51 protein-coding genes (1 of these 51 only partly in view) are annotated in these 56696 nt (G+C 74.5%); 25 read left to right on the top strand and 26 right to left on the bottom strand.

Translation table 11 applies throughout. From position 1 onward, the window contains the following. The first annotated feature begins 137 nt into the window (after positions 1 to 137). The gene (locus ACFP6A_RS05955) at positions 138 to 2285 is read left to right on the top strand and encodes a type IIA DNA topoisomerase subunit B (RefSeq protein ID WP_379602354.1); all 2148 of its coding nucleotides are present in this window, start codon (positions 138 to 140) and stop codon (positions 2283 to 2285) included. 347 nt (positions 2286 to 2632) lie between these two features. On the opposite strand, the gene ACFP6A_RS05950 is transcribed toward ACFP6A_RS05955, so the two are convergent. From ACFP6A_RS05950 to ACFP6A_RS05940, 3 genes are all read right to left on the bottom strand, one after another. Continuing rightward, entirely contained in the window at positions 2633 to 5113 is a 2481-nt protein-coding gene (locus tag ACFP6A_RS05950) for a DNA topoisomerase (ATP-hydrolyzing) subunit A (RefSeq protein WP_379602353.1), read from the bottom strand. A 75-nt stretch (positions 5114 to 5188) separates the two neighbouring features. Next, positions 5189 to 6394: a M20/M25/M40 family metallo-hydrolase gene (locus ACFP6A_RS05945; protein WP_379602351.1), complete on the bottom strand. Its 1206-nt coding sequence runs from the start codon at positions 6392 to 6394 to the stop codon at positions 5189 to 5191. Further along, positions 6391 to 7836, bottom strand: coding sequence for an aminotransferase class I/II-fold pyridoxal phosphate-dependent enzyme (locus ACFP6A_RS05940; RefSeq protein WP_379602349.1), 1446 nt, complete (start codon positions 7834 to 7836; stop codon positions 6391 to 6393). The genes ACFP6A_RS05945 and ACFP6A_RS05940 overlap by 4 nt, the downstream gene beginning before the upstream one ends. A gap of 73 nt (positions 7837 to 7909) precedes the next feature. Between ACFP6A_RS05940 and ACFP6A_RS05935 the strand changes: the two genes are divergently transcribed. Next, entirely contained in the window at positions 7910 to 9196 is a 1287-nt protein-coding gene (locus tag ACFP6A_RS05935) for an ArgE/DapE family deacylase (protein ID WP_379602347.1), read from the top strand. Between the two features lie 61 nt (positions 9197 to 9257). Here the strand turns inward: ACFP6A_RS05935 and ACFP6A_RS05930 are convergent, their stop codons facing one another. Further along, complete coding sequence (locus ACFP6A_RS05930; protein ID WP_379602878.1) at positions 9258 to 9878, bottom strand: nitroreductase family protein; 621 nt, start codon at positions 9876 to 9878, stop codon at positions 9258 to 9260. 79 nt (positions 9879 to 9957) lie between these two features. Here ACFP6A_RS05930 and ACFP6A_RS05925 point away from each other — a divergent pair, with 79 nt between their 5' ends. The 4 genes from ACFP6A_RS05925 to ACFP6A_RS05910 are packed head-to-tail and all read left to right on the top strand — an operon-like array spanning position 9958 to position 15055. Beyond that, positions 9958 to 12633, top strand: a complete 2676-nt coding sequence (locus tag ACFP6A_RS05925; protein WP_379602346.1) for a GNAT family N-acetyltransferase — start codon at positions 9958 to 9960, stop codon at positions 12631 to 12633. Between the two features lie 18 nt (positions 12634 to 12651). After that, the gene (locus ACFP6A_RS05920; RefSeq protein ID WP_379602344.1) at positions 12652 to 13257 is read left to right on the top strand and encodes a DUF5998 family protein; all 606 of its coding nucleotides are present in this window, start codon (positions 12652 to 12654) and stop codon (positions 13255 to 13257) included. Next, positions 13254 to 14387, top strand: coding sequence for an alkaline phosphatase family protein (locus ACFP6A_RS05915; protein WP_379602342.1), 1134 nt, complete (start codon positions 13254 to 13256; stop codon positions 14385 to 14387). The genes ACFP6A_RS05920 and ACFP6A_RS05915 overlap by 4 nt, the downstream gene beginning before the upstream one ends. A gap of 23 nt (positions 14388 to 14410) precedes the next feature. Then, positions 14411 to 15055 carry a thymidine kinase gene (locus ACFP6A_RS05910; protein WP_379602341.1) on the top strand — a complete coding sequence of 215 codons (645 nt, stop codon included), beginning with the start codon at positions 14411 to 14413 and terminating at the stop codon, positions 15053 to 15055. 10 nt (positions 15056 to 15065) lie between these two features. Here ACFP6A_RS05910 and sepH read toward each other — a convergent pair whose 3' ends face one another. Further along, the gene (gene sepH / locus ACFP6A_RS05905) at positions 15066 to 16250 is read right to left on the bottom strand and encodes a septation protein SepH (RefSeq protein ID WP_379602339.1); all 1185 of its coding nucleotides are present in this window, start codon (positions 16248 to 16250) and stop codon (positions 15066 to 15068) included. A 138-nt stretch (positions 16251 to 16388) separates the two neighbouring features. On the opposite strand from sepH, the gene ACFP6A_RS05900 reads away from it, so the two are divergent. Both ACFP6A_RS05900 and ACFP6A_RS05895 read left to right on the top strand, forming a co-directional pair. Continuing rightward, entirely contained in the window at positions 16389 to 17528 is a 1140-nt protein-coding gene (locus ACFP6A_RS05900; RefSeq protein ID WP_379602337.1) for a ferrochelatase, read from the top strand. Continuing rightward, positions 17525 to 18352, top strand: coding sequence for an inositol monophosphatase family protein (locus ACFP6A_RS05895; protein ID WP_379602335.1), 828 nt, complete (start codon positions 17525 to 17527; stop codon positions 18350 to 18352). The genes ACFP6A_RS05900 and ACFP6A_RS05895 overlap by 4 nt, the downstream gene beginning before the upstream one ends. Here the strand turns inward: ACFP6A_RS05895 and ACFP6A_RS05890 are convergent. Then, positions 18342 to 18599: a hypothetical protein gene (locus ACFP6A_RS05890; protein ID WP_379602333.1), complete on the bottom strand. Its 258-nt coding sequence runs from the start codon at positions 18597 to 18599 to the stop codon at positions 18342 to 18344. The genes ACFP6A_RS05895 and ACFP6A_RS05890 overlap by 11 nt on opposite strands. A 364-nt stretch (positions 18600 to 18963) precedes the next feature. Here ACFP6A_RS05890 and ACFP6A_RS05885 point away from each other — a divergent pair, with 364 nt between their 5' ends. After that, positions 18964 to 19260, top strand: coding sequence for a DUF4193 domain-containing protein (locus tag ACFP6A_RS05885; RefSeq protein WP_379602331.1), 297 nt, complete (start codon positions 18964 to 18966; stop codon positions 19258 to 19260). Here the strand turns inward: ACFP6A_RS05885 and ACFP6A_RS05880 are convergent. Next, positions 19238 to 19702, bottom strand: a complete 465-nt coding sequence (locus tag ACFP6A_RS05880) for a DUF3093 domain-containing protein (protein ID WP_379602329.1) — start codon at positions 19700 to 19702, stop codon at positions 19238 to 19240. The two genes, ACFP6A_RS05885 and ACFP6A_RS05880, sit on opposite strands and share 23 nt — an antisense overlap. A 53-nt stretch (positions 19703 to 19755) precedes the next feature. Between ACFP6A_RS05880 and dut the strand changes: the two genes are divergently transcribed. Genes dut through ACFP6A_RS05860 form a run of 4 tightly spaced genes read left to right on the top strand, consistent with a single transcriptional unit; the run spans position 19756 to position 22071 of the window. Next, positions 19756 to 20292: a dUTP diphosphatase gene (dut, locus tag ACFP6A_RS05875; RefSeq protein WP_379602327.1), complete on the top strand. Its 537-nt coding sequence runs from the start codon at positions 19756 to 19758 to the stop codon at positions 20290 to 20292. Beyond that, positions 20289 to 21005 carry a DUF3710 domain-containing protein gene (locus tag ACFP6A_RS05870; RefSeq protein ID WP_379602326.1) on the top strand — a complete coding sequence of 239 codons (717 nt, stop codon included), beginning with the start codon at positions 20289 to 20291 and terminating at the stop codon, positions 21003 to 21005. The genes dut and ACFP6A_RS05870 overlap by 4 nt, the downstream gene beginning before the upstream one ends. Further along, complete coding sequence (locus ACFP6A_RS05865; protein ID WP_379602324.1) at positions 21002 to 21388, top strand: OB-fold nucleic acid binding domain-containing protein; 387 nt, start codon at positions 21002 to 21004, stop codon at positions 21386 to 21388. Before ACFP6A_RS05870 ends, ACFP6A_RS05865 begins: the two co-directional genes overlap by 4 nt. Further along, positions 21385 to 22071, top strand: a complete 687-nt coding sequence (locus ACFP6A_RS05860) for a DUF3159 domain-containing protein (protein ID WP_379602322.1) — start codon at positions 21385 to 21387, stop codon at positions 22069 to 22071. Before ACFP6A_RS05865 ends, ACFP6A_RS05860 begins: the two co-directional genes overlap by 4 nt. A gap of 45 nt (positions 22072 to 22116) precedes the next feature. Here ACFP6A_RS05860 and ACFP6A_RS05855 read toward each other — a convergent pair whose 3' ends face one another. Beyond that, entirely contained in the window at positions 22117 to 22779 is a 663-nt protein-coding gene (locus ACFP6A_RS05855; RefSeq protein ID WP_379602321.1) for a potassium channel family protein, read from the bottom strand. Further along, positions 22776 to 23441 carry a potassium channel family protein gene (locus ACFP6A_RS05850; RefSeq protein ID WP_379602320.1) on the bottom strand — a complete coding sequence of 222 codons (666 nt, stop codon included), beginning with the start codon at positions 23439 to 23441 and terminating at the stop codon, positions 22776 to 22778. Before ACFP6A_RS05850 ends, ACFP6A_RS05855 begins: the two co-directional genes overlap by 4 nt. A gap of 103 nt (positions 23442 to 23544) precedes the next feature. Between ACFP6A_RS05850 and ACFP6A_RS05845 the strand changes: the two genes are divergently transcribed. The 5 genes from ACFP6A_RS05845 to dxs all read left to right on the top strand — a co-directional run bounded on the left by ACFP6A_RS05845 (position 23545) and on the right by dxs (position 32443). After that, positions 23545 to 25548: an APC family permease gene (locus ACFP6A_RS05845; RefSeq protein WP_379602319.1), complete on the top strand. Its 2004-nt coding sequence runs from the start codon at positions 23545 to 23547 to the stop codon at positions 25546 to 25548. Further along, positions 25545 to 26834 carry a class I SAM-dependent RNA methyltransferase gene (locus ACFP6A_RS05840; RefSeq protein ID WP_379602317.1) on the top strand — a complete coding sequence of 430 codons (1290 nt, stop codon included), beginning with the start codon at positions 25545 to 25547 and terminating at the stop codon, positions 26832 to 26834. Before ACFP6A_RS05845 ends, ACFP6A_RS05840 begins: the two co-directional genes overlap by 4 nt. Before the next feature lie 222 nt (positions 26835 to 27056). Then, complete coding sequence (locus ACFP6A_RS05835) at positions 27057 to 29882, top strand: aconitate hydratase (protein ID WP_379602316.1); 2826 nt, start codon at positions 27057 to 27059, stop codon at positions 29880 to 29882. Between the two features lie 69 nt (positions 29883 to 29951). Then, positions 29952 to 30320, top strand: coding sequence for a hypothetical protein (locus ACFP6A_RS05830; RefSeq protein WP_379602315.1), 369 nt, complete (start codon positions 29952 to 29954; stop codon positions 30318 to 30320). A gap of 155 nt (positions 30321 to 30475) precedes the next feature. After that, positions 30476 to 32443 carry a 1-deoxy-D-xylulose-5-phosphate synthase gene (gene dxs / locus ACFP6A_RS05825; protein WP_379602313.1) on the top strand — a complete coding sequence of 656 codons (1968 nt, stop codon included), beginning with the start codon at positions 30476 to 30478 and terminating at the stop codon, positions 32441 to 32443. A gap of 284 nt (positions 32444 to 32727) precedes the next feature. Here dxs and ACFP6A_RS05820 read toward each other — a convergent pair whose 3' ends face one another. From ACFP6A_RS05820 to ACFP6A_RS05790, 7 genes are all read right to left on the bottom strand, one after another. Further along, complete coding sequence (locus ACFP6A_RS05820; protein WP_379602311.1) at positions 32728 to 33621, bottom strand: hypothetical protein; 894 nt, start codon at positions 33619 to 33621, stop codon at positions 32728 to 32730. A gap of 132 nt (positions 33622 to 33753) precedes the next feature. Beyond that, positions 33754 to 33990, bottom strand: coding sequence for a hypothetical protein (locus ACFP6A_RS05815; protein ID WP_379602310.1), 237 nt, complete (start codon positions 33988 to 33990; stop codon positions 33754 to 33756). A 9-nt stretch (positions 33991 to 33999) separates the two neighbouring features. Further along, positions 34000 to 36123, bottom strand: coding sequence for a 3-hydroxyacyl-CoA dehydrogenase NAD-binding domain-containing protein (locus ACFP6A_RS05810; protein ID WP_379602308.1), 2124 nt, complete (start codon positions 36121 to 36123; stop codon positions 34000 to 34002). Continuing rightward, positions 36120 to 37340, bottom strand: coding sequence for a thiolase family protein (locus ACFP6A_RS05805; RefSeq protein WP_379602306.1), 1221 nt, complete (start codon positions 37338 to 37340; stop codon positions 36120 to 36122). The genes ACFP6A_RS05810 and ACFP6A_RS05805 overlap by 4 nt, the downstream gene beginning before the upstream one ends. Before the next feature lie 98 nt (positions 37341 to 37438). Next, positions 37439 to 38662, bottom strand: a complete 1224-nt coding sequence (locus tag ACFP6A_RS05800) for an HRDC domain-containing protein (RefSeq protein WP_379602304.1) — start codon at positions 38660 to 38662, stop codon at positions 37439 to 37441. Positions 38663 to 38687: 25 nt separating this feature from the next. Then, positions 38688 to 39290: a response regulator transcription factor gene (locus ACFP6A_RS05795; protein ID WP_379602302.1), complete on the bottom strand. Its 603-nt coding sequence runs from the start codon at positions 39288 to 39290 to the stop codon at positions 38688 to 38690. Between the two features lie 83 nt (positions 39291 to 39373). After that, positions 39374 to 39949, bottom strand: a complete 576-nt coding sequence (locus ACFP6A_RS05790) for a DUF3000 domain-containing protein (RefSeq protein ID WP_379602300.1) — start codon at positions 39947 to 39949, stop codon at positions 39374 to 39376. Between the two features lie 116 nt (positions 39950 to 40065). On the opposite strand from ACFP6A_RS05790, the gene hemE reads away from it, so the two are divergent. The 3 genes from hemE (at position 40066) to hemQ (ending at position 43339) form a co-directional block, all read left to right on the top strand. Continuing rightward, entirely contained in the window at positions 40066 to 41112 is a 1047-nt protein-coding gene (gene hemE / locus ACFP6A_RS05785) for a uroporphyrinogen decarboxylase (protein ID WP_379602298.1), read from the top strand. Beyond that, the gene (gene hemG, locus ACFP6A_RS05780) at positions 41109 to 42542 is read left to right on the top strand and encodes a protoporphyrinogen oxidase (RefSeq protein WP_379602297.1); all 1434 of its coding nucleotides are present in this window, start codon (positions 41109 to 41111) and stop codon (positions 42540 to 42542) included. The genes hemE and hemG overlap by 4 nt, the downstream gene beginning before the upstream one ends. 89 nt (positions 42543 to 42631) lie before the next feature. Then, positions 42632 to 43339 carry a hydrogen peroxide-dependent heme synthase gene (hemQ, locus tag ACFP6A_RS05775; protein WP_379602296.1) on the top strand — a complete coding sequence of 236 codons (708 nt, stop codon included), beginning with the start codon at positions 42632 to 42634 and terminating at the stop codon, positions 43337 to 43339. Positions 43340 to 43621: 282 nt separating this feature from the next. Here the strand turns inward: hemQ and ACFP6A_RS05770 are convergent, their stop codons facing one another. Together ACFP6A_RS05770 and msrB are read right to left on the bottom strand one after the other, a co-directional pair. Continuing rightward, entirely contained in the window at positions 43622 to 44059 is a 438-nt protein-coding gene (locus tag ACFP6A_RS05770) for a GNAT family N-acetyltransferase (RefSeq protein WP_379602294.1), read from the bottom strand. Between the two features lie 7 nt (positions 44060 to 44066). Beyond that, entirely contained in the window at positions 44067 to 44486 is a 420-nt protein-coding gene (gene msrB, locus ACFP6A_RS05765) for a peptide-methionine (R)-S-oxide reductase MsrB (RefSeq protein WP_379602292.1), read from the bottom strand. A gap of 150 nt (positions 44487 to 44636) precedes the next feature. Here msrB and ligD point away from each other — a divergent pair, with 150 nt between their 5' ends. Further along, positions 44637 to 45611: a non-homologous end-joining DNA ligase gene (gene ligD, locus ACFP6A_RS05760; RefSeq protein ID WP_379602876.1), complete on the top strand. Its 975-nt coding sequence runs from the start codon at positions 44637 to 44639 to the stop codon at positions 45609 to 45611. Positions 45612 to 45628: 17 nt separating this feature from the next. On the opposite strand, the gene ACFP6A_RS05755 is transcribed toward ligD, so the two are convergent. The 3 genes from ACFP6A_RS05755 to ACFP6A_RS05745 form a co-directional block, all read right to left on the bottom strand. After that, positions 45629 to 46681: an ion channel gene (locus tag ACFP6A_RS05755; protein ID WP_379602290.1), complete on the bottom strand. Its 1053-nt coding sequence runs from the start codon at positions 46679 to 46681 to the stop codon at positions 45629 to 45631. A 221-nt stretch (positions 46682 to 46902) separates the two neighbouring features. Further along, positions 46903 to 47424, bottom strand: coding sequence for a hypothetical protein (locus ACFP6A_RS05750; RefSeq protein WP_379602288.1), 522 nt, complete (start codon positions 47422 to 47424; stop codon positions 46903 to 46905). After that, positions 47421 to 48488: an ATP-dependent DNA ligase gene (locus ACFP6A_RS05745; RefSeq protein WP_379602286.1), complete on the bottom strand. Its 1068-nt coding sequence runs from the start codon at positions 48486 to 48488 to the stop codon at positions 47421 to 47423. The genes ACFP6A_RS05750 and ACFP6A_RS05745 overlap by 4 nt, the downstream gene beginning before the upstream one ends. Before the next feature lie 39 nt (positions 48489 to 48527). Between ACFP6A_RS05745 and ACFP6A_RS05740 the strand changes: the two genes are divergently transcribed. Continuing rightward, positions 48528 to 49721 (top strand): alpha/beta hydrolase family protein, encoded by a 1194-nt coding sequence (locus tag ACFP6A_RS05740; RefSeq protein WP_379602285.1) that lies wholly within the window; start codon positions 48528 to 48530, stop codon positions 49719 to 49721. 16 nt (positions 49722 to 49737) lie between these two features. On the opposite strand, the gene ACFP6A_RS05735 is transcribed toward ACFP6A_RS05740, so the two are convergent. The 4 genes from ACFP6A_RS05735 to ACFP6A_RS05720 are packed head-to-tail and all read right to left on the bottom strand — an operon-like array spanning position 49738 to position 52611. Next, positions 49738 to 50439, bottom strand: coding sequence for an LmeA family phospholipid-binding protein (locus ACFP6A_RS05735; protein WP_379602283.1), 702 nt, complete (start codon positions 50437 to 50439; stop codon positions 49738 to 49740). Continuing rightward, on the bottom strand, positions 50436 to 51212 hold the full coding sequence (locus tag ACFP6A_RS05730; protein WP_379602282.1) for a dihydrofolate reductase family protein: 777 nt from the start codon (positions 51210 to 51212) through the stop codon (positions 50436 to 50438). Before ACFP6A_RS05730 ends, ACFP6A_RS05735 begins: the two co-directional genes overlap by 4 nt. After that, positions 51209 to 51679, bottom strand: coding sequence for a SufE family protein (locus tag ACFP6A_RS05725; RefSeq protein ID WP_379602280.1), 471 nt, complete (start codon positions 51677 to 51679; stop codon positions 51209 to 51211). The genes ACFP6A_RS05730 and ACFP6A_RS05725 overlap by 4 nt, the downstream gene beginning before the upstream one ends. Beyond that, positions 51676 to 52611: a sulfurtransferase gene (locus ACFP6A_RS05720; protein WP_379602279.1), complete on the bottom strand. Its 936-nt coding sequence runs from the start codon at positions 52609 to 52611 to the stop codon at positions 51676 to 51678. The genes ACFP6A_RS05725 and ACFP6A_RS05720 overlap by 4 nt, the downstream gene beginning before the upstream one ends. Positions 52612 to 52694: 83 nt before the next feature. On the opposite strand from ACFP6A_RS05720, the gene zapE reads away from it, so the two are divergent. Together zapE and ACFP6A_RS05710 are read left to right on the top strand one after the other, a co-directional pair. After that, complete coding sequence (gene zapE, locus ACFP6A_RS05715) at positions 52695 to 53762, top strand: cell division protein ZapE (protein ID WP_379602278.1); 1068 nt, start codon at positions 52695 to 52697, stop codon at positions 53760 to 53762. Between the two features lie 41 nt (positions 53763 to 53803). Beyond that, positions 53804 to 55690, top strand: coding sequence for an arylsulfotransferase family protein (locus ACFP6A_RS05710; RefSeq protein ID WP_379602276.1), 1887 nt, complete (start codon positions 53804 to 53806; stop codon positions 55688 to 55690). On the opposite strand, the gene treZ is transcribed toward ACFP6A_RS05710, so the two are convergent. After that, positions 55664 to 56696: the 3' portion of a malto-oligosyltrehalose trehalohydrolase gene (gene treZ, locus ACFP6A_RS05705; RefSeq protein ID WP_379602275.1), read on the bottom strand. 707 nt of this gene lie beyond the right edge of the window; the window shows 1033 of its 1740 coding nt (coding positions 708-1740); its start codon lies off the right edge, out of view; its stop codon occupies positions 55664 to 55666. The genes ACFP6A_RS05710 and treZ overlap by 27 nt on opposite strands.

Below are 56696 nucleotides of genomic sequence, written 5' to 3'. Positions count from 1 at the left end.
CGCCCGGCGTTCCCGCGCGCAGCGTGGCCGGAGGTTCGCTCTCCGCGAAGCCGGTCGGTCGGGCCGCGGCCCGGGCGTGCGCCGTCGGTCGGGCGCGCCTCGGCGGACCTGTCCGGGCCCGGAACTACCCTGGGCCCGTGCCAGCCCCCTCGACCGACCGCAAGAGCCCCCGCAAGGCCGCCGCCGACCCGAACAGCTACACCGCCCGCCACCTGTCCGTCCTCGAAGGGCTCGAGGCGGTGCGAAAGCGGCCCGGGATGTACATCGGCTCGACCGACTCCCGTGGCCTCATGCACTGCCTGTGGGAAATCATCGACAACTCCGTCGACGAGGCGCTGGACCAGCACGCCGAGCGGATCGACGTCGTCCTGCACGGTGACGGCTCCGTCGAGGTCCGCGACGACGGCCGCGGCATCCCGGTGGACGCCGAGCCCAAGACCGGCCTGTCCGGCGTCGAGGTGGTCTTCACCAAGCTGCACGCCGGCGGCAAGTTCGGCGGCGGGTCCTACGCGGCGTCCGGAGGCCTGCACGGGGTCGGCGCCAGCGTCGTCAACGCCCTGTCCGCCCGCCTGGACGTCGAGGTGGACCGGGGCGGCAGGACGTACGCGATGAGCTTCCGGCGCGGGGAGCCCGGGGTCTTCGACGACTCCGCCGGCCGGGGCCCGGACTCGCCCTTCACTCCGTTCACCGACACCTCCGAGCTGCGGGTCGTCGGCAAGGTCCGCCGTGGGGTCAGCGGCACCCGGGTCCGGTACTGGGCCGACCAGCAGGTCTTCCTCAAGGACGCCGCCTTCTCCTACGACGAGCTGGTCACGCGGGCCCGGCAGACCTCCTTCCTGGTCCCCGGGCTCACCCTCGTCGTCCGGGACGAGCGCCGGCTGCCAGGCACCCCCGGGCAGGACGGACCGGTCGAGGAGGTCTTCCGCCACGAGGGCGGCATCTCCGAGTTCGTCGAGCACCTGGCCACCGACCCGCCGGTCACCGACGTGTGGCGACTGCACGGCACGGGCACCTTCCGGGAGACCGTGCCCGTGCTGGACGCCCTGGGTCACCTCGAGCCGACCGAGGTGGAGCGGGAGTGCGTGGTCGACATCGCGCTGCGCTGGGGCACCGGGTACGACACCGAGGTCCGCAGCTTCGTCAACATCATCGCCACCCCCAAGGGCGGCACGCACCTCGCCGGTTTCGAGCAGGCGCTGGTCAGGACCTTCCGCAAGGTCGTCGAGGCCAACGCCCGGCGTCTCAAGGCCGGCAACGACAAGCTGGAGAAGGACGACGTCCTGGCCGGCCTGACCGCGGTGCTCACCGTCCGGCTCGCGGAGCCGCAGTTCGAGGGTCAGACCAAGGAGGTGCTCGGCACCTCCGCCGTGCGCGGGATCGTGGCACGCGTGGTGGAGGACCAGCTCGGGGCGCTGCTCACCTCCACCCGCCGGGGGGAGAAGCAGCAGGCCGGCCTCGTCCTCGAGAAGGTCGTCGCCGAGATGAAGTCGCGGATCAGTGCGCGACTGCACAAGGAGACCCAGCGCCGCAAGAACGCGCTGGAGACGTCGTCCCTGCCCGCCAAGCTCGCCGACTGCCGCACCGACGACGTCGCCCGCAGCGAGCTGTTCATCGTCGAGGGGGACAGTGCCCTCGGCACGGCCAAGCTGGCCCGCTCAAGTGACTTCCAGGCGCTGCTGCCGATCCGCGGCAAGATCCTCAACGTTCAGAAGGCGTCCGTGACGGACATGCTGAAGAACGCCGAGTGCGCCTCCATCATCCAGGTCGTCGGGGCCGGGTCCGGCCGCAGCTTCGACCTCGGGGCGGCCCGGTACGGCAAGATCATCATCCTGGCCGACGCGGACGTCGACGGCGCCCACATCCGGACACTTCTGATCACGCTGTTCTTCCGGTACATGCGGCCGCTCGTGGAGGCCGGGCGGCTCTACGCCGCCGTCCCGCCGCTTCACCGGGTGGAGGTGATCGGCAGCGGCAGAGCCCGCAACGAGTACCTCTACACCTACTCCGAGGCGGAGCTGGACAAGGTCATCCGTTCCCTGGAGCGCCGTAACCGCAGGTACAAGGAGCCGATCCAGCGGTACAAGGGTCTCGGTGAGATGGACGCCGACCAGCTCGCCGAGACCACGATGGACCCGCGCCACCGCACCCTGCGGCGGATCAACGTGGGGGACGCCGCGGCCGCCGAGCGGGTCTTCGAGCTGCTCATGGGCAACGACGTCGCGCCACGTAAGGACTTCATCGTCGCAGGGGCCGCCGGGCTCGACCGCGACCGTATCGACGTCTGAGGCCGAGCACCGCTCGGTGGTCCGTCGCGACACCTCTCTTCGTGATCATGCAATCCCGCCACCCTGGCCGGGGGAAGAGGTCGGGCTGCATGAGTGCTTCCTGCCTCGGGGCCCACCCCGGAGGATGACAGCGAGGCCTGGGGCCCTGGCACCCCGCGCCGGGGCAGGGGGCTCTAACCACAGAATGCTGCGCTCGGCACGGCATTGCCGGCGTGTCGTGCCACGAACCCAGCATTCTGCGAGCGGGTGTGGGTCGTGCGGGGTGGCGGGATTGCATGATCACGAAGAGGGTGGAGAGCAGCCGGGGTGGCGGGATTGCATGATCACCGACGGGGGGGGGGGAGTGGTCACTGGGGGGTGGCGGGGGTGGTGGCGACGGGGCCGCCGAGGGCGTGCACCGGCTGCGGCAGCGGCGTGCCGGACCCGTCGCGGCGTCCGGTGGGCTCCGGCAGTGGCACCGGCGCCCCGGCGGACGACATCGCCCGGGCCGGGGCAGGTCCCGCCCACGCCAGCAGCAGCACGTCCTCACCCCGCAGGAACCGGTGGCAGCGGACGCCGCCGGTGCCGCGGCCCTTGGCGGGGTACTCGGCGAAGGGGGTCACCTTGGCGGTACCGGACTGTGTGCCCGGCAGCGCTGCCGACGACCCGGCCACGGTGACGACGACCGCGTCGGCGTCCGGGGCCACGGCCCCGAACCAGGCGACCCGGGCATCGCCGGCCACTCGGATCCCCGCCACCCCGCCGCCGCCGCGGCCCTGCGGCCGGACGACGTCGGCGGGGAAGTGCAGCAGCTGGGCGTCGGTGGTGACGAGCACGAGGTGCTCCGCGCCGGTGCCGAGCTCGACCGCGCCGACGACCTCGTCGCCGTCCTTGAGAGCGACGACCTCCCACGCGTCCCGGCTGGCGGGGTAGTCGGGGACCACCCGCTTGACGACGCCCCGCGCGGTGCCCAGGGCCAGTCCGCTCGAGCCGGGGTCCAGGGAGCAGACGGTCAGTGGCAGCTCGCCGGGCTCCAGAGCGACGAACTCGCTGACCGGTGCCCCGCCGGACAGCGACGGCGGGCCGGCGGTCGGCGGGAGGGCGGGGGTGTCGACGACCCCCATCCGCAGCATCCGGCCGCGGTTGGTGACGACGGCGACCTCGCCGCGTGCGGTGGTGCGCACGGCGGCCACGACGACGTCGTGGGCCGCGCGCTCGGTGACGGTGCCGGCGGGCAGCGGCTCGTCGGTGGCGGTGCGGGCCAGCAGACCGGTCCCGGACAGCAGCACCCAGCACGGGTCGTCGGCCACCTCCAGCGGCGCGGCGGACGCCGCCGCCGACTGCCCCGACCCCTCGAGCAGCACGGTGCGCCGCGGGCTGCCGTGGTTGCGGGCCACCTCGGCGAGCTCCTGGCTCACCACGGTGCGCAGGAGCGCCTCGTCACCGAGGATCTCGGTCAGCTCGGCGATCTCCTTGGCCAGCTGGTCCCGCTCGGCCTCCAGCTCGACCCGGGAGAACTTCGTCAACCGCCGCAGCCGCAGCTCGAGGATGTACTCGGCCTGCGGCTGGGACAGGTCGAAGACCTCCATCAGCCGGGTGCGGGCGACGTCCGCGTCGTCGGAGGAGCGGATCACCTGGATCACCTCATCGATGTCCAGGATGGCCACGAGCAGGCCCTCGACGAGGTGCAGCCGCTCCTGCCGCCGTCCCAGCCGGTAGGAGCTGCGCCGGCGGACGACGTCGAGCCGGTGGTCGACGTACACCTCGAGCAGCTCGCGCAGCCCCAGTGTCCGCGGCTGACCGTCGACGAGACACACGTTGTTGATCCCGAAGGAGTCCTCCATCGGGGTGAGCCGGTAGAGCTGCCCGAGCACTGCGTCGGGGTTGAAACCGCTCTTCACCTCGATGACGAGCCGCAGGCCGTGGGAGCGGTCGGTGAGGTCCGTGACCGCCGAGACGCCCTGGAGCCTCTTCGCCTGGACGGCCTCCTTGATCTTCTCGATCACCTTCTCGGGGCCGACGCCGTACGGCAGCTCGGTGACGACGATCCCCTTGCGCCGGGGTGTGACGTTCTCGATCCGGGTGGTGGCCCGCGTGCGGAACGACCCGCGACCGGTCGCGTAGGCCTCCCGGACCCCCTCGAGCCCGACGATCTTGCCGCCGGACGGCAGGTCCGGGCCGGGCACGAACCGCATGAGGTCCTCGAGGGACGCGTCCGGGTGGTCGACGAGGTGACGGGCGGCGTTGACCACCTCGACGAGGTTGTGCGGCGCCATGTTCGTCGCCATGCCCACGGCGATCCCGCTCGCCCCGTTGACGAGCAGGTTCGGGAAGGCTGCGGGCAGCACCTCCGGCTGGGTCAGCTGGTTGTCGTAGTTGGGGACGAAGTCGACGACGTCCTCGCCGAGGTCCGCCGTCATGAGCATCGCGGCGGGCGCCAGCCGAGCCTCGGTGTACCGGGGGGCCGCGGGGCCGGCGTCCAGGGAACCGAAGTTGCCGTGCCCGTCCACGAGCGGCACGCGCAGCGAGAACGGCTGCGCCATCCGGACCAGGGCGTCGTAGATGGCGGCGTCGCCGTGCGGGTGAAGCTTGCCCATCACCTCGCCGACCACCCGGGCGCTCTTGACGTGCCCGCGGTCCGGGCGCAGGCCCATGTCCGCCATCTGGAACAGAATCCGCCGCTGGACCGGCTTGAGCCCGTCGCGGGCGTCCGGCAGCGCCCGCGAGTAGATCACCGAGTACGCGTACTCGAGGAACGACGTCTCCATCTCCGAGCCGACGTCGATGTCGACGATCGACTCCTCGAAGTCCTCGGGCGGTGGAGGGGTGCTGGACGCGCGACGGGCCATGGCGGCCATTGTCGCCGGAGCGTTCCCGCGGCCGCAGGGGGCGCGCCGGGCCTGTGCACGTGCGGTGGGCCGCGTTCACCGGCAGAAGGTGCGGACGACGTCCGTGAGGGCCACCGTGAACCGGTCCAGCTGGTCGAGGTCCAGCCACTCGTCGGCGGCGTGCAGCCCCCCGCCGGACGGGCCGCACACGAGCGTCGGCACCCCCGCCGCCTGCCACAGGGCCGACTCCATCCAGTAGGGCGCGCCGGCGCGGACCGGTCCAGCGCCCTGACGGCCGAGCGCGTCCTCGAGCAGCCCGAGGAGCCGCTCGGTGGCCGGTGACCCGTCGGCCTGCCACGCCTCCCGGGCGAGCACGAGCCTGGCCCGAGCCTCCACGGTCGGGTCCTGGTCCCGCAGCGCCGCGAGCAGGCCCTGCACCTCCTCCAGCGCCACCGCCGAGGGCTCCCCGGGGACCGTGCGCCGCTCGATCATCGCGGTCGCCGACCCGGCCAGCACGAACGGTGACGTCCCGCCGGAGGCGACGGTGGCCATGAGCGACCCCGCCCCTGCCAGAGGGTGGGGGGCTGCCGCGGCGACCCGGTCGCCCGCGGCCTCCACGGCGGCCAGCAGCCGGCCCAGGTGGGTGACCGCGTTGACTCCCAGCCCGGGCTGCGAGGAGTGCGCGGCCCGCCCGGTGAGCTCCACCTCGACCACGGCGTAGCCACGGTGCGCGACGACGACGTCCAGGCCGGTCGGCTCGCCCACCAGGCAGGCGTCCGGCAGCTCGCCCCGGTCGGCCAGGTGGCGGATCACTGCCTCGGTGCCGACGCTGCCGTGCTCCTCGTCGGCCACGAGGGCGAGCACGACGTCCCCCGAGGTGCCGGCCCGGGCGGCGGTCTCCGCGGCGACGACCATGCCGGCCACCCCGCCCTTCATGTCCGCGGCGCCGCGACCCGTCAGCCGGTTCCCCTCGACCCTGGCGCCGAACGGGTCCGCCATCCCGTCGACACCCACGGTGTCGAGGTGCCCGTTGAGGACCAGGCGCCGCCCGCCGCCCCGGCCCCGGTGGGTGGCGAGCAGGCTCGGCCGGCCACCGGCGTCGACGACGTCCACGGCGAACCCGGCCCGCTGCAGCCGGTCGCCGAGCACCTCGGCGACCGCGGACTCCCCGGCGGCCCCCGGGACGAGCGCGGGGTTCACCGAGTCGGTCGCCACGAGCCGGACGGCGAGGTCGACGACGGCCTGCCGCATCGGTACTCCGGGATCGGCCCCGGACGCCGCCGACCGCGAGCCGGACGTCATGCCACCACCTGCAGCGTGCCCAGCGTGGGGTCGGCGGCGTAGGCGATCCGGGCGCCCGCGGCGTGGGCGGTGCGCAGCGCGTCGAGCGCCTCGGCCGTGACGAGCTCGCCGGGGGCCAGCACCGGCACCCCCGGTGGGTACGGGGCCACCAGCTCGGCGCTCACCCGGCCGACGGCGTCCGCGGCGGGCACCGTGCGGTGCGGAGCGAAGAAGGCGTCCCGGGGCGTGAGGACGGTGGGGGCCTCGACCGACCACGCCGCCGACGGCAGCGGCTGGCGCGGCGGCCCGGCCGGGAGTCCGGCGACCGAGTCCAGGACGGCGGTGACGAGCCGGCCGACGGTGCCCTCGTCGTCCGCGACCGTCACCACCGGGACGAGGGTGTCGCGGTCCGCCATCTCGACCGGTACCCCGGCGGCGACCAGGCGCTCCTCGACGTCGAAGCCGCTCACGCCGGTGCCGGCCAGCAGGACGACGAGCCGGGCGGGGTCGGTCCCGGGCCCGGCGAGGACCTGCAGCCCGTGGCGGCCGTCGAGACGGTCGCGTGCCAGCGTGACGAGGCGCAGGACCTGGTCCAGCAGCCGGGTGCCGTGGCCGGCGAGCAGCGCCCGGGCGGCGTCGGTGCTGGCCAGCACCGTTCCCGCCGGGCTCGTCGTGGCCGTCGCCTCGACCGCGCGGTCCAGCCGGTCGGCGTCCAGCCGGTCGGTGCGGGCCAGGACGAGCGCAGCCTGCGAGTAGGCCGGCAGCATCTTGTGCGCGCTCGTCACGAACGCGTCCGCGCCCTGTGCCAGGGCGTGCGCCGGCAGGGACGGGTGGAACCCGTGGTGCGCGCCCCACGCGGCGTCGACGACCAGCGGCACCCCGCGCTCGTGCGCCGCCTGCGCCAGTGCTCCTACGTCGCCGCAGCCGCCGACGTAGGAGGGGTCCCCGACCAGGACCGCCCGGGCGTCCGGCCGGGTCCGCAGCGCCTGCCGGACGGCGTCCGCCGACACTCCGCCGGGCAGCCCGGTCCGCGGGTCCAGATCCGGTCGAACCCAGATCGGCTCGAGCCCGGCCAGCACGAGCCCCAGGAGCATCGAGCGGTGCAGGGTCCGGGAGACCACGACGGCGTCCCCGGGACGGCCGACCGCCAGGGCCAGCGCCTGGTTGCCGTGGGTCGACCCGCCGACCGAGAACCGGCACACGTCCGCGTCCCACAACGCCGCGGCGCGTTGCTCGGCGTCGGCGAGCACACCTGAGCGCAGCCGCACCGTGTCCAGCCCGCCGTACAGCGGCACGTCCCCGGCCACGACGCTGCCCACGAGGTCCGTGCGCCGCTTGTGGCCCGGGATCGTGAAGGGGGCGGCGCCGTCCTGCGTGGCAGTGAGGTAGGCGTCCAGCAGCGGCGCGTCCCCACGCAGGCCGAGCGGGTCACGCGGGTCGGTGCCGTCGACCAGGAGCGCCACCCGCGGCAGCATAGGCAGACCGGTGTCGGACGTGCTATCTCCAGGGATCCGCCCAGAAGGGCACACTGCCGCCGTGCGCAACCGGGCTCTTACCCCTGTCGAGACGGCCGCGGTCGACGCCGTGGACGCCGACGGCCTCGTGGCGGACCTGCGGACCGTCGTGGCCGTTCCCAGTACCGGCGGCAGCCGTGCGGAGTGCGACGTGCAGGCGTGGGCGGCGGCGCGGCTCGCCGAGCTCGGCGCGGACGTCGACCACTGGCGGCTGGACCTGCCCGCCCTGCGTGCGGCCGACGGGTACCCGGGCGAGGAGGTGCGCCGGGACGAGGCCTGGGGCTGCGTCGGCACGGTTCCGGCGGGCCGGGACGAGGAGCCGGCACTGGTTCTGGCCGGCCACCTCGACGTCGTCCCGCCCGGTGACGGCGACCTGTGGGTGGGCGGGGACCCGTGGACCCTGCGGGAGGCGGACGGCCGGCTGCACGGACGTGGCGCCTGCGACATGAAGGGTGGCGTCGTAGCCGTTCTGGGAGCCGTCGCTGCGCTGCGCCGTGCCGGCGTCCGGCTGCGGCGGCCCCTCGCCGTCCACACCGTGGTGGGGGAGGAGGACGGCGGCCTCGGTACGTTCGCCACCCTGGCCCGGGGCCACCGCGGCCGGGCCTGCGTCATCGCCGAGCCGACCGCGGGGGACCTGCTGGTCGCCAACGCCGGCGCACTGACCTTCCGGGTCGAGGTGGCCGGTCACGCGGCCCACGGCGCCACCCGCACCCTCGGGGTGTCCGCCCTCGAGGCGTTCCTGCCGGTGCTCGAGGCCCTGCGCGACCTGGAGGCCCGACGCAACGCCGTCCTTCCTGCGGGCTTCGGGCACCTCGACCTCGCCGCCCCGATCTCGGTCGGCACTGTGCGGGCCGGGGACTGGCCCAGCACGGTGCCGGACCGGCTGGTCGCCGAGGGCCGCTTCGGCGTCCTGCCCGGGGAGGCCGTCGAGCAGGCTCGCCAGGAGCTCGAGGCGGCCGTCGCCGCGGCCTGCGCGGACGACGACTGGCTGGCTGAGCACCCGGCCCGGGTCACGTGGTCGGGCGGGCAGTTCGCCCCCGGCGAGCTGCCGGCCGGTGACCCGCTGGCGGACGATGTCGCGGACTGCCTCGTCGGTCTTGGCGTCCGCGCGCCCGAGCGGGTCGGCGCCCCGTACGGGTCGGACCTGCGGCTCTACGCCGGCGCCGGCATCCCCACCCTGCAGTACGGGCCCGGCGACATCGCCAGCGCCCACACGGTCGACGAGCACGTCGAGGAGGCGGACCTGGTGACGGCCGCCCGGGCCTACGCGCTGCTGGCCGTCCGGCGCTGCGGGGTCGTGAGCGACTGACGTCCGCGAGGGTGGCGGGATTGCATGATCACGGGGAGGTGGGGGTGGCGGGATTGCATGATCACGGGGAGGTGGGGGTACCGAAGCGGCCGACGTGGGTGACCTCGTGAACGGGGCGGCGGCCGCGGCGCAGGCTGGGGGAGCGGCGGTCCGGCGCGGGGTAGCCCACGCTCACCACGCCGACCGGGCGCCGTGACTCCGGCACGCCGAACGCCTCCCGGAACTGCTCGATCTGCCGGGGCCCGCCGACCCCGAAGAAGCAGCTGCCCAGGCCGGCGTCGGTGGCCGTGAGCAGCATGAGCAGCGCCGCCATCCCGGTGTCCACGTCCCAGTAGGGCACCGGCCAGCGCGCCTCGTCCCGGTCCGTCCACCCCTTGTCCGGCTCGGCGTACCGGTCGAGGTAGGCGTCCCGGTGGCTCAGGCACACCACGAGCAGCGGAGCGGTCCGCATCCCCCGCAGCCAGGAGTCCGGCTCGGCGTCCGGGTCGGTGGTGGCCCGCCAGTACCGTTCCCGGTCCGCCGGGTCGGCCAGCACGAGGAAGTCCCAGCCCTGGGTGAAGCCGGCGCTCGGCGCCCGCACCGCGGCCTGCAGCAGGCGGTCGACGACCTCCGGCGGCACCGGACGGTCCGGGTCGTAGGCGCGGACCATCCGGCGACGGTGGATGACCTCGGCGAGCTCCATGCCGGCAGTCTGCTCCATCCCGGCGGCCTCACAGTGGTACCGCGGGCGCTCCACGACGCGCTCCCCCTACTCTGACGCCATGGCGGCGGAGCCGAGCGGAACGTACCCGGCGCACTGGGAGGCCGACATCGTCCTGCGCGACGGCGGGACGGCACACCTGCGCCCGATCACCCCGCAGGACGCCGAGGCGCTCCAGCGGTTCCACATGGCCCAGTCGCCGGAGTCGACCTACCTGCGGTTCTTCGCCCCCATGCCGCAGCTGTCCGAGAAGGACCTGCGCAAGTTCACCCACGTCGACCACCGCGACCGGGTCGCGCTGATCGCCCTCGTCGGCGACGACATCATCGGCGTCGGCCGGTACGAGCGGCTCGACGAGCGGCAGGCCGAGGTCGCGTTCAACGTCGCCGACGCCCACCAGGGCCGTGGACTGGGGTCGGTGCTGCTCGAGCACCTCGCAGTGGCCGCACGGGAGAACGGGATCCACCGGTTCGTCGCCGAGGTGCTGCCCCAGAACCGCAAGATGGTCACGGTCTTCCAGGAGGCGGGTTACGAGGTCACCCACCACTTCGAGGAGGGCGTGATCTCCCTGGCCTTCGACATCGACCCGACCGACCGCTCGCTCGCGGTGATGGAGGCGCGCGAGCACCGGGCCGAGGCGAACAGCCTCGCCGCGCTGCTCAGCCCGCGCAGCGTCGTCGTCGTCGGGGCCAGCCGGGAGCCGGACTCGATCGGCGCCCGGGTCCTTCAGCACCTCGTCGACAGCGGGTTCACCGGGCCGGTCCTGGCGGTCAACCCCGAGGCGTTCGAGCTCCACGGCGTCCAGTCCTACGCCCACGTCCGGGAGGTCCCCGGTCCGGTCGACCTGGCCGTCGTCGTCGTCCCCGCCGAGTCCGTCGTCGAGGTGGTGCGACAGTGCGCCGGCATCGGGGTCAAGGGCGTCGTCGTGATCTCCAGCGGTTTCGCCGAGGTCGGTGCCGAGGGGCTGGCGCGCCAGCGCGAGGTGGTCCGGGTGGCGCGCGCCAACGGGATGCGCGTGGTGGGACCGAACTCCTTCGGCGTCCTCAACACCGACCCACGGGTCCGGCTCAACGCGTCCCTGGCGCCGATGTGGCCGCCCGCCGGCCGGCTCGGCCTGTTCAGCCAGTCCGGTGCTCTGAGCGTCGCGGTGCTGTCCTCGGCCGCCCGCCGGGGGCTCGGGGTGTCGAGCTTCGTGTCGGCCGGCAACCGCGCCGACGTGTCGGGCAACGACTGCATGCAGTACTGGGAGGAGGACCCGGCCACGGCCGTGGTCGGCCTCTACCTGGAGAGCATCGGCAACCCGCGAAAGTTCTCCCGGATCGCCCGGCGGCTGTCGCGCAGCAAGCCGGTCGTCGTGCTGAAGTCCGGGATCAGCGGGTACGGGGTGCCGCCCGGCCACGCCGTGCGCACCAGCCGGGCACCGAGGGAGGCCCTCGACGCGATGCTTCGCCAGGCAGGCGTCATCCGGGTGGAGAACCTGCACCAGCTGTTCGACGTCGCCCAGATGCTCGTCCACCAGCCGCTGCCCTCCGGCGACCGGATCGGCGTCGTCGGGAACTCCGACGCGCTGGCCGCGCTGGTCGCGGACGCCGCCACCAGCTGGGGGCTCGAGATCGGGGCACCGCCGGTGCTCGTGCACCCCGAGGCCGGCGTCGAGGAGTTCCGCGGGGCGCTCGAGCAGGTGTATGCCGACGACCGGCTCGACGCCGTCGTCGTCTGCTTCATCCCACCGCTGGGCACCGTGGACGTCGAGATCGTCCGCGTCCTGCAGCAGGTCGCCGCTGCCTCCCAGCGGCCGACGGTGGCCTGCCTGCTGGGGATGCGCGGTGTCACCGACGCCGTCGTCGGGATGAACAGCCCCGGCTACGAGCCGGCGGTGGAGCGCGCGGTGCCCGCCTACCCCACCCCGGAGGACGCGGTGCGTGCCCTGGTCGCCGCCGTCCGGCACGCGCAGTGGCGGCGCCGGCCGATCGGCACCAGGGTCGACCCGCCCGGGATCGACCGGGCCGCGGCCCGGGACCTGGTGGAGAAGCGGCTCGCCGGGGTCGAGCACCCGGCCGGCGTCCGGCTCGCGCCGGCCGACGTCGAGGCCCTGCTCGGGTACTACGGCGTGCGGCTGTGGCCGACCGAGTACGTGCGCACCGGCGCCGAGGCCGTCGCGGCGGCAGACCGGCTCGGCTGGCCGGTCGCGCTGAAGACCACCGACGAGCGGCTGCGGCACCGCGCCGAGCTCGGCGGGGTCCGCCTCGGCATCGACAACCCCTACGAGCTGCGCGGCCACGTCGAGGAGATGCGGGAGATCGCCGGCGAGGAGACGCTGCTCGTCGTCCAGCGGATGGCCGGCCCGGGCGTCGCCTGCGTCGTCCGGACGATGGAGGACGCCCTGTTCGGACCGATCGTGTCCTTCGGCCTGGCCGGTGACGCCTCGGACCTTCTCGGTGACGTCGCCCACCGGATCCCGCCGCTGACCGACGTCGACGTCGACGACCTGGTCCGTTCCGTGCGGGCCGCTCCGCGGCTGACCGGCTACCGCGGCTCGCCGGCCGTCGACCTCGAGGCCCTGCGCGACGTCGTCGCCCGGGTGTCCTGCCTGGCCGACGACCTGCCCGAGGTCGCCGACCTCGAGCTGAACCCCGTCATGGTGTGCCGGCGCGGCCTGGCCGTGGCCGGCGCGACCGCCCGGCTGGCGACGCCCGCCGGCCGTGCCGACGCCGGACGGCGGGTGCTGTCCGGGTGAGGTGGGAGGATGACAGCCATGCGTGACCGTCGCCCACCCGCCGCCGCGTCGACCGTTCCCCTGCCCCAGCGGCTGCGCACGGAGATCGAGCGCGCCGGCTACTACCCGGCGTTCGTCGAGGACGTCGTGGCGACCGCCGTCGCCGGTGAGGAGGTCGTCGCCCACCTCGTGCACCCGGAGACCACCTTCGACAGCACCGAGGTCCGCCGGCACGTCACCGTCCTGGTCGTCACCCCCACCCGGCTCATCGCCGCCCACGCCGACGACCACGGCCCGGACGAGTCCTCCCCGACGGTCTACGCCTCGGCGTCCACCGAGGCCGTCCCGCTGGACCGGGTGACCTCCGTGGTCCTCTCGCACGTCGTCGCCGACCCGGCCCGGCACCGCCCCGGGGACGCCGCCCGTGAGCTGACGCTGACCCTCGGCTGGGGGTCGGTGCAGCACATCGACCTGGAGCCTGCGGGCTGCTCAGACCCGCAGTGCGAGGCCGACCACGGCTACACCGGGACGATGGCCGGAGACGACATCTCGGTCCGGGTGAGCGCCGGCGCCGAGGGCACGGACGCCGTGGCGGGGGCGCTGGAGTTCGCCCGGGTGCTGTCCTCGATGACCCGCCCCGCGTGAGCCGGGACGCGCTGCCCCCCGTCTCCGGGACCCTCGCCGACGTGCTGCCCGCCGCGGCGGCGGCCCTGGGACTGCCCCAGCGTGCGACCCCGCTGCGGCTGCCGGACGCGGCCCGAGTGGTCGTCGTCCTCGTGGACGGGCTCGGGGAGCGTCTGCTGGCGGAGCGGGCGGGTCACGCCCCCTTCCTCGGCGGGCTGCTGGCCGACGGGCACGTGCTGGCGTGCGGCTACCCCTCGACCACCGCCACGTCGATGGGCTCGTTCGGCACCGGCCTGTCCAGCGGCACCCACGGCATGGTCGGCTACCAGGTGCGTCTGCCCGGCACCGACCGGCTGCTCAACGAGCTGTCCTGGGAGGACGGCCCGGACCCGCGGACCTGGCAGCCCCAGGAGACCGTTCTCGAGCACCTCGTCGCGCGGGGTGCCGCCGTCACCCGGATCGGTCCGGCGTTCTTCGACGGCTCCGGGCTCACGGAGGCGACCCTGCGCGGTGGCCGGTTCGCCGCCGCGGAGTCCCTCGACGAGCGGGTGGAGGCCGCCTTGGCGGCTCTGCGCGGACCTGCGCCCTCGCTGGTCTACCTGTACTGGGGTGACGTCGACAAGGTCGGGCACGTGCGAGGCTGCACGTCCTGGGAGTGGGGGGAGGAGCTCGCCGCCGTGGACCTCGCGGTCCGCAGGCTTGCCGCCCGGGCACCCGCCGACACTCTCGTCCTGGTCACTGCCGACCACGGGATGGTCGACGTGCCCGCCGGTGCCCGCACCGACCTCGCCCAGGACGCCGAGCTGGCAGACGGCGTCCTGCTCACCGGCGGCGAGCCGCGGGCGCCGATGCTGTACACCCGGGACGGCGCGGCCGACGACGTCCTGGCCACCTGGCGGTCACGGCTGGGCAGCACCGTGGAGGTGGTGAGCCGGGAGCAGGCCGTCGAGGACGGCTGGTTCGGTCCGGTCGCCGACCACGTGCTGCCCCGGATCGGCGACGTCGTCGCGGCGGCCGTCGCACCGGTGTCCGTGCACGACTCGCGCTGTCAGCGACCCGAGCTGGCCAAGCTCGTCGGCATGCACGGCGGCCGTACCCCCGCGGAGACCCGGGTGCCGCTGCTCGTCGTCCCCGGCCGCCGTCTCGGCTGAGCCCTCGGGCAGGATGGACGCCCGTGGCCGAGCTCGTGTTCTTCTCCGGGACGATGGACTGCGGCAAGTCGACGCTGGCCCTGCAGCTCGACCACAACCACGCCGTCCGCGGCCGGGACGGGATCGTCTTCACCCGCGACGACCGGGCCGGGCAGAACGTCCTGTCCAGCCGCCTCGGGCTGGCCCGGCAGGCCGTCGAGGTCACCGACGGCACCGACTTCTGGGCCACCGTCGTCGACGCCCGGACCCACGGGCGCCGGGTGGACTACCTCGTCTGCGACGAGGCGCAGTTCTACACCCCCGCCCAGGTCGAGCAGCTGGCCCGCCTCGTCGACGACATGGGCGTCGACGTCTTCGCGTTCGGCATCACGACGGACTTCCGCAGCCAGCTGTTCCCCGGCTCACGCCGCCTGATCGAGCTCGCCGACCGGGTGAAGGTGCTGCAGGTGGAGGCGCTGTGCTGGTGCGGTGCCCGAGCCACCCACAACGCCCGCACCGTGGACGGCGTCATGGTGGTCGAGGGTGAGCAGGTCGTCGTCGGGGACGTGGGGGACCGCAGCGGGGTGGTGTCCTACGAGACCCTGTGCCGCCGTCACCACATGCGCCGGATGAGCGCCGCCACGGCACGGGCCGCCACGGTGTCCCCGGACGTGCTGCCGTTCGCCTGAGCGTCCCGGCTCAGTCCCGTTTGGCGCCGAAGACGATCTCGTCCCAGCTGGGCACAGCGGGACGCCGGCCGCGGCGTGGCCGCCCCGCCGGGCCCGCGGGGGCGCTGGCCGTCGGCTGCTCAGCCTCGGCGACGGAGTCGGAGCCGGCGTCTGAGCTGACGGCGGTGGCGGTGCGTGCGTCGTCCTCGGTGCCCGCCTCGAGGTGCAGGTCCCGGCCCTCGTCGCCAGGAGAGGCCTGCGGCAGGGCCAGCAGCTCGGCGTCCGCGAGCTCCTCCGGCCGGGACGCCGGGGGGTGCGCGGCCGGAGGCAGCCCGCCGCCGTCGACGTCCTCGGCGTCGTCAGCGTCGTCAGCGGCGTCATCGTCGTCGTCGAGCGGCAGCACCGGCTGACGCCGACCCCGCCGCTCCCGCAGGGCGTCGAGCAGGTCCAGCGTGCGGGCCCGCTCATCGCTCTCGGACGCGGTCTGGGCCTCCTCGGGGCCGCTGGCACGGGAGTGCGCGGCGGGGACCGCCGGCGCGGGTGAGCTCCGGCGCGACCGGCCCGCGGGGCGCACCCCGCCGTCGGCCTCGACGTCGTAGACGTGCTCGACCGCGGCCAGCCGGCGACCGCCGGGCCGGGGCCCGGGGTCGCCCGCGGCGGGCGCGCTGAGCCAGCGTGCCTCGTCGTCCAGTGGCTCCAGGTGGCTTGCCGCGACGTCGTAGGCCCACTGGGCGATGCGGTCCTTGGTGCCGGCGCGGAAGGCGACCTGGACCGTCCACGTGGAGCCTTGCGCGCGCCAGGCGTCCCACACGGCGGCGGCGGCGTCGACGCCCCGGCCGGTGAGCCGCTCGGTGACGAGGTCCCCGAACGGCGGGCGGTGCGCCACCTGCCGGGCCGGTACGCGGCGGGCGCGGTCCGCGACGTGCTCGCGCTCGGCCAGCACCGGCCCCTCGTAGCGGCGGACGTGCTCCAGGGGTAGCCCTGAGGTGGCTGCGACGTCCTCGGCGCTCTCCCCGGCGCGGATCCGGGCCTGGATGTCCCGCGGCCGCAGCGCGCCGCCCATCTCGATCTGCAACTGGCCCAGACGGGCTCGGTCCCGGCGGACCGCGGCGCGCAGCGGCTCGTCGATGCGCAGCCGGAACCGCTCACCGTCGGCGCCGGTCAGCAGCAGGTGCTCGCCGTCGTCGTGGACACCGACGAGCCTCAGGTCGTGCATGGGGACTACCTCCGCCCGAGGGACTCTCTCGCCCGCTGACTCTGCCACCTCGCGGGCGGCCGGGAGAAGGTGGCGCGCCGGAGGAGTGCCGCTGTCGTCGGCGACCCGGAGAGGCCGCGCGACGGGCGTGCTGGGACGATGGGCACCGTGAACGACGGTCCGTACGACGCCCTGCTGCTGATGTCCTTCGGCGGCCCGGAGCGGCCCGAGGACGTCCTGCCCTTCCTGGAGAACGTCACCCGCGGCCGCGGCATCCCACGGGAGCGGCTCGCCGAGGTGGGCGAGCACTACGTCGCGTTCGGGGGACGCAGCCCGATCAACGACCAGAACCGGGCGCTGCTCGCGGCGCTGCGCGCGGAGCTCGACCGTCGCGGGGTCGACCTGCCGGTGTACTGGGGCAACCGGAACTGGACCCCCTACCTGGTCGACGCGCTGCGCCAGGCCCACCAGGACGGCGCCCGCCGGGTGCTCATGATCGCCACCAGCGCGTACGCGTCCTACTCCGGCTGCCGGCAGTACCGGGAGGACGTCGCCCGGGCCCTCACCGCGCTCGCCGGTGAGGGCCGCACGATGCGGGTGGACAAGCTGCGGCACTACTTCAACCACCCGGGGTTCGTCGCCGCCAACGTGGACCGGGTCGAGGCCGCCGTCCGACGCCTCACCGAGCGGGTGGACGCCGACGACCTGCGGCTGGTGCTCGTCACCCACTCCGTCCCCGAGGCCATGGCAGACACCGCAGGACCTGCCGGCGGGGCCTACGTCGCCCAGCACGAGGACGTCGCCGCGACGGTCGCCGCCGAGGTCTCGGCCCGGGTCGGCCGGGACCTGCCGTGGACGCTCGTCTACTGCTCACGCTCCGGGCCGCCGACGCAGCCGTGGCTCGAGCCGGACGTCAACGACCACCTCCGCGAGCTCGCAGCCGCGGGCGTCGACGGTGTCGTGCTGGCACCGATCGGGTTCGTCAGCGACCACATGGAAGTGGTCTACGACCTCGACACGGAGGCGGCCGCGACCGCCGGCGAGCTCGGCCTGCCGGTTGAACGGGCCGCCACCGCCGGCACCGCCGCTGAGTTCGTCGCCGGCCTGGTCGACCTCGTCCTGGAGCGGGTCGCCGTCGAGGCGGGCGGCGTCGTGGAGCGGCCCACCGTCGGCAGCCTGCCGCCCTCCCACGACGTGTGCCCGGTCGGTTGCTGCCGCAACCTGCGCGCCCCCGGCACTCCCGCCGCGTGCGGCGCCGACTGGGTGCCACCGGAGCCGGTCGGGGTTGTGGTCCCGTGACCAGCGACGCCGTCGAGGTCCGTGCGCTGGCGGGGCTCGCCGAGCGGGCCGCCCGGGCGGCCGGTGACCTCGTCCGCCAGCGGCCGGCGTCGGTGACGGTGGCGGCGACGAAGTCCAGCCCGACCGACGTCGTCACGGAGATGGACACCGCCGCCGAGGCCAGGCTCACCGAGGTTCTGCTCGGTGAACGACCGGACGACGGGCTGCTCGGCGAGGAGAGCGGTCTGCGGGCCGGCAGCAGCGGGGTCACCTGGGTGGTCGACCCGATCGACGGCACGGTCAACTACCTCTACGGCATCCCGGCCTACGCGGTGAGCGTCGCTGCCGTGACCGGTGACCCCGACCCGGCACGCTGGCGGCAGCTGGCCGCGTGCGTGCACAACCCGGTGACGGGGGAGACGTGGACCGCTGCCCTCGGGCAGGGCGCCGCCCTGGACGGCGCTCCGGTGCGCGTCACCCAGGGCGTGCGACTCGACCGGGCCCTGGTGGGGACCGGGTTCGGCTACACCGTCGAGCGCCGTCGGGAACAGGCCCGGGTGGTCGCGGACCTGCTGCCGCGGATCCGGGACGTGCGGCGCGCCGGGGCGGCGTCGCTCGACCTGTGCTCGGTGGCCTGCGGCCGGCTCGACGCCTACTACGAGCAGGGCCTGCGCCCGTGGGACCTCGCCGCCGGTGGACTGGTCGCCGCCGAGGCGGGAGCACTCGTCACCGGCACCGACGGTCGTCCCGCCGGGGAGGCGATGGTGGTGGCCGGTTCGCCGCCGCTGGCGCGAGCCCTGGTGGCCGAGCTCGAACGGCTGGGAGCCGGCAGGGTCACACGCTGACGTCCGGGTGGGTGGCGCCGGTGCCCGGGAGCTCGACGACGTCGTCCTCGTCCGCTGCGGTGAGCCGGGCGACGTCCTCGTCCAGGCCGGGGACCTCCAGGTCGTGCTCGGCGGCGAGCCGCGCGAGCGACTCCAGTGCGCCGGCATGCACCCCGACGAGGTAGTCGTCGCCGGTGGCCTGCGCCTCGGCCAGCGACTGGCGGGTCTCCTGCACCCGCTCGCTCACCTCGCTCGCGAACTCGCTCATGACACCTCCTCGACGTCCTCACCTGTTCGTGCTGCTGTGCGTCCTCGTGCCGATGTCGTGCCGCCCACGACGATAGACGGCCCCGGCGACCGGATCGGAACGCGACGGTGGACGACGGGTTGCCGGCGAGTGCCTCGCCGCCCTCCTGACCCGCGGTGACCTGCGCCGACGCTCTGCCCCGGCGGGCCCCCTGTGGGATGCGTCACGGGGCGGTCGACCGGTGCTGGGAGGTCCCGGGACGCCCGCCTGCGCGTCGGTCGACGAGGTAGGGCACAATCCCGCGCGCCGCGGGCACAAAGCCGCCGCCCGCGACGTTAGGCACATCGCCCCACCCGATGCCGCAGATCCGGAGCGTGACCCACCGATGGCAACCGACTACGACGCACCGCGCAAGACCGACGACGAGCTCAACGAGGACTCCCTCGAGGAGCTCAAGGCGCGTCGTACCGACAAGAACTCCGGCAAGGTCGACGAGGACGAGGCCGAGGCCGCCGAGGGCTTCGAGCTGCCCGGTGCCGACCTGTCGAACGAGGAGCTGTCGGTCCGGGTGCTGCCGCGCCAGGCTGACGAGTTCACCTGCTCGCGCTGCTTCCTCGTCCACCACCGCAGCCAGCTGGCCGCGGAGAAGGACGGTCAGCTCATCTGCGCCGAGTGCGCATGAGCGCGTCGACCAGCTCCTCGGGCCGGCGGGTCGACACCAACCAGTACGGGGTCGGGTCCTCCGGGTCCTCCAGCGGCACCCGGACCACGGCGTCCACCCAGCCGCGCAGCAGCAGGTAGGCCCGGGCGTCCAGCCGCGGGCCACGCTCCTGGCGGGCCTCCTCCCCGGTGAAGGCCTGAGGTGTCCCGAGCAGCGCCAGGGGCACCCGGGCCGGGCCGGCCTCCAGGACGTCGTCGGTGACCCGCACCCGCGGCGCGGTCGCGGCGAGCAGGGCGGCCACGACCACCGCGGCCAGCACCCCGAGGCCGACGGCGGCCGCCGTCCCGAACGGCACGGCGGCGATGCCGGCGCCGAGCCCCAGACCGGGTGCGAGGAGCCAGGTCGCCGGGCTGGGCCAGAGACGCTCGTCGAACTGCGTGGTCGAGGGCGGCGGGGTCGGCACCGCACCAGCCTGGCACGCCGCCGCAGACCGGGGCGCGGGTAGGGTCGGCCACCGTGACCGCTGCGGACGTCGAGGTGCTGCTGCACCGCCTGGACCCCGACCTGCCCGTCCCGGCCCGGGCGCACCCGGGGGACGCCGGGGTGGACCTGCGTACCCGCGTCGACGTCGAGCTGGCACCGGGCCGGCGGGTGACCGTGCCGACCGGCGTCGCGCTCGCGCTGCCGGCCGGGTACGCCGCGTTCGTGCACCCGCGCTCGGGGCTGGCGGCGCGCCACGGGGTCACCGTGCTCAACGGCCCCGGCACCGTCGACGCGGGGTACCGTGGGGAGATCCTGGTCACCCTGGTCAACACTGACGGTGAGCGGACGGTCGTCCTGCGGCGCGGCGACCGGGTCGCCCAGCTGGTCGTGCAGCGCGTCGCCGACGTGCGGTTCGTGCCGGTGGACCGGTTGCCCGGCTCCGCCCGGGGAGCCGGGGGGCACGGTTCGACCGGCGGGCTGAGCGCCGAGGCGTCGCCGGCCACGGCGACGGGCACGACGGCGACCGGGACCACTGGGACGGACACGACGACAGGAGGGGACGGCGGGTGAGGCTGTTCGGCAAGGGACGATCGACGCGCGAGGACGAGAGCGCCGGCGAGCCCGGTGCCGTCACCGAGGAGGCGGCGGCCGACCCGGCCGCTGCGCCGAGCGCGGCTCAGTCCACGGGTCCCGCGGCCACGACCGGCCCGTTCGACGAGGCCGACGCCCCTGCCGGCGTGACCCGGGTCGACCTGGGCGCGCTGCGGGTGCCGCCACGTCCGGGGATGGAGCTGCGCCTCGAGCTGGAGGAGAAGACCCGCCGGGTCGTCGCCGCGACCGTTGGACTGGCCGGGTCCACCGTCCAGCTGCAGGCCTTCGCCGCACCGCGACGGGACGGCATCTGGGACGAGATCCGCGCGGAGATCGCCACCCAGGTGACGAAGTCGGGTGGTAGCGCGGACGAGATCCCCGGCAGCTTCGGCCGTGAGCTGCTGGCCCGCCTGCCCGCCCGCACCAGCGACGGCCGCACGGCCCACCGTCCCGCTCGGTTCGTCGGGGTCGACGGCCCCCGCTGGTTCCTGCGAGCCGTGTTCAGCGGACCGGCGGCGGCCGACGAGCAGGCCGCCCGGCCGCTGGAGGAGGTCGTCCGCGGCACCGTCGTCGTCCGAGGGGCCGAGGCGATGGCGCCGCGCGACCTGCTGCCGCTGCGGCTGCCCGACCAGGGCGGCGGCGACGCCCAGGTCTCCACGACCAGCGACGGCGCGACGGCGGCGGAGTCGTGAGCACCCCACCGCCCCGCGGTCGGCTGCGGTCCGCGCTGTCCCGCCTCACCGCCGACCGGGACGAGCTCGCCGCCAGCGAGGAGTCCGCGCTGGCGGCAGCCTTCGGCGGGACCCCCTGCTCGGACCTGTACGACCGGGTACGCACGAGGGTGTGCGGTGTGCTGCGGACCGTGACCCTGCGTCCTCGTGGCGGCGTCCCGGCTCTGGAGGCTGAGCTGTTCGACGGCTCAGGCACCCTCACCGTGATCTGGCTCGGCCGGCGGGAGATCGCCGGCATCGAGCCGGGCCGACGGATCGTGGTGACCGGGCTCGTCAGCTGCTCCCACGGCCGGTCCGTGATGTACAACCCGGCCTACGAGCTGCTCCCGGTGGACGGCTCGTGAGCGAGGGGCGGGCCGGTCTGGCCCAGGCGGCCGGCGAGGAGTTCTCCCTCGCCGAGGCGGTAGGCGGTCCACGCGGGGTCGTCGAGGCCCTGCTGCCCGGCCTGCTGTTCGTCTCGTGGTTTACCGTCACGCGAGACCTTGACGGCGCACTGGTGGCCGCGCTCGGGGCGGCAGGTCTGCTCGTCGGCGCGCGGGTCGTCACCGGCAGCAACGTCAGCCAGGCCTTCGCCGGCGCCGTCGGTGTCGCGATCTCCGCCTGGGCGGCCGCGCGCACCGGGGAGGCGGTCTCGTACTACCTGCCGGGGTTCCTGCTCAACGCGGGCTACGCCGCGCTGTACGCGGCCTCGACCCTGCGGTACCCGCGACTGGGCCCGGTGCCGGCATGGGGGCCGTTCCCGGTGATCGGGGTGCTCGTCGGTCCGCTCGTGGGGGAGGGGCTCGCCTGGCGCCGGGACCCCGCTCGGCTGCGGGCCTACCGTCAGGTGACCTGGCTGTGGGTCGCGATGTTCGTCGTCCGGCTCGTCGTCCAGGTGCCGCTGTACCTGGCCGACGCGGTCGGCGCCCTGGGCGCGGCCCGGCTGGTGATGGGGGTCCCGCTGTTCGCGCTGACCGCGTACCTCACCTGGTTGGTGCTGCGGCGAGTGCCGCCGGCCCAGCCGCACACCCCGCCGCCGGTGGCCTGAGCGGTCCACGCCGCGCCCCGGTCGCCCGTCCCCTCGGGCCTCGGGTCATGTGGTGGCGCGCAGCAGCTGTTGCAGCTCCTCCTCGCTCTCCGGCACGGTGATGAGCAGCAGCTCGTCGAGGCCCTCGAGGACGTCGTCCGGGGTGGGGGCGATCGGGCTCTCCTCCCGGATGATCGCCACGAGCACCGTCTCCGGAGGCCAGGCGACCTCTCCGACCGGGGTGCCGGCCAGCGGCGAGTCCTCCGGCAGGGTCAGCTCGACCATCGTCGCCTTGCCCTGCTGGAAGGTGAAGATCCGGACGAGGTCGCCGATCGCCACGGCCTCCTCGACCAGCGCGGTCATCAGCCGAGGCGTGGACACCGCGACGTCGACGCCCCACGCCTCGTCGAACATCCACTCGTTCTTCGGGTTGTTGACCCGGGCCACCGTGCGCGGGACGCCGAACTCGGTCTTGGCCAGCAAAGACAGCACGAGGTTCGCCTTGTCGTCGCCGGTCGCCGCCACCACGACGTCGGTGCGCTCCAGACCGGCCTCGCTCAGTGAGGCGAGCTCGCAGGCGTCCGCCTGCAGCCACTCGGCCTCCGGGACCGACGACGTCCGGACCGCGCGTGGCTCCTTGTCGATGAGCAGCACCTGGTGCCCGTTGTGCAGCAGCTCGCTGGCGATGGAGCGGCCGACGCTGCCGGCGCCGGCGACGACGACCCTCATCGTGCTCCCTCCGGCGCGGCGCCGAGCGCGCGCTCGACCCTGGCCACCTCGTCGACCCGGACGGTGGCGTGCAGCACGTCGCCCTCCTGGAGGACCGTCGTCGGTCGGGGCAGGACGCCTTCGCCCAGCCGGGTCAGGTACGCCACCCGGCAGCCCACCTCCTCTTCCAGGTCGCCCACGGTCCGCCCCACCCACCCCCGGTGCGTGCTGAACTGGGCCAGCAGGACGGTGCCGCTGGCGTCCCGGTACTCCCCGGCCGCGCCGCGCGGCAGCAGACGGCGCAGCATCTGGTCGGCCGCCCAGCGGACCGTCGCGACGGTCGGGATGCCGAGCCGCTCGTACACCTGGGCGCGCCGGGGGTCGTAGATCCTGGCCACGACGTTGGCGACGCCGAAGGTCTCCCGGGCGACCCGGGCGGCGAGGATGTTGGAGTTGTCGCCGCTGCTCACCGCGGCGAAGGCGTACGCCTCCTCGATCCGGGCCTCGCGCAGGGTGTCCCGGTCGAACCCGACACCGGTGACCGTGTCACCACCGAAGTGCGGACCGAGGCGCCGGAAGGCCTCGGCGTTCTGGTCGATCACGGCCACCGTGTGCCCGTGCTCCTCGAGGCTGTGGGCCAAGGTCGCGCCCACTCGGCCGCAACCCATGATCACGAAGTGCACAGGGCAACGCTACACGCGCAAGCCCACGCCTCGGACGGGCCGCGGGACCCACGCCTCGGACGGGCTGCGGGACAGGGGCCGGACGGGCCTAGCATGGGCCGCCGTGCCGAGCCTCGTGGACGCCGCCAAGCGGCTGGTCGTCGGCCGCCCCCTCCGCAGCGAGCGGCTCGGAGAGACCCTGCTGCCCAAGCGGCTCGCGCTGCCGGTGTTCGCCTCGGACGCCCTGTCGTCCGTGGCCTACGCTCCCGACGAGATCATGCTCACCCTGGCGCTGGCCGGGGTCACCGCCTACGTGCTGTCGCCATGGGTCGCCCTCGCGGTCGTACTGGTGCTGCTGGTCGTCGTCGCCTCGTACCGGCAGAACGTCCGCGCCTACCCCTCCGGCGGCGGGGACTACGAGGTCGTCACCACGAACCTGGGGCCGAGCGCCGGCCTCACCGTCGGCAGCGCGCTGCTCGTCGACTACGTCCTGACCGTCGCGGTGTCGATCTCCTCGGGCGCCCAGTACGCCGCCGCCGCCTTCCCCCAGCTGCGGGGCCACGAGGCGGCCGTGGCCTCCCTGCTCGTCGTCGTCCTGATGACGATCAACCTGCGAGGGGTCAAGGAGTCCGGGCGGGCGTTCGCCGTCCCGACCTACTTGTTCATGGCGGCCATCCTCGGCACCTCCGCCTGGGGCTTCGTCCGGTGGTTTCGCGGGGACCTCCCGCTCGCCGAGAGCGCCGACCTCGACCTCGTGCCACAGCCGGGCTTCGAGCAGGGTCTCGTCGGGCTGGCCGGGGCGCTCCTGGTGCTGCGGGCGTTCTCCAGCGGCGCTGCGGCCCTGACCGGGGTGGAGGCGATCAGCAACGGCGTGCCGGCCTTCCGGGAGCCGAAGAGCAAGAACGCCGCCACCACCCTGGCGCTGCTGGGGGCCACGTCGGCGACGATGCTCATGTCGGTCGTGGTGCTGGCCAACCTCATGGAGCTGCACTTCGTCGAGTTCCCTTCCGAGCAGCTGCTGCGTGACGGCCAGCCGGTCGGCGAGGACTTCGTGCAGGACCCGGTGATCGGCCAGATCGCCAGGGGTGTCTTCGACACGTTCCCGCCCGCGTTCTTCGTCGTGGCCATCGCCACCGGTCTGATCCTCGTGCTCGCCGCCAACACCGCGTTCAACGGCTTCCCGGTGCTGGGATCGGTCCTGGCCCGTGACGGGCTGCTGCCACGGCAGCTGCACACCCGGGGTGACCGGCTGGCCTTCAGCAACGGGATCATCGCGCTGTCGGCGGCCGCCGTGCTGCTCATCGTGGCGTTCGACGCCCAGGTGACCCGGTTGATCCAGCTGTACATCGTGGGAGTCTTCATCTCGTTCACGATGAGCCAGACCGGCATGGTCCGGCACTGGACCCGGCTGCTGCGCACGACCGTGGACCGGGCCGAACGGCGTCGGATGCTGCGCTCGCGGGCGATCAACACCCTGGGCCTGGCGATGACCGGCACGGTGCTCGTCATCGTGCTCCTCACGAAGTTCACGCGCGGGGCGTGGATCACCCTGGTCGCGATGGCGGTGCTCGCCCTGCTCATGCAGGCGATCCGCCGGCACTACGACCACGTGGCCAGGGAGCTGGCCGTGGCGGAGGGGCCCAGCGCGCGGGCGCTGCCGTCGCGGGTGCACGCGCTGGTGCTCGTCTCCAAGATCCACAAGCCGGCGCTGAGGGCGCTCGCCTACGCCCGGGCGTCCCGGCCCTCCGCGCTCGAGGCCGTGACGGTGAACGTCGAGCCTGCCGAGACCCGGGCCCTGATGGCCGAGTGGGAGAGCCTGGAGCTGCCGGTACCGCTCAAGGTCCTCGACTCCCCGTACCGGGACGTGACTAGGCCCGTGCTCGAGTACGTGCGGGCGCTGCGGCGGGACAGCCCCCGCGACCTCGTCGTCGTCTACGTGCCCGAGTACGTCGTCGGGCACTGGTGGGAGCAGCTGCTGCACAACCAGAGCGCGCTGCGGCTGAAGTCACGGCTGCACTTCGTGCCCGGGGTCGTGGTGGCCAGCGTGCCCTGGCAGCTGCGGTCGTCCCAGGGGGTCGACCAGTGGCAGGACGTGCCCGGTGGGACGCCGACGGGCAACGGGGCGTGACGACCTCCGAGGGCCTGCTGGAGCTCGTCGTCGGCCCGGTCGCCCACGGCGGGCACTGCGTCGCCCGCCACGAGGGCCGGGTGGTCTTCGTCCGGCACGCCCTGCCGGGGGAGCGGGTGCTCGCCGAGGTGACCGAGGGCGGCTCGCGGGACAGGTTCTGGCGCGCGGACGCCGTCGCGGTGCTCACCCCGTCCCCGGACCGCGTCGTCCCACCGTGCCCGTTCGCCGGACCCGGTCGGTGCGGCGGCTGCGACTGGCAGCACGCGGCCCCGGCGGCGCAGCGGCGGCTCAAGGCCGACGTCGTCGCCGAGCAGCTGCGCCGGTTGGCCGGGATCGACGTGGACGTCGAGGTCGAGGCGGTCCCCGGCCCTGGCGTGGACGCCGGCACGGGGCTCGGCTGGCGGACCCGGGTACAGCTCGCTGTGGACGACGGCGGACGGGCGGGCTTCCGCCGGCACCGCTCGCACGACGTCCAGGTCGTCGACGACTGCCTCATCGCCACCGACGGCGTGCGCGCACTGGGGCTGACGCACCGGCGCTGGCCGGGGGCGGTCGCGGTGGAGGGCGTCGTGCCCGCCACGGGCGACGACAGACTCGTCGTGCTCACCCCCTCGCGTCCTGGCCGCCGGCCGCGGCTGCCCGACCTGCCCGAGGGCACCTCGGTCGCTGTGGCCACCGCGCCGGGGACCACCGAGCGGGTGCGCGGGCGCACCTGGGTCACCGAGCAGGTCGGGCTGCCGACCGGTCCGCGCTCCTTCCGGGTCACCGGCTCCGGCTTCTGGCAGGTCCACCCCGGCGCCGCGGCCGTCCTCGTCGAGGCCGTGCACGAGGCCCTGCGGCCCCGTCCGGGTGAGCACGCGCTCGACCTGTACGCCGGCGCGGGGCTGTTCGCTGCCGCCCTCGCCGGCGCCGTCGGCCCGGACGGCGCGGTGCTGGCCGTCGAGGGCGACGCCCGGGCGGTCGCCGACGCCCGGCGGAACCTGCACGACCTGCCCCAGGTCGTCGTCCGGCAGGGTCGGGTCGACGCCCGGCTCGGCGGCGCCGGCCGGGCCGACGTCGTCGTCCTCGACCCGCCCCGCACCGGTGCCCGCCGGCAGGTCGTCGAGGCCGTCGCCGCCCTGCGGCCCCGCGCCGTGGCCTACGTCGCCTGCGACCCGGCCGCCCTGGCGCGGGACCTGGCGTACTTCGGCAGTGCCGGCTACCGGCTGGCCGGCCTGCGGGCGCTGGACCTGTTCCCCCACACCCACCACGTCGAGTGCGTCGCCCACCTCGTCCCGGCCACCTGACCCCCCGATCTCTGGAGGCTTTCCGGGGTCTCGAAGCGCTCCGAGACCCCGGAAGGCCTCCAGAGGACGCCGCGGACGGCGGGGGGGGGCGTGACAGTGAGGGCGGGACGTGGTTGGATTATCTTGATGTCAAGATAACTGCCGGATCGAGAGTCCGGTCCCGGTGGTCCAGGATGGGTACGAGGACCGGTACGAGGACCGCGGCCGACGGAAGGAGCCAGCGTGAGCACCGCTGCGAGCAAGGACAGCTTCGGAGCCAGGGGGACCCTCGAGGTCGGCGGCTCCAGGTACGAGATCTACCGGCTGGACGCCGTCGAGGGCGCTGACCGGCTCCCGTTCAGCCTCAAGATTCTGCTGGAGAACCTGCTGCGCACGGAGGACGGCGCGAACACCACCGCGGAGCACGTGCGCGCGCTCGCCGGCTGGGACCCCGAGGCCGAGCCGGACACCGAGATCCAGTTCACCCCCGGGCGGGTGATCATGCAGGACTTCACCGGCGTCCCGTGCGTGGTGGACCTCGCCACGATGCGCGAGGCCGTGGCCGAGCTCGGCGGAGACCCCCGTCGGGTCAACCCGCTCGCCCCGGCCGAGCTCGTCATCGACCACTCGGTGATCGTCGACGTGTTCGGCAGCCCGGACGCCTTCGAGCGCAACGTCGAGTACGAGTACCAGCGCAACGGCGAGCGCTACCAGTTCCTGCGCTGGGGGCAGACCGCGTTCGACGACTTCAAGGTCGTCCCGCCCGGCACCGGCATCGTCCACCAGGTCAACCTCGAGCACCTCGCCCGCGTCGTCATGCGGCGGGACCGCGACGGCACCACGGTGGCCTACCCGGACACCTGCGTCGGCACCGACTCGCACACGACGATGATCAACGGGCTCGGCGTCCTGGGCTGGGGTGTCGGCGGCATCGAGGCCGAGGCCGCGATGCTCGGGCAGCCGGTCAGCATGCTCATCCCGCGGGTCGTCGGCTTCCGTCTCACCGGGGAGATCCCGACCGGCGCGACGGCCACGGACGTCGTGCTGACCATCACCGAGATGCTGCGCCGGCACGGCGTCGTGGGCAAGTTCGTCGAGTTCTACGGCGAGGGCGTCGCAGCGGTCCCGCTGGCCAACCGAGCCACCATCGGCAACATGAGCCCCGAGTTCGGCTCGACGTGCGCCATCTTCCCCATCGACGACGTCACCCTGGAGTACCTGCGGCTCACCGGCCGGGACGACGAGCAGGTCGCCCTGGTCGAGGCCTACGCCAAGGAGCAGGGGCTCTGGCACGACCCGTCGGTCGAACCGCGCTACTCCGAGTACCTCGAGCTCGACCTGTCCACGGTCGTGCCGAGCATCGCCGGACCGAAGCGCCCGCAGGACCGCGTCGCGCTCAGCGAGGCCAAGACGTCCTTCCGCCAGGCCCTGCGCGACTACGTCGACCACGACGAGAACGTCTACGGCGCCGCGGACGAGGGGTCGGTGGAGTCCTTCCCCGCGAGCGACCCGCCGGCGGTGCACGAGGCCGCGAAGTCCGGGGAGACCTTCACCCGGCCGGCCCCGGTGGACTCCCCGCAGCTGGAGCGGGTGAGCAAGCGGGTGCCGGTGACGATGCCCGACGGCACGCAGACGGAGATCGACCACGGCCACGTCGTGATCGCGTCGATCACCTCGTGCACGAACACGTCGAACCCGTCGGTGATGGTCGCCGCCGGGCTGCTGGCGAAGAAGGCGGTCGAACGCGGCCTGTCGTCCCGCCCGTGGGTGAAGACGTCGTTGGCCCCGGGCTCCAAGGTCGTCATGGACTACTACGAGAAGGCCGGCCTCGTGCCGTACCTCGAGAAGCTCGGCTTCCACCTCGTCGGGTACGGCTGCACGACGTGCATCGGCAACTCCGGACCACTGCCGGACGCCGTGTCAAAGGCGGTGCAGGAGAACGACCTGGCGGTGGTCTCGGTGCTGTCCGGCAACCGGAACTTCGAGGGCCGGATCAACCCCGACGTCAAGATGAACTATCTGGCCTCGCCGCCGCTGTGCATCGCGTACGCCCTGTCCGGGACGATGGACTGGGACGTCGAGAACGAGCCGATCGGCGTCGACTCCGAGGGCGCCGAGGTCTTCCTGCGCGACATCTGGCCCTCGCCGGCGGAAGTCCAGGCGGTCATCGACGAGGCGATCAGCCAGGACATGTTCACCAAGGACTACGCCGACGTGTTCGCCGGTGACGAGCGGTGGCGCTCGCTGCCCACCCCCGAGGGCGAGACCTTCGCCTGGGACCCCGAGTCCACCTACGTCCGCAAGCCGCCGTACTTCGAGGGGATGGGCGTGCAGCCCGAGCCCGTGGAGGACGTCACCGGGGCGCGGGTGCTCGCCCTGCTCGGCGACTCCGTCACCACCGACCACATCAGCCCAGCAGGGGCGATCAAGCCGGACAGTCCGGCGGGCCGGTACCTCGCCGAGCACGGGGTCGAGCGCAAGGACTTCAACTCCTACGGCTCGCGGCGCGGCAACCACGAGGTGATGATCCGCGGCACCTTCGCCAACATCCGGCTGCGCAACCTGCTTCTCGACGGCGTCGAGGGCGGCTTCACCCGGGACTTCACCGCCGGCGGGCAGCAGGAGACCATCTACGACGCCGCCCAGCACTACGCCGAGGCCGGTGTGCCGCTCGTCGTCCTGGCCGGCAAGGAGTACGGGTCCGGGTCGAGCCGGGACTGGGCGGCCAAGGGCACCCGGCTGCTCGGCGTCCGTGTCGTCATCGCCGAGAGCTACGAGCGGATCCACCGCTCCAACCTCATCGGTATGGGCGTGCTGCCGCTGCAGTTCCCCGACGGCGAGTCAGCCGCGTCGCTGGGGCTGGACGGTACCGAGACCTTCGACGTCCGCGGGATCACCGCCCTGAACGAGGGCCGCACCCCGCGGACCGTCACGGTGACGGCGACCAAGGAGTCCGGCGAGACGGTGGAGTTCGAGGCACGGGTGCGGATCGACACCCCCGGCGAGGCGGAGTACTACCGCAACGGCGGCATCCTGCAGTACGTGCTGCGGTCGCTCATCGCCGGCTGACCGGCCGGCGACGGGCCGTGCGGGTTCTTCCGGGGCCAGCTGTCGGGGTCGTGCCGCACGATGGTCCTCGTGACCTCGCACGCCCCTCCCGGCTGGCCCCGGGACGTCCCCCCGCCGGACGCCGACGAGTGGCGGTCCCGCGCCGTCGGCTGGCTGCTCGACCTGTGCCCGGCGGACTACCGGGGCCACCCGGTGCTGGCTCGGCACCCCGTCGCGCTGGCCCGCCTGGCCGCCCACCACGTCGAGGCCGGGCTGGAGGCCCAGCGCCGGGCGCGCGCCACGGCCCGCGAGCGACTCGGTGACGTCCTGCCGCCCGGGGCGATGGACGAGGTGCTCGAGGTGCTGGACGTCGAGCAGGCGCGCCTGCTGGCCGCCCGCCGCGGCGTCGAGCTCGTCGAGACGGCCCTGCGCGGGCAGCGCTTCGTCCCCCGGCTGTGACCCGCCCTGCTGGACGCTGGCGCGGCGCTGGTCCGGCGAGTCGCGACGTCCGGACCTGGACCGGCCGGTCACGGCGCCCCACCTGGACCGGCGGGCCGCGACGTCCGGACCTAGACTCGTCGGCGGACACCACCGCCTGCCGAGGAGCCTCACCCGTGCCCACCTTGCTCGAGACCGTGCGTTCCCCCCGGGACCTGCGCGCGATGACTCCGGTGCAGCTCGAGCGACTCGCACGGGAGATCCGGTCCTTCCTCATCCAGGCCGTGTCCCGCACCGGCGGCCACCTCGGGCCGAACCTCGGTGTCGTCGAGCTGACCATCGCCCTGCACCGGGTGTTCGACTCCCCGCGCGACACCTTCGTCTTCGACACCGGGCACCAGGCCTACGTGCACAAGCTGCTCACCGGACGCCAGGACTTCGCCCGGCTGCGCCAGAAGGGCGGCCTGTCCGGTTACCCCAGTCGCGCGGAGAGCGAGCACGACGTCGTGGAGAACTCCCACGCCTCCACGTCGCTGTCGTGGGCCGACGGGATCGCCAAGGCCCGCCAGCTACGGGGGGAGTCCGAGCGGTTCGTCGTCGCCGTCATCGGTGACGGGGCGCTGACCGGCGGGATGGCCTGGGAGGCGCTCAACAACATCGCCACCGGACAGGACCGCCGGCTGGTCATCGTCGTCAACGACAACGAGCGCTCCTACGCGCCCACCATCGGCGGGCTCGCCCACCACCTCGCCACGCTGCGGACCACGAAGGGCTACGAGCGGTTCCTCGAGTGGGGCAAGGGAGCGCTGCAGCGTGGCGGCGCCCCGGGCCGGCTCGCCTACGAGACCCTGCACGGGATGAAGAAGGGCCTCAAGGACATCGTCGCCCCGCAAGGCCTGTTCGAGGACCTCGGCCTCAAGTACGTCGGCCCGGTCGACGGCCACGACGTCGAGGCGGTCGAGCACGCCCTGCGCCGCGCCAAGGCGTTCGGCGGCCCGGTCATCGTGCACGCCATCACCCGCAAGGGCCAAGGCTTCTCCGCGGCCGAGGCCGACGAGGTCGACCGGTTCCACAGCGTCGGGGTCATCGACCCGGAGACCGGGCAGCCCCTCACCGTGCCCGGTGGGTCCTGGACGTCGGTGTTCTCGGACGAGATCGTCCAGATCGCCCGCCGCCGGTCGGACGTCGTCGCGATCACCGCGGCCATGCTCATCCCCACCGGCCTGGACCGGTTCGCCGCGGAGTTCCCCGACCGGGTGTTCGACGTCGGCATCGCCGAGCAGCACGCGGTCACCAGCGCGGCGGGCATGGCCTACGCCGGCCTGCATCCGGTCGTGGCGGTCTACTCGACCTTCCTCAACCGGGCGTTCGACCAGGTCCTCATGGACGTCGCCCTGCACGGCGCCGGCGTCACCTTCGTCCTCGACCGGGCCGGTATCACCGGCGACGACGGCGCCAGCCACCACGGGATGTGGGACCTCGCGCTGCTCCAGCTTGTCCCGGGCCTACACCTGGCTGCTCCCCGGGACGCTGCCCGCCTGCGGGAGGCGCTGGGGGAGGCCGTCGACATCGCCGACGCCCCCAGCGTCGTCCGGTTCTCCAAGGGTGTGGTGCCCGACGACATCCCCGCCGTCGACCGGGTGGGGGCGGTCGACGTCCTGGCCCGGCCCGAGCTCGCGGTTAGCGGTGGGGACAGCGACGGCGCCCCGACTGCGGGGCTCCGGACCCTCGACGCCGACGTGCTCGTCGTGGCCGTCGGCGCGCTGGCCGGCACCGGCCTGGAGGTCCGCGAGCGGCTGCGGGACCAGGGGATCACGGCCACCGTGGTCGACCCGCGGTGGGTACTGCCGGTGCCCGAGGAGCTCGTCACCCTCGCGCGACGGCACCGACTCGTCGTCGTCCTCGAGGACGGTGTGCGCGTCGGGGCCGTGGGCGCCCGGCTGGTGCAGACCCTCACCGACGCCGGCTGCGCGGTGCCCGTGCACGAGGCCGGCGTGCCGTGCCGGTTCATCAGTCACGCCAGCCGGTCGGAGGTGCTTGCCGAGGTGGGCCTCACCGCCCGGCAGGTCGCCCTCGACGTCGCAGCCCGGGTCAGCGCCGACACCGCGGCCGGTAGCGACGCAACCCTCCCGTCGTCCCACTGAGCCACTGACGGCCCCGGGGCCCTGCTCGCCTCAGGGTGCGGTCGACGGATCACCTGGTTGTGATCAGTCGCAGCCCCTCTTCGTGATCATGCAATCCCGCCACCCGCCGGCCACCGTCCCGCTCGCAGAATGCTGGGTTGTGGGCATGACACGCCGGCCAAACGGTGCCGAGCGCAGCATTCTGTGGTTGAGGCGCCAGACGGCAGGGTGGCGGGATTGCATGATCACGAAGGGTGGGGGCGGGGCAGGGTGGCGGGATTGCGTGATCACCGAAGGGTGGGCGTTCAGGGGGTGTGGTATCGGACGTCGCGCAGGGCGGGGCCGTCGGTGACGGGGTCGGCCAGCGACTGGGCCACCGGGTCGCCCCGGGGGAGGGCCATCCGCACCTCGTCGGCGGTGACGAGCAGCGGGCGCGGGTAACCGCGCTCGACCTCCGGTGTCGCCGACCAGGCGGCGGCGACGAACGCGGGGTCGATGCGGGCCAGGTCGTACCAGCCGCGGCTGCGCATCGGCACTGCGAGCGCGCGCATCCCCGACCCGTCGCCGGCGGCCAGGTACCCGCGCAGGGCGGACGACGCGAGCAGCGTCGGGACGTCGCAGCCGCCGACCGGGCGCAGCACGCTGTGCCGACCGGCGCCCTCGTCGCGGGCGAGCCGGTGCGCGGCCAGCGCACCCATCGCCTCGGCGTGACCGCGCAGCCGGCGCCACCACTGCCGGGTGTCCGTCCCCGCGGCGACGGTGACGCTGCGGTGCAGCGGGACGACCTCCTCGTCGTCGCCGAGCACGCCGACGACGCCGACGCCGAGGCGCACGTCCCCGCCGAGGACCGTCTCCCGGACCCACCCCGGACCGAGGTCGTCGAGGTGCCCCTCGGGCAGCGCCAGGGCCCGCGCCGACTGCTCCAGCACCGCCGGCGCCCGGCTGCCGAGCTCGCCGACGAACCGGCGCAGTCGCAGCAGGACGCTGATCCGCCGGCGCGCCGCCTCTGAGGCCACGTCGGCACCGGCGACGACGTCGGCTAGCTCCGTCCAGCGCACCAGCACCGGCCGGCGTCCCGGCAGGTGCACCCCGCCCTCCCGCGGCTCGAGGTCCACGTCGTCCAGGACGGACACCGCCAGGACCGCTCGGCGCAGCAGCCCGGGGTCCGGGTCCCCGGGCCGCGGGGCCGGCGCGTCCATGCGCCCACGGTACGGCGGCCCGACCGGGCCAGCTGATCGACGCCTGCGCGGATCACTCGATCGGCGTCCGGACGGTGGCGACCTCACAGCCCTGACCCGGAGTACGGCACCTAGGAGGGGATGCGGCGGTGGCTACTCGCCGGCGCCGTCCGCGCCGAGCGGCACGGTGAACGGCTGGGCGATGCAGACCGGCGGCTCCGGGTGCACCTCCACCGTGTCGGTCACCGAGACGTACGCCCCACCCAGCAGGACCGACAGCGGGACGGCGTAGCGGTTCGTCTGGGGCAGTCCGGGCAGCTCCAGCGGCCGGGCGTCGTCCCGGACGTCGTCCCGGTCTACCGGCGAGGGGCTCGCATCCATCCCGTTCATCCCGTCAGGCTAGGGGGTGCTGGCCACCCCGCGCGGCAGGAACCGCCGGCCGGTGACCTGCTCGGCGACGCCGGTGCGGTCCAGCAGCGGGGTGAGCCCCCCGTTCCAGAACTGGAACCCGGCGCCGGTGATCATGGCAAGGTCGATGTCCTGCGGCTCGGCGACGACCCCGTCGTCGAGCATCCGCCGGGCCTCGTCGGCGAGCGCGGACAGCACCCGGGTGCGGATCTGCGCCGGGTCCAGGACGACCGGTTCGGCGGGCTGCTCGAAGAGCTCGAGCACCTCCTCGTCGAGCACCGGCCGGCCCCCGTCGGTCCGGTAGAAGCCCGGCTTACCGGCCTCGACGACCCGGCGAAGGTTCTCCGAGACGTAGAACCGGTCCGGGAAGGCGCGGTGCAGTGTCTCGTTGTTGTGCAGCGCCACCGCGGGGCCGACCAGGCCGAGCAGCATGAACGGGGGCATCGGGGCCAGGCCGGCCATCGAGCGGTCCGCGACCGGGATCGGCGTCCCCTCGTCGACGATCCGGGCGATCTCTCCCATGAACCGGCCGAGCAGCCGGTTGACGACGAACGACGGGGAGTCGGTGACGAGGATCGTCGTCTTGCGTAGGGTCTTCGCGGTCGCGAACGCGGTGGCCAGGGTGGCGTCGTCGGTGCGCTCACCACGGACGATCTCCACCAGCGGCATGACGGCGACCGGGTTGAAGAAGTGGAAGCCGACGACCCGCTCCGGGTGCTGCAGGCGCGAGGCCATCTCGGTGATCGACAGCGAGGAGGTGTTCGTCGCCAGCACGCACTCGGGGGAGACCACCGCCTCCACCTCTGCGAGGACCTGCTGCTTGACGGACATCTGCTCGAACACGGCCTCGATGACGAAGTCCGCGTCGGCGAACCCGTCCTTGGACGTCGAGCCGGTGACCAGGGCACGCAGCCGGTTGGCGGCGTCCGGGGAGACCCGCCCTCGGGCCAGCAGCTTGTCCACCTCGGCGCGCACGTAACCGACGCCCTTGTCGACCCGGGCCTGGTCGAGGTCGGTCATCACGACCGGCACCTGCAGCCGGCGGGCGAACAGCAGCGCGAGCTGGCTGGCCATGAGCCCGGCCCCGACGATCCCCACCTTCGTCACCGGCCGGGCGAGCCCGGTGTCCGGGGCCCCGGCCGGGCGCTTGGCGCGGCGCTGGACCAGGTCGAAGGCGTAGACGCTGGCGCGGAACTCGTCGCTGAGGATGAGGTCGGCGAGGGTGTCGTCCTCCGCGGCGAACCCGGCGTCCCGGTCGGCGGTGCGGGCCAGACGCACCAGGTCGAGTGCCCGGTAGGGCGCCGGCGCGGCCCCGGCGACCTTGGCGTCGACGGTGGCGCGTGCGGCGTCCACGGCGGCCTGCCAGGCCTGCTCGTCCCGGTCCACCTCCGGCCGCTCGACCTGCTCCTCACCGGCCAGCACCCTCGCCGTCCAGCGCAGCGACTCGGTGAGGAAGTCCGCGGGCTCGAAGAGCGCGTCGGCGATGCCGAGCCGGGCCGCCTCCACCCCGCTGATCGTCGTGTTGTTGCTCAGCGGGTTGGCGACCATGACGGTCAGCGCGGCCTGCGGGCCGACGAGGTTGGGCAGCAGGTAGCTTCCGCCCCAGCCGGGGACCAGCCCGAGGAAGCACTCCGGCAGCGCCACCGCGCTCACCCCGGAGGAGATCGTCCGGTAGGTGCAGTGCAGGGCGATCTCCAGGCCGCCGCCCATCGCCACACCGTTGACGTAGGCGAAGGAGGGGACGCCGAGCTCGCCGAGCCGGCGCATCTGCTCGTGGCCGAGCCGGGCGATGGCCAGGGCCTGGTCGCGGTCGGCGATCCGCCCGACGTCCTTGAGGTCGGCACCGACGGCGAAGACGAACGGCTTGCCGGTCAGCCCGACCGCGCCGACCTGTCCGGCCCGGACCCGCTCCTCGACGCCGTCGAGGGCCTCCTTGAGGTTGAGCAGGCCCCGCGGACCGAAGGTCGTCGGCTTCGTGTGGTCGAAGCCGTTGTCCATCGTGATCAGCGCCATCGTCGGACCGCCGGGCAGCTGCACGTCCCGGACGTGGAACTCGGTGACCCGTTCGTCGCTGGACTCGGCCAGCAGGCGCGCGGCGTCGGTCGTGGTGCTCATCGGGCGTCGTCCTCCGTGCCGTAGTCCGGGTGGTGCGGGTTCTCCCAGAGCACCGACCCGCCCATCCCCATGCCGATGCACATCGTCGTCAGGCCGTAGCGGACCTCGGGGTGCTCCTCGAAGTGCCGGGCGAGCTGGTTCATCAGCCGGATCCCCGAGGCGGCCAGCGGGTGGCCGACGGCGATCGCCCCGCCCCACGGGTTGACCCGCGGGTCGTCGTCCGCGATCCCGAAGTGGTCGAGGAAGGCGAGCACCTGGACGGCGAACGCCTCGTTGATCTCGAACAGGCCGATGTCCTCGATGCCCAGGCCGGTGCGGGCCAGCAGCTTCTCCGTGGCCGGGACCGGTCCGACCCCCATGACCTCCGGCTCGACGCCGGCGAAGGCGTAGTCGACGAGGCGCATCCGGGCGGTGAGCCCGAGCGCGTCGGCCGCCTCGGCGCTGGCGAGCAGGCAGGCCGTGGCGCCGTCGTTGAGCCCGGCGGCGTTGCCGGCGGTCACCCGGCCGTGCGGGCGGAACGGGGTCTTCAGGGACGCCAGGCCGTCCATCGTCGTCCCCGGCCGGGGCGGTTCGTCGGCCACCGCCAGCCCCCACCCCTGCTCGGCGCTGCGGACGGCGACCGGGACGAGGTCCGGCTGGACCTTGCCCGCGGCGTAGGCCGCGGCGAGCCGCTGCTGGCTGATGACGGCGAAGGCGTCGGCGCGCTCCTTGGTCAGGTGCGGGAACCGGTCGTGCAGGTTCTCCGCGGTCGCGCCCATGGACAGCGCGGACGGGTCGACGAGCCGCTCGGCGACGAGCCGGGGGTTGGGGTCGACCGCCTCGCCCATCGGGTGCCGGCCCATGTGCTCGACCCCGCCGGCGACCACGACGTCGTAGGAGCCGAAGGCGATCCCCGCCGCGGTGGTCGTCACCGCGGTCATCGCGCCGGCGCACATCCGGTCGATCGCGTACCCCGGCACGGACGCCGGCAGGCCGGACAGCAGGGCCACCATCCGGCCGATCGTCAGGCCCTGGTCGCCGATCTGCGTCGTGGCCGCGACCGCCACCTCGTCGACACGCTCAGGCGGCAGGCCGGGGTTGCGGCGCATCAGCTCGCGCACGCAGGCTACGACGAGGTCGTCGGCGCGGGTCTGCGCGTACATGCCCTTCTCGCCGGCCTTGCCGAAGGGGGTTCGGACGCCGTCGACGAAGACGACGTCCCGGAGGGTGCGGGGCACGGGGCCTCCCGGTCGGGACGGTGGGTGGTGTGCGCGCCTCAGGCTACTCACCGGTAACTGCTGGCTGGTAGCGGCCGCCGTGGTGGCGCCGGTCACGGTCAGGTGACCGCTGCGCCCTCGCCGGCCAACGCCTCGGCGAGCGGGCCCGCGAGGAGCGACACCTGCCACGGCCGCGCCCCACCGGCCCGGAGCCGCTCGGCCACGTCCTGGGGACCGGCGGGCTCGGGCGGCTCCCAGCACAGCCGGCGCAGCAGGTCGGGCTGCAGCAGGTTCTCCACCGGGACGGCGTGCTCGCGGGACAGCGCAGCGACGGCCTGCCGGGCCGCGGCCAGGCGCGCTGCGGCGTCCGGGTTGCGGTCCTTCCACAGCCGGGCCGGAGGCGGGCCCTCGCTGGCCAGCGTCGGGGCGGGCAGCTCGTCGTCGGAGAGCCGGCGGGCCCGGTCGACGGCGGCGAACCAGCGGGCGGCGATCCTGCGGTTGGCCGGCCCGGAGAACACCGGCAGAGCGGTGAGCTCGGGCACCGACGCCGGCATCGCCGCGGCAGCGGCCACGATCGCCCGGTCGGGCAGCACCCGTCCCGGCGCCAGGTCTCGCCGGCGGGCCATCTCCTCGCGCACCTGCCACAGCTCTCGGACGACGGCGAGCTGGCGGCGTCCGCGGACGGTGTGCAGGCCGGACGTGCGCCGCCAGGGCTCGAGCCGCGGGGCCGCCGGTGCCGCGTCCCGGACGGCGGCGAACTCCTGGGCCGCCCAGTCCGACTTGCCCTGCGCGGCCAGCTCCGCGGCCAGGGTCTCGCGCAGGTCCAGCAGGACGTCGACGTCCAGGGCCGCGTAGGTGAGCCACTCGGCCGGCAGCGGCCGGGTGGACCAGTCCACGGCGGAGTGCTCCTTGGCGAGCTGCCAGCCGAGCATCCGCTCGACCACCGCTGCCAGCCCGACCTTCTCGAAGCCGGCCAGCCGGGCGGCCAGCTCGGTGTCGAACAGGTCGCCGCCGGGTCGCAGGCCCACCTCGGCCAGGCACGGCAGGTCCTGGGACGCCGCGTGCAGCACCCACTCGGCGTCCCCGAGAGCCTCGCCGAGCACGGCGAGGTCGTCGAACGGGACCGGGTCGACGAGCACGGTGCCGGTACCGGCACGGTGCAGCTGGACGAGGAACGCCCGCTGGCCGTAGCGGTAGCCGGAGGCGCGTTCGGCGTCGACGGCGACCGGTCCGGTGCCGGCGGCCAGCCGCTGCGCGACCGCCTGCAGCGCGGCCGGGGTGTCGGTCACCTCCGGGACGCCGCCGCGCGGGCTCGTCAGCGGTCGCGGCTCGCGAGGGTCCATAGGAACACCGTAGGCGGCGACCCGGTCAGGAGATCACTCCGGCGCGCAGTGCCACGACCGTCATCTCGGCCCGGTCACCGGTGCCGAGCTTGCGGGCGATCCGGGCCAGGTGGCTCTTCACCGTCAGGCCGGACAGGCCGAGGGCCTCGCCGACCTCTCGGTTGGAGTGGCCGTCCGCGACGAGCTGCAGCACCTCGATCTCCCGGTGGGACAGGCCCTTGACGGACTCGGGGACCGGTCGAGCCGGTTCCGGGCGCGGGACGGCGTCGGTCAGCACCAGGCAGCGCACACCCCCGCGGACGGCGGCCCGCAGGGTGTAGGGGTCGATCTCGTTGGCCAGCACGACGGTTCGGCGCCAGCCGGCGCTGCGCAGGTCGCGGACCAGACCGATGCCGGACCCGTCGGGCAGGGTCGCCTCGACGACCGCCACGTCGGGGTTGCGGGGCAGCACCGCGCGTCGTGCCTCGCCGACGGTGCGGGCCGCGACGACGTCGCTGGCGCCCAGCACTCGCAGCAGCCGCACGGCGGTCTCGCGGGCCGCCGCGGTCTGCACCGCGACCAGTGCGGTGGACCGGCCGGCCTGCCGGACGACGGAGCGGGCGACGGCACCCTCCATGACAGCGGTCATGGCCGGTTCATCGGTGCGCCACCGGCCGACCTTGACGGTTCGGCGACGAGCAGTCCGGACGGCTGCTCAGCGCAGCCGGTTGCTCAGCGCAGCCGGCGAGGCAGGGCGGCCACACCCTCCGGCAGCGGCGGCAGGCCGGCGACCGTGCACAGCAGGTCCCCCCAGCCGCGCAGGTGCGGCCCCAGGTCGTCCCCGACCGGCGTCCACGAGGCACGGACCTCCAGCTCGACGCTGGCCGGCCGGTCGCCGAGCGCGGCGAACCCCTCGGACAGCACCCGGGTGACGGTGCCGCCGACGGCCACGGCGTGGGCGCCGGCCTGCGCGAGAGACTCCTCCAACCAGGCCCAGCCGACCTGACCGAGCAGCGGGTCGACGCCGGTCTCCGGCTCCAGCTCGGCGCGCACGAAGGTCACCGCCCGGTAGGTGCCCTCCCAGGCGTCCTGTCCGGCGGGGTCGTGCAGCAGGACGAAACGGCCGGTGGCCAGCTCGGCGCCCCCCACGACGACGTCGGCGGTGACCGCGACCGCGTAGGGGGCGATCCGCTGGGGGCCGGGGACCTCGGTCAGCACGACCTCCGGGCGCAGCCGGGCGGCACGCAACGAGGCCACCGCGCGCAGGAAGCCCTCCGGCGCGGGCCCGGGGACGTCACCGACCGGCACGGCGGCAGGGTACGTGCGCCACGTCGGTTGACCGTGGACGTCGCAGCGGAACCGGCGCGCCGCGGCGTCCGGGTGCCGGCGTCCGGGTGCCAGGAGCCGACTGAGAGGATCCGGACGTGCGCGAGGACCTGCAGAACAGCCCGTTCCTGCGTGCGTGCCGCCGCGAGCCGGTGCCGTACACACCCGTGTGGTTCATGCGCCAGGCCGGCCGCTCGCTGCCGGAGTACCGCAGGGTCCGGGAGGGCACGACGATGCTCGAGGCTTGCCGGCGGCCCGAGCTCGTCACCGAGATCACCCTGCAGCCGGTGCGCCGCTACGGGGTGGACGCGGCGATCCTCTACTCCGACATCGTCGTCCCGCTCGTCGCCGCCGGGGTCGACCTCGACATCGTCCCGGGCACCGGGCCGGTCGTCGCCGAACCGGTGCGGGACGCCGCCGCCGTCCGGGCCCTGCCCCCGCTGGACGCCGGCCAGGTGGGCTTCGTCGCCGACGCCGTCCGGATGCTCGTCGCCGAGCTCGGGGCCACCCCGCTGATCGGGTTCGCCGGCGCGCCGTTCACCCTCGCCAGCTACCTCGTTGAGGGCGGTCCGAGCCGTCACCACGAGCGGACCAAGGCGCTGATGTACGGCGACCCGGCCACCTGGACCGCGCTGATGGAGTGGCTCACCGCGGTGACGACGACGTTCCTGCGCGCCCAGGTCGAGGCGGGGGCCAGCGCCGTCCAGCTGTTCGACTCGTGGGCCGGTGCGCTGTCCCTGGCCGACTACACCGCGCTGGTCCAGCCGTGGTCGGCCAGGGTGCTCGCCGGCGTCGCCGACCTCGGCGTGCCGCGGATCCACTTCGGCGTCGGAACCGGCGAGCTGCTCGGCGCGATGGCCGCGGCGGGCGCGGACGTCGTCGGGGTCGACTTCCGGGTGCCGCTGGACGAGGCCGCCCGCCGGGTCGGCCCCGGCCACGCGCTGCAGGGCAACCTCGACCCGGCCACCGTCTTCGCCCCGTGGGAGGCCGTCGCCCCGCGGGTCCTCGCCACCCTGCAGGCCGGCCGGGCCGCCGAGGGGCACGTGTTCAACCTCGGGCACGGGGTCATCCCCACCACCGACCCGGACGTGCTCGCCCGCGTCGTCGACCTCGTGCACGAGGCCAGCGCCGCGGACGGCCGGTGACCGCCGTGGACGGACGCCGTCCCCGGGTCGCCGTCGTCGGTGGCGGGATCAGCGGGCTGGCCGCGGCCTGGGCCCTGGACCGCGCCGGCGACTGCGACGTCGTCCTGCTCGAGCAGGCCGGACGCACCGGTGGGGTGCTCCGGCGGGCCCCGGTACCCGGCGCCCCCGGCGGGCTCGTCGTCGACGTCGGACCGGAGGCCGTGCTCGCCCGGCGACCAGAGGCACTGCGCCTGATCGAGGAGGTCGGGCTCGGGGAGGACGTCGAGCACCCGGTGACCACCCGCTCGTCGGTGTTCACCCGCGGCCGGCTGCACCCGATGCCGGCCGGCACCCAGATGGGCGTCCCCGGTGACCTGCAGGCCCTGCGCGGCCTGCTCACCGACGAGGAGGTCGCCCGGGCGGCCGCCGAGCCGTCGCTGGCGCACGACCCCGTCACCGGCGACGTCGACGTCGCGTCGTGGGTCGCCGGGCGGGTCGGCCCGGCCGTCGTCGACCGGCTCGTCGAGCCACTGCTGGGCGGCGTCTACGCCGGGCACGCCGGCCGGCTGTCGCTGCGGGCGACCGTCCCTGCGCTGTGGCCGGTCGCGACGTCCGGGACGTCGGTCGTGGAGGCGGTCGCGGCTCGATCCGGCGCGGGCGCGGGGACCGCGGCCGGAGGGCCGGTGTTTGCCGGCGTCCGCGGCGGGGTGGCCCGGTTGGCCGAGGAGCTCACCCGGCAGCTTGCCGCACGGCACGAGGTGCGCACCCGGGCCGCCGTCCACCGCCTTGAGGCCCCCGCCGGCGGCGGTTGGCGACTGTGGGTGGGCCCGCGGCCGGACCCGCAGGCGCTCGACGTCGACGGTGTCGTGCTCGCCGTGCCCGCGGGGCGGGCCGCTCGCCTGCTCGAGGAGGTGGCCGCGGACGCGGCCGGCCCGCTGACCGGCGTCCGGACGGCGAGCACCGCCGTGCTCACCGCCGTCCTGCCGCCCGGGACCCTCGACGGACTCGGCGACGGCGGCCCGCTGTCCGGGGTGCTCGTGCCCCCGGTGGAGGGCCGGCTGGTCAAGGCGATGACCTTCTCCAGCGCCAAGTGGGGATGGGTGGGCCAGGCGGCGGACGGTCACGACGTCGTCCGGCTCTCGGTCGGGCGGGAGGGGGAGCAGGCGGACCTGCAGCGGCCGGACGACGAGGTGCTCGCCGCCGCTCTCGCCGACGCCGCCGGCATCCTCGACCGACCCCTGCGCCCGGTCGCCACGCTCCTCACCCGCTGGGGCGGGGCGCTGCCGCAGTACGGCGTCGGCCACCTCGACCTCGTCGACCGGGTCCGGGACGCCGTCGCGCGGCACCGCGGTCTCGCGCTGGCGGGGGCGACCTTCGGTGGCGTGGGGCTCCCGGCCTGCGTCGCGACCGCGGAGGCGGCCGTGCAGGACCTGCTGGCCGATCTCGGCTGAGCGGCGCCGTCCGGGTCCCACCTCACGCCGAGCCCGCATGACGGGGGCCCACCACGTGATCGCGGGACGCGGCGGGGGAGAATGCGGGCATGGCCGAGAAGACCCAGCCGGGCCCCAGCGCCCGGGAGATCAACGACACGATCCGGTACACGATGTGGTCGGTCTTCCGGGCTCGCCCCGGCGCCCTGCCGGCCGACCGCGCGGACCTCGTCGCCGAGGTCGAGAACCTGCTCGCCGATCTCGGCGGCAAGGACCTCGTCGTCCGGGGCTGGTACGACGTCGCGGGCCTGCGCGCCGACGCCGACCTCATGGTGTGGTGGCACGCACCGGAGGTCGAGACCGTCCAGGACGCCTACCGCCGGCTGCGGCGCACCCGGCTCGGGCAGGGACTGGAGCCGGCCTGGTCCGTCGTCGCCCTGCACCGACCGGCCGAGTTCAACAAGGGCCACGTGCCGGCGTTCATGGCCGGTGAGGACCCGCGCGGCTACGTGTGCGTCTACCCGTTCGTGCGGTCCTACGACTGGTACCTGCTGCCGGAGGAGGAGCGGCGGACGATGCTGCGGGACCACGGGATGGCCGCGCGCGGCTACCCCGACGTCCGGGCGAACACCGTCTCCTCGTTCGCCCTGGGCGACTACGAGTGGATCCTCGCGTTCGAGGCCGACGAGCTGCACCGTATCGTCGACCTCATGCGGGACCTGCGGGCCACCGAGGCCCGGCGGCACGTCCGCGAGGAGATCCCGTTCTTCACCGGTCCGCGGGTGCCGCTGGCCGAGCTCGTCACCGGCCTGCCCTGACGCAGGCCACCTACCACCCAACCCCCGTCGTGATCATGCAATCCCGCCACCCCCGGCAACCCCCCGTGATCATGCAATCCCGCCACCCTGCCCCGGACCCTTCGTGATCATGCAGTCCCGCCACCCTGCATGACCTTTGCCCCGCTTTCAGAATGCTGGGTTAGGCACAGGTCTGCCGGCGTGTTGCGTCACCAGCGCAGCATTCTGTGCGCCGGACGGCGGCCTCTTGAGTGGCGGGATTGCATGATCACGAAGGGGGGTAAGGGGGTAGGGGGGTGGGGGTCAGGGGTCGCGGCGCATGGGGACGTGCGGGATGCCGTCCTCGAGGAACTCCGGACCGGTGGCGGTGAACCCGAACCGCCCGTACCACCCCGCGAGGTGCGCCTGGGCGTCCAGCACGACCGGTCGGGCACCGTGACGCGCCAGCACGTCACGTACCAGCGCGCCGGCCAGGCCCCGCCCGCGGACGGTCGGGTGCGTGACGACCCGCCCGACCCGGCGGACGTCGTCCGGCTCGGGGAGCACCCGCAGGTACGAGGCCACCGCGAGCCCGTCGTCGGGGACCCACACGTGCTCGGTGCCGGCCTCCACGTCCCGGCCGTCGAGCTCGGGGTAGGGGCACCGCTGCTCGACGACGAACACGTCGACCCGCAGCCGGACGATCGCGTGCAGCGTCAACGGGTCCAGCTCGGACCAGGCAGCCCGCCGGACCGGCCTCACCGGCCGCTCACTCCTGCGGCTGCAGCCGAATACTGACTCCGTTGATGCAGTACCGCTGGTCGGTGGGGACGTCGAACCCCTCGCCCTCGAACACGTGGCCCAGGTGCGAGCCGCACGTCGCGCACCGCACCTCGACCCGGCGCATGCCGAGCGAGAGGTCCTCGACGTACTCCACCCGGTCCTCGGCGAGCGGGGCGTAGAACGACGGCCAGCCGCAGTGCGCGTCGAACTTCGTCTCGCTGCGGAACAGCTCGGCCCCGCACGCCCGGCAGGTGTAGACGCCGACGGTGGTCTCGTGCTCGTACGGGCTCGTCCCGGGTGGCTCGGTGCCGGCCTGGCGCAGCACCCGGTACTCCTCCGGGCTCAGCCGGGCCCGCCACTCGTCGTCCGGGAGCTGCACGGGGTAGGTCTTGCCGGTGGACTCCATGACGCCATGACACCACGAGGTTCGCCGCCGGACACGACGAGGTTGCGCCGGCGAGCGGGCGCGGGCTGCCACGATGCACCGGTGGCCGGCGGCAGCGGGGCGGGACCCGCGGTGGTGCTCGAGGTGGACGGCCCGGACGGCGTCCGCCGGGTGCGGCTGTCCAGCCCCGACCGGGTGCTGTGGCCGGCGGTCGGGGTGACCAAGCTCGAGCTCGCGCGGTACGTGATCGCAGTCGGGGACGGTCTGCTCCGGGCGCTGGTGGACCGGCCCGTCACCCTGCAGCGGTTCCCCGACGGCGTCGACGGGGAGGCGTTCTACTCCAAGAACCCTCCGCGGGGCGTGCCGGAGTGGGCGCGGACGACGATGTGCACCTACCCGAGCGGACGCCGCCACCCCCAGCTCGTCGTCGACGAGGTGGCCACCGCCGTCTGGGCGGTGCAGATGAGCACGGTGACGTTCCACCCGTGGCCGATGCGCTCAGACGACAACGACCGCCCCGACGAGCTGCGCGTCGACCTGGACCCCCAGCCGGGTCGGCCGTTCGCCGACGTCGTCACGGCCGCCCGAGAGCTGCGCGTCGTCCTGCACGATGCCGGACTCACGCCGTGGGTCAAGACCTCCGGCTCCCGCGGGCTGCACGTGTTCGCCCGGATCCGGCGCACCCACGACGTGCTGGACGTCCGCCACGGGGTGATCGCCGCGGCCCGGGAGCTCGAGCGCCGCCGCCCCGACCTGGTCACGACCGCCTGGTGGAAGGAGCAGCGCGCAGACAAGGTCTTCGTCGACTTCAACCAGATGGCCCGCGACCGCACGATGGCCTCCGCCTACAGCCCCCGTCCGCTGCCCCACGCCCCGGTGTCGTGCCCCGTCACGTGGGAGGAGGTGGCGGACATCGACCCGGCCGCCCTGACGGTCCGGACCGTGCCGCAGCGGCTCGCCGAGGTCGGTGACCCGTGGGCAGGCCTGGACGACGCCGCCGGGGACGTCGGGACGCTGATCGGCTGGTGGGAGCGGGACCTGGACGCCGGGCTCGGGGAGGAGCCGTTTCCCCCCGACTATCCCAAGATGCCCGGCGAGCCGCCGCGGGTGCAGCCGAGCAGGGCCCGCCGTCCGGTGGAGGACTGAGCCGCGTCGCCAGCAGGTCAGGGGCTCAGCTGCGGGCGAAGGGGGTAGCCGTCATCAGGGCCGTCGGTGACGGCGTCCCAGGTCCACGCGTGCTCGGCGACGAGGGCGTGCAGCCGCCGCCGCCGCTGTGCCAGGGCGGTGTAGGCGGCGGACACCTCAGCGTCGTCGCGCAGCGGGACCCCCGCCGTCCGCAGCGGCGCCAGGTCGGGCACCGGCGGCACGTCGGCCGTCACCGGGCCGTCGGTGCTGTCCAAGGTGCGCACCAGCGCGTCGACGGCACGGTGCACCGACACCAGCACCGAGGGGTCTGGGGCAGCGTGCGGGCGGACGGCGTACAGCAGCAGGGTGGCGGCCTCGTCCACCGCAGCGGCCCGCACGGCCAGCTCGAGGCGCGGGTCCCCGGAGTGGAAGTAGTGCAGGACCGGGTACGTCGGGTGCCGCTCGACCGTCGTGAGCAGACCGGGGACCAGCTGCTGCAGGTCGCGCTCCAGGGCGGTGAACGACCCCCGGCCCCAGCCGCCGGTGACGATGCCGGTGGGACTGCCGCCCAGCCCCCACACCGACAGGGCCTGCTGACGGCGCTCGGTCGCCGCGGTCATCACCGGCACCAGGTAGGTGATGGACAGGGTGACCGTGAACAGCCCGTGCAAGGTGACGACGGGGGTGAGGACCTGCCAGACGCCGTCCCCGGGCACGTAGTCGCCCACCCCGAGGGTGAACAGGGTGAAGCCGGCGAAGTAGATGGTGCCGGTGAGGTCGGCCGGTGCCCGGGTGCTGGACTGCAGCACCGCGCCCGGTTCGGCGGCGAACACCAGCGTCCAGCCGACCCACAGCAGCAGCACCCAGGTACCCATCGTGGCGAGCAGCACCACCGTGCCGGCGGCCTTCAGGACCCACGACCGCGGCGAGCGGGCCAGTCGGCGGGCGAGCCACCACATCCCCGCGGTGACGTGCCGGGTCAGGAACCCGCCGCCGGCCGCGGGGGCCACGGTCGTGCGCAGCGCGTCGTAGGTGGCAGCCGACAGCAGCAGCACGCCGAGCACGAGCAGCACGACGCCGCCGGCAGTCACCACTCCACCTCCCGTGCGCCCTCATCGCACCGAAGGCGACGGGTGGTAAGCCTGGCACAGGGTGGGCGCTCGGGCTGAGGGTGGCGGGATTGCATGATCACGGATGGAGCGTGCGGGGGTGGCGGGATTGCATGATCACGGATGGAGCGTGCGGGGGTGGCGGGATTGCATGATCACGGGGAGGGACGGCGGGGGGAGGGGACGCGGGGGGGGGGGGGCAGTCAGCCGAGGAACGTCGTCCCGGCGTACACGTGCAGCACCGGGACGCCGAGCACGTCCCGGGCGCGCGAGGCCCAGTCCCGGTGGAAGGTGTCCTCCACCGCGTGCGGTCGGGTGACGACGACGACCTCGCGGGCGGCGAACCGCTGGACCGCCGACGTCAGCGCCGGCAGCGGGTCGTCCTCGGTGACCTCGCCGGTCGCCTCCACCCCCTGGCCCCGCAGCGCCTCGACGGACTCGGCGAGCGCCTGACCGGCCTCCTTCGGCTCGTCGGCGTGCCCGTGGTCCCGGCCGCGGATCGCGTCGAGGGCCTCCCGCAGCTCACCGAGGCTGAGGTGGTCGACGACGTCGGCGAGCAGGTTGCGCTCGGTGTCGGCCGGCACCAGCACCCGGTAGGTCAGCGTCTCGCCCTCGTGCAGGGCGCGGATCCGCGCGGCGTCCCCGTCGTCGAGCGCCTCCTCGGTGAGGATGACGATGGTGTCGGGGGAGGCCGGCACGCCCGGCTGCGGTGTCGACTCGGTCACCGCGGCAGGGTACCGGTGAGCACCCGCTCCAGGTCGTAGGCGACGGGGACGTCGAGCTGGTCGTAGCCGCACGAGCGCGGGTCCCGGTCCGGTCGCCAGCGCACGAACTGCGCGGCGTGCCGCAGCCGGTGCCCCTCGAGCTGGTCGTAGCGCACCTCGGCGACGAGCTCGGGCCGCAGCCGGACGAACGAGGAGTCCTTGCGGGCGGTGAACCGGTTCGGCTCACCCTGCCCGCGCACCACCTCGCCGCGGTCGTCGCGCAGCACGAACGGCTCGAGCTCCTCGAGCAGCTGGACCCGGCGGGCGGCCGTGAACGCCGACGCGCCACCGACCTGGCGCAGGGTCCCCTCCGCGTCGTACAGCCCGAGCAGCAGCGACCCGAGGCCGCGGCCGCTGGTGTGCACCCGGTACCCGACGGCGACGACGTCCGCGGTGCGCTGGTGCTTGACCTTGAGCATGGTCCGCTTGCCGGGGGAGTAGGTGGACGCCGCGCCCTTGGCGACGACGCCGTCCAGGCCCGCCCCCTCGAAGTCGGCGAACCAGCGCACCGCCTCGTCGCGGTCCCGGGTCACCTGGGTCAGGTGCACGGGCGCCCTCACCCCGGCCAGCGCCGTCTCGAGGCGCTCCCGGCGCTCCCGGAACGGCCGGCCGGTGAGGTCGTCGTCGCCGAGGGCGAGCAGGTCGAAGGCGACGAACGAGGCGGGGGACTCGCGGGCCAGCCGGTCCACCCGGGACGCCGCCGGGTGGATGCGCTGGGCCAGCGCCTCCCAGTCGAGCCGCTCGGCACCGGCAGGCCCGGTGCGCACGACGAGCTCGCCGTCGACGACGCACCGCTCGGGCAGCTCGCGCCGGACGGCGTCGACGACCTCGGGGAAGTAGCGGGTGAGCGGCTTCTCGCCGCGACTGCCGAGCACGACGTCGTCCCCGTCGCGGAACACGATGCAGCGGAACCCGTCCCACTTCGGCTCGTACACCACCCCGCCGGCCAGCGCGTCCGGCGCAGGCACCTCGGGCACCGACCTGGCGAGCATGGGGGACACGGGCGGGCTGACCGGCAGACGCATCCGGCCATTGTCCCGGCCGGCCCCGGTACCGTCACCGTCGTGTCCTCGACCGTCCCTCCCGCCCGGGCCGTCCTGCGCGCGGTGGCCCGCGGGGCCGTCGTCGGCGGCGGGCTGGCCGTCGCCACCGGCGCCGCGACGTCCACGGCGGCGGCCTACTTCGCCCGGCGGGTGGTGACCCCGGAGCGGCACAAGCCGGACGACGTCCGGGTGCTGTCCGTCGGTCCCGGGACGATCACCCTGCGCGCCGACCCGGACACCACCAGCCCCGGCCGGTACGGCATCTGGTTCGACCGCGGCCACGGGCACGCCCGCCTCGGCCGGGTCCTGGAGCGCGACGACCGGGCCGGCACCGTCACCCGGGTGCTCGAGCAGGTCGACTACGGCCGGGTCACCGTCGGCCCCGCCCGGTGGAACCAGTACTACGTCGCCGGCAACCCGACGACCGCGCTGCGGCTGGCGCACGAGGACGTGCTGGTCCGCTCCGACGCCGGGGAGCTGCCGACGTGGTACGTCCCGCCGTCCGCGCAGGTCGCGCCCCGCGAGGTGTGGGCGGTCCTCGTCCACGGCCGGGGCGCGACCCGCGAGGAGTGCCTGCGCGCGCTGCCGCTGCTGCACCGGCTCGGGGTACCGGCGCTCGTCCCGAGCTACCGCAACGACCCCGACGGCCCGTCCACCCACGGCGGTCGGCTGCACCTCGGCGACACCGAGTGGCTCGACGTCGAGGCGGCGGTGCTGCACGCCCTGGACTCCGGGGCCCGCGAGGTGGTCCTGTTCGGCTGGTCGATGGGCGGGGCGATCGTCCTGCAGCACGTGTCCCGGTCCTGGACCGCGGACCGGGTCCGGGCACTGGTGCTCGACGCACCGGTGATCGACTGGCGGTCCGTGCTCGACCACCACGCCCGGCTCAACCGGTTGCCCCGCCCGGTGGGGCGCCTGGGACTGGCCATGCTCGGACACCCCTCGGCCCGGCGGGTCGTCGGCGTCGACGGTCCGGTCGACCTGCGCCGGATGGACTGGGTGTCCCGCGCCTCGGAGCTGCGGCTGCCCGTGCTCATCGTCCACTCCGAGGACGACGAGTTCGTGCCGGTCGGTCCGTCCCGGCTGCTGGCCCAGCTGCGGCCCGACCTCGTGACGTTCGTGCCGTTCCGCGGTGCGCGGCACACCAAGGAGTGGAACGTCGACCCGGACCGCTGGGAGCGCGAGGTCGCCCGCTTTCTCCTGCGGCACCTGTGAGGTAGTCCCATCAGCGTCACCGGCTGAGCAGCACGTCCTCGCCGGTCAGGTGGACGGCGAACCCCTCGTCGGTGACCTCCACGGTCTGCAGGACGAGTGCCTCGGGCAGGCCCTGCACCGGTTGCCGGATGGTCGTCGCCGCTGCCGCCAGGTCCCCGAGCAGGTCGGCGAGCCAGTCCGGCCCACCGACGTCCACGGCGGTCGGGACGACGACCACCTCGCCGTCCTCGGCACGCACCGTGCCGGTGGCGACGACGTCGACCTGGCGTCCGAGCAGGGTCACCGTCCGCTCGACACGCACCTGGCCGGATGCTGTGGCGGACACCACCGTCCCGGGTCCGACCTGGTCGGCCACGACGTCGAACGGGACGACCGCGTCGGCCACCACCTGCCCGGCGCGAACCCCGTCGGACCCGAGCAGGACGTCGTCCGCCTCCAGTGACAGGTCGCGGAGCCTGCCGTCCGCGGCCAGCACGTCCGAGGAGCGCAGGTCCATCTCGCCCAGCCACAGCTCGCCGGCGGCCAGGTCCTCCGGTGCCCCCGGCGGCGCAGGCACCGGCGCGGCGGCGGCCGGGGAGCCCGCGTCGTCCGCGGGGCCCGCGCCGGAGGCCACGTCGTCCGCGGGCCGGCTGACCGACCAGAACAGCACCCCCGCGGCGACGACGAGGGCCAGCAGCAGCACGCCGACGCCGACCAGCACGCGCCGTCCGGTGCTCACGGCGCCGCGTCCGGCTCGTGGCGGACCCACCGGCCCAGGAGCGTGTCACCGGCGGCCAGCAGGTGCGCCAGGTGCACCGGCACGTCGACGGCCCCGCCGTTGAGCACCCGGGGGGCGTCCCCGGCCAGCAGCCGCGCCGTGAGGGTGAGGCACAGCTCGTCGAGGGCACCGGCCGCCGCGACCTGCCCGAGCAGCGTCGGCCCGCCCTCGCACAGCACCCGGCCGAGACCGCGCTCGGCCAGGGCGTCCAGCGCCCGCCGCAGGTCGACCCGCTCCTCACCGGCGACCAGGACCGCGTCCTGCCCGGCGCGCTCGGCCAGCCGGGCCAGGGTCTCGCGACCGGTGGCCCGGCAGGTGACGACCAGGGCCGGCCGGTCCCCCTCGAGCAGGTGCCCTGGCACGTCACCGCTCCGGGTGACGACCGCCAGCCGCGGCGTCGGGGGCATGCCGGCCGCGCTGCGGCGGGCGGCCAGGGCGGGACGGTGCCGTGGCAGCGAGTAGCCCTCCGCGCGGACCGTGCCGGCACCGACGAGGACGACGTCGGCGAGCGAGCGCAGCAGCACGAACACCCGGACGTCGGCGGGGTCGTTGATGGAGCGGGTCACCCCGTCCGGGCCGTGGGCGGCGCCGTCGAGGGTGGCGACCATGTTCGCCCGCACCCACCGCTCGGCGGGGTAGGCGTACAGGGCCGCGAGCTCGTCCTCGGCCGGGTCCACCGGGATGTGCCGGCCCGCCCGGTCGACCGGCCAGAGTGCCTGCAGCGGCACGCTCACGCCGGGTGCTGGCCCGCCACGGCGGCCCGCTCGGCCACCTGGCGCTTGATCCGGGCGAGCATCCCGGCCATCCCGCGCAGCCGCAGCGGGCTGACCGCCTCGGCGAGAGCGAGTCGCTGGGGGACGTCGTTCGGCACCGCCAGCACCTCGGCGGCGGTGAGCCCGTCGAGCCCCTCGTGCAGGATGCCGGCGAACCCTCGGGTGGTGGGCGACTCCTGCGGTGCGGAGAAGAACAGGCTGACCCGCGCGTCGTCCCCGGTCCCGTCGACCTCGGTGACGAGGAAGATCGGTGACTGGCACTCCGGTACCGGCTCGAGCAGCTCGGGGTGGTCGGCGTAGCGCTCCGGCAGGTCCGGCAGGTCACGGCTGAACTCCAGCAGCAGCTGGAGCCGGTCGGCGGCCGGCACGGCGGTGAAGTCCTCGACGATCGCGGCCAGCGCCTCGGGCAGGTCGTCCGTCGCCGTCATCGGCCGGGCCCCTTCCCGGGTGCCTTCCCGGGTGCGTCTGCCGGCACCTCTCCGGGCTCCTCGCCACGGACGATCGGGACGCGCACGGAGTTGCCCCACTCGGTCCACGACCCGTCGTAGTTGCGGACGTCCGGCCAGCCGAGCAGGTGCTGCAGGACGAACCAGGTGTGGCTGGAGCGCTCCCCGATGCGGCAGTAGGCGATGACCGGCTCCGCGGGGTCCAGGCCCTGCTCGTCCCGGTAGATGGCCTCGAGCTCGGCGCGGTCGCGGAACGTCCCGTCGTCGTTGGCGGCACGGGCCCACGGCACCGAGCGGGCGCCGGGGACGTGCCCGCCGCGCAGCGCTCCCTCGTCCGGGTAGTCCGGCATGTGGGTGCGTTCCCCGGTGTACTCCGCGGGGGAGCGGACGTCGACGAGCTGGCCGCCGAGGAACGCCAGGACGTCCTCCTTGTAGGCGCGGATCGGGGCGTCCTGCCGCTCGACGACGGGGTAGTCGGTGGGCGCCGGGGACGGCACGTCGGTCGTCATCGGCCGGCCCTCGGCCTGCCACTTGGCCCGCCCGCCGTCGAGCAGCCGCACGTCCGGGTGGCCGAACAGCGAGAAGACCCACAGCGCGTACGCCGCCCACCAATTGCTCTTGTCGCCGTAGAGCACGACGGTGGAGTCGCGGCGGATCCCCTTGGCGGACATCAGCCGGGCGAAGCCCTCGCCGTCGACGTAGTCGCGGGTGACGGGGTCGTTGAGGTCCAGGTGCCAGTCGATCTTGACGGCGCCGGGGATGTGGCCGGTCTCGTAGAGCAGCACGTCCTCGTCGCTCTCGGCCACGACCAGGCCCTCCTCGCCAAGGTGCTCGGCGAGCCAGCCGGTGGTGACCAGCCGTTCGGGGTGGGCGTAGCCGGCGAGCTTGGGGTCGTCGTCATACGGCAGAGCCACGCAGGCTCACCTCCGGTGTCGGGTCGGTCCGGTGCGGGCGGATTCGATCCTCTCACCTGCGGCGGTGGTTACGCTGCCCGGTCGTGAGCACGGACGGTCCGCAGCGCCTCGTCGACCGGCACCCCTCGCTCGGACCGGAGCGCCTGCTCGCCGAGCTCGTGCCGCCGCCGCGGTTTGCCGGGGTGTCCTTCGACACCTACCGGCCGGCCCCGGACCAGCCGTCCCAGGCCCACGCCGTCGAGCGGCTGCGCGAGTTCGCCGGCCGGCTCGAGTCCGCCGCGGGGTCGTCGTCCCGTTCGGTGCTGCCCGGCTGGCTCGGCGGCCGGCGGCGGTCCGCGGACCCCGGCCGGGCCGGGATCTACCTCGACGGCGGGTTCGGCGTCGGCAAGACCCACCTGCTGGCCTCGCTGTGGCACGCCGCGCCGGGGGAGAAGCGGTTCGGCACGTTCGTGGAGTACACGAACCTCGTCGGCGCGCTCGGGTTCCGCCCGGCCGTCGCGGCGCTGTCGACGAGCAGGCTCGTGTGCATCGACGAGTTCGAGCTCGACGACCCGGGTGACACCGTGCTGATGGCCCGGCTGCTCCGCGAGCTCGCCGACGCCAGGACGGCGCTCGCGGCGACGTCCAACACGCTCCCCGACGCCCTGGGGGAGGGGCGGTTCGCGGCCGAGGACTTCCTGCGCGAGATCCAGTCCGTCGCAGGGCACTTCGACGTCGTGCGCATCGACGGCGAGGACTACCGGCACCGTGGCCTGCCCGAGCCGCCCCCGCCGTCGACGGACGACGCGGTGGTCGCCGCGGCCCGGGCGGCGGGGCCGGGAGCCGTCCTCGACGACTTCGAGGACCTGCTGGCGCACCTGGCCATGGTGCACCCGAGCCGGTACGGGGCGATGCTCGACGGCACCACCGCGGTGTTCTGGCGTGGCGTGCGTCCGGTGGCCGACCAGAGCGTCGCACTGCGGCTCGTCGTCCTCGCCGACCGGCTCTACGACCGGGACCTCCCGATCGTCGCCTCCGGTGAACCGCTCGACCGGCTGTTCCCCGAGGAGATGCTGCGCGGCGGCTACCGTAAGAAGTACCGGCGGGCGGTCTCCCGGCTGACCGCGCTGGCCCGCGAGGGGCACGGTGACACGGCCCGCGGCCAGGGCTGAACCGAGTCGCCGATGACAGCGCACCGGTGAGGAGGACTTGCGTGGCACGGCGGTCATCGCTCCTGGTGACCCTGGCGGTCGCCGCCGCACTGGTCGCCGCCGGCCTCGGGCTGCACCGGGTGCTCTCGCCACCCGCGCCGCCCGTGCCTGCGCTGGCGGCCCCCGTCTCCGCCGCCTCCGGCACGGTCTCGGTGTTCCCGGCCCCCGGGACGCCGACGGCCTCGCCGGCCACCCAGCTGAGCTTTCGGGGGGTGGACGCGGACGGCCTCGGCCCGGTGCACGTCACCGGGTCGCGCAGCGGCGAGCACACCGGGGCCCTGCTCGAGCACTCCGACGACGAGGGGGTCTCCTTCGTGCCCGACGAGCCGTTCGTCGAGGGCGAGGAGGTCACCGTCGCCACCCAGCTGGCCGTCCGCGGCAGCGACGAGGGCCGGTACCGGTTCACCGTGGCGGTGCTGGGCGAACGGCCCGAGCTGAAGACCCCGCCGGTGTACGAGGGGGAAGCGGCTCCGACCGGTGACCCCCAGCTCGCACTGAGGCACGTGCGGGAGTTCGCGTCCGCGCCGGACCTGGAGCCACCGCAGGTGGAGGTGACGGGACCGGAGGCCGGCACCGTCGGTCCGGACGACCAGCGCACCCCGGGAGTGACCGTGCTCGGCGTGAAGAACGGGTACGGGCAGAAGGGGCCGATGCTGGTCGACGACGCCGGTGAGCCGGTCTGGTTCCACCCGCTGGACGGGGTGGACGCTCGCGACGTGAAGGTGCAGTCGTACCGCGGGGAACCGGTCCTCACGTGGTGGGAGGGCCTGGTGGGCACCGGCTTCGGCTACGGGGAGGCGGTCGTCGTGGACTACCGCTACCAGGAGGTGGCCCGCGTCCGGATGGGCAACGGCTACGACGCGGACCTGCACGAGGTGCTGCTGACTGACGACGGCACGATGCTGCTGATGGCCTACGAGCCGGTGCGGATGGACCTGTCGCAGCTCGGCGGCCCGCGGGACGGGCAGGTGCTCGACAACGTCGTCCAGGAGGTCGACATCGCCACCGGCGCCGTGCTCTTCGAGTGGCACGGGCTGGGCCAGGTGGACCTCGCCGAGTCCTACCAGGACCCCGCGGAGGCCGGTGACCGCTACGACTACCTGCACCTGAACTCCATCGACGTGGACGACGACGGCGACCTGCTCGTGTCGGCCCGGCACACCTGCGCCGTGTACTCCATCGACACCGAGACCGGCGGCGTCCAGTGGCGGCTCGGCGGCCGGCGCAGCGACTTCGCGATGGGGGACGACGCCCGGTTCCTCATGCAGCACGACGCACGGCGCACGGACGACGGCGCGATCACCCTGTTCGACAACGGCGGCACCTGCGGTGAGACACGGCGTGAGGTCAGCCGGGGGATCGCGCTCGACGTCGACGAGCAGGAGATGACCGCGACGCTGGTGCGCGAGCACCGGCATCCCGACGGCATCTTCAGTGAGAGCCAGGCCAGCTACCAGCAGCTGCCCGGCGGTGACGTGCTGCTCGGGTGGGGCAGCGTCGAGCGGTGGACGCTGATGGACGCCGACGGCCGGGTGCTGCTCGACGCCGCGGTCCCCGAGGACCTCGTCGTCACCTCCTACCGGGCCTACCGGGCCGACTGGAAGGGGGAGCCGACCACCCCGCCGTCCGCGGTGGTGGACGGCGACCGCGTCCACGTCAGCTGGAACGGGGCCACCGAGGTGGCCCGGTGGCGGGTCAGCGACGCGTCCGGGTCCGAGCTCGCGGCGGCGGACCGGGCCGGCTTCGAGACCGTGGTGCGGCTCCCGGCAGGTGACCGGACCGGTCCGCTGCGGGTGGAGGCGCTGGACGCCGACGGCCGGACGCTCGGCGCCACCACCGCCGAGCCGGTGCCGGGCGCAGGCTCACCCGGCGCGCAGGACGGCGACTGACTCACCGGGCAGCAGCACACCACCGTCCCCGAGCTCGACGTCGTCGTCCCAGGCGACGAGCAGCTCCGGTTCGGAGACGTCCAGCGGGAGGGTGCGCGGCTCGGCGCCCACGTTGAGGGCCACGCGCAGGTCGCCGCGGGCCACGACGACCCAGCCCTCGTCGTCCGAGTGTGCTACCGACACCGCGCGCAGGTCCCCGGATGTCAACGCCGGCTCCTCCCTCCGCAGGGCGATCAGCGTGCGGTACCACCGGAGCACCCGGTCGTGCGGCCCGGTCTCGAGCTCGTCCCAGCGCAGCACCGACGCGTCACGGGTGGTGTGGTCCTGCGGGTCCGGGATGCTCTCGGCGTCCCAGCCGTGCTCGGCGAACTCCCGCCGCCGGCCCTGGCGGATCGACTCGGCGAGCTCGGGCTCGGCGTGGTCGGTGAAGAACTGCCACGGGGTCGACGCGCCCCACTCCTCACCCATGAACACCATCGGGGTGAACGGGCTCGTCAGCACGAGCGCCGCCGCGCACGCCAGCAGGCCGGGGGACAGGTACGCCGAGGGGCGGTCGCCGGTGGCGCGGTTGCCGACCTGGTCGTGGTTGGCGGAGTAGGCGAGGAACGCCGTGCCCCGGTGACGCGCCGGGTCGACCGTCCGCCCCCACCGCTGGCCGCGGAACGTCGAGAACGTCCCGTCGTGCAGAAAGGCGCGGGTCAGGACCTTCGCCAGGACGTCGGTGGAACCGAAGTCGCAGTAGTAGCCCTGCCGCTCCCCGGACAGCAGCGCGTGGATGGCGTGGTGGACGTCGTCGTCCCACTGCGCGGTCATGCCCAGCCCGCCCTCGGCGACCGGCTCGATCATCCGCGGGTCGTTGAGGTCGGACTCGGCGACCAGGCCCAGCGGCCGGCCCAGCCGGTCGGCGAGGTCCGCGGTCTCCCGCGACAGCTGGGCCAGCAGGTGCTCGGCGGAGTCGTCGACGAGCGCGTGCACCGCGTCCAGCCGCAGGGCGTCAACGTGGAAC

Source organism: Quadrisphaera sp. GCM10027208 (genome assembly GCF_042658805.1).
GTDB lineage: Bacteria > Actinomycetota > Actinomycetes > Actinomycetales > SCSIO-59966 > SCSIO-59966.
This window is presented reverse-complemented; position numbering and strand designations above follow the sequence as displayed.

What these genes read in the sequence shown, in the direction of transcription:
- msrB (WP_379602292.1), bottom strand. Translation starts at nt 44,486, where the DNA reads ATGGAGTCCACCGGCAAGACCTACCCCGTGCAGCTCCCGGACGACGAG.
- ACFP6A_RS05815 (WP_379602310.1), bottom strand. Translation starts at nt 33,990, where the DNA reads ATGAACGGGATGGATGCGAGCCCCTCGCCGGTAGACCGGGACGACGTC.
- ACFP6A_RS05945 (WP_379602351.1), bottom strand. Translation starts at nt 6,394, where the DNA reads ATGACGTCCGGCTCGCGGTCGGCGGCGTCCGGGGCCGATCCCGGAGTA.
- ACFP6A_RS05745 (WP_379602286.1), bottom strand. Translation starts at nt 48,488, where the DNA reads ATGCGTCTGCCGGTCAGCCCGCCCGTGTCCCCCATGCTCGCCAGGTCG.
- ACFP6A_RS05920 (WP_379602344.1), top strand. Translation starts at nt 12,652, where the DNA reads ATGCGTGACCGTCGCCCACCCGCCGCCGCGTCGACCGTTCCCCTGCCC.
- hemQ (WP_379602296.1), top strand. Translation starts at nt 42,632, where the DNA reads ATGGCCGAGAAGACCCAGCCGGGCCCCAGCGCCCGGGAGATCAACGAC.
- ACFP6A_RS05925 (WP_379602346.1), top strand. Translation starts at nt 9,958, where the DNA reads ATGGCGGCGGAGCCGAGCGGAACGTACCCGGCGCACTGGGAGGCCGAC.
- ACFP6A_RS05900 (WP_379602337.1), top strand. Translation starts at nt 16,389, where the DNA reads ATGGGCACCGTGAACGACGGTCCGTACGACGCCCTGCTGCTGATGTCC.
- ACFP6A_RS05725 (WP_379602280.1), bottom strand. Translation starts at nt 51,679, where the DNA reads ATGACGGCGACGGACGACCTGCCCGAGGCGCTGGCCGCGATCGTCGAG.
- ACFP6A_RS05855 (WP_379602321.1), bottom strand. Translation starts at nt 22,779, where the DNA reads ATGAGGGTCGTCGTCGCCGGCGCCGGCAGCGTCGGCCGCTCCATCGCC.
- ACFP6A_RS05795 (WP_379602302.1), bottom strand. Translation starts at nt 39,290, where the DNA reads ATGACCGCTGTCATGGAGGGTGCCGTCGCCCGCTCCGTCGTCCGGCAG.
- ACFP6A_RS05810 (WP_379602308.1), bottom strand. Translation starts at nt 36,123, where the DNA reads ATGAGCACCACGACCGACGCCGCGCGCCTGCTGGCCGAGTCCAGCGAC.
- ACFP6A_RS05950 (WP_379602353.1), bottom strand. Translation starts at nt 5,113, where the DNA reads ATGGCCCGTCGCGCGTCCAGCACCCCTCCACCGCCCGAGGACTTCGAG.
- ACFP6A_RS05885 (WP_379602331.1), top strand. Translation starts at nt 18,964, where the DNA reads ATGGCAACCGACTACGACGCACCGCGCAAGACCGACGACGAGCTCAAC.
- sepH (WP_379602339.1), bottom strand. Translation starts at nt 16,250, where the DNA reads ATGCACGACCTGAGGCTCGTCGGTGTCCACGACGACGGCGAGCACCTG.
- ACFP6A_RS05930 (WP_379602878.1), bottom strand. Translation starts at nt 9,878, where the DNA reads ATGGAGCTCGCCGAGGTCATCCACCGTCGCCGGATGGTCCGCGCCTAC.
- ACFP6A_RS05820 (WP_379602311.1), bottom strand. Translation starts at nt 33,621, where the DNA reads ATGGACGCGCCGGCCCCGCGGCCCGGGGACCCGGACCCCGGGCTGCTG.
- ACFP6A_RS05890 (WP_379602333.1), bottom strand. Translation starts at nt 18,599, where the DNA reads ATGAGCGAGTTCGCGAGCGAGGTGAGCGAGCGGGTGCAGGAGACCCGC.
- ACFP6A_RS05800 (WP_379602304.1), bottom strand. Translation starts at nt 38,662, where the DNA reads ATGGACCCTCGCGAGCCGCGACCGCTGACGAGCCCGCGCGGCGGCGTC.